The organism is Fumia xinanensis (assembly GCF_014384905.1).
GTDB lineage: Bacteria > Bacillota > Clostridia > Oscillospirales > Ruminococcaceae > Fumia > Fumia xinanensis.
Genome location: NZ_JACRSV010000003.1, coordinates 57672 through 115342, shown reverse-complemented (window position 1 = coordinate 115342; position 57671 = coordinate 57672). Strand labels below are relative to the sequence as shown.

The 57671-nt window shown below is 47.7% G+C and carries 57 protein-coding genes, 1 tRNA gene and 1 other annotated feature (2 of these 59 cut by a window edge); of the genes, 25 read left to right on the top strand and 33 right to left on the bottom strand.

Going from position 1 to position 57671, the window contains the following annotated elements:
• Positions 1–353, bottom strand: the 5' end (the start) of a protein-coding gene (locus tag H8710_RS10200) for a transglycosylase domain-containing protein (RefSeq protein ID WP_249295416.1). 1900 nt of this gene lie to the left of the window's left edge; the window shows 353 of its 2253 coding nt (coding positions 1–353); the start codon lies at positions 351–353; its stop codon lies off the left edge, out of view.
• Between the two features lie 710 nt (positions 354–1063).
• On the opposite strand from H8710_RS10200, the gene H8710_RS10195 reads away from it, so the two are divergent.
• A complete protein-coding gene (locus tag H8710_RS10195) occupies positions 1064–1381 on the top strand; it encodes a hypothetical protein (protein ID WP_249295415.1) in 318 nt (105 codons plus the stop codon).
• Here the strand turns inward: H8710_RS10195 and H8710_RS10190 are convergent.
• From H8710_RS10190 to H8710_RS10180, 3 genes are all read right to left on the bottom strand, one after another.
• The gene (locus H8710_RS10190; RefSeq protein WP_249295414.1) at positions 1378–1932 is read right to left on the bottom strand and encodes an ATP-binding cassette domain-containing protein; all 555 of its coding nucleotides are present in this window, start codon (positions 1930–1932) and stop codon (positions 1378–1380) included. The genes H8710_RS10195 and H8710_RS10190 overlap by 4 nt on opposite strands.
• 18 nt (positions 1933–1950) lie before the next feature.
• Positions 1951–2658 carry an ABC transporter permease gene (locus tag H8710_RS10185; RefSeq protein ID WP_249295413.1) on the bottom strand — a complete coding sequence of 236 codons (708 nt, stop codon included), beginning with the start codon at positions 2656–2658 and terminating at the stop codon, positions 1951–1953.
• Positions 2659–2755: 97 nt separating this feature from the next.
• Positions 2756–3817, bottom strand: coding sequence for an ABC transporter substrate-binding protein (locus H8710_RS10180; protein ID WP_249295412.1), 1062 nt, complete (start codon positions 3815–3817; stop codon positions 2756–2758).
• A 234-nt stretch (positions 3818–4051) separates the two neighbouring features.
• Positions 4052–4249, top strand: a binding site (T-box leader).
• Positions 4250–4372: 123 nt separating this feature from the next.
• Between H8710_RS10180 and alaS the strand changes: the two genes are divergently transcribed.
• From alaS to H8710_RS10165, 3 genes are all read left to right on the top strand, one after another.
• Positions 4373–7009 carry an alanine--tRNA ligase gene (alaS, locus tag H8710_RS10175; RefSeq protein WP_249295411.1) on the top strand — a complete coding sequence of 879 codons (2637 nt, stop codon included), beginning with the start codon at positions 4373–4375 and terminating at the stop codon, positions 7007–7009.
• Between the two features lie 69 nt (positions 7010–7078).
• On the top strand, positions 7079–7417 hold the full coding sequence (locus H8710_RS10170) for a histidine triad nucleotide-binding protein (RefSeq protein ID WP_249295410.1): 339 nt from the start codon (positions 7079–7081) through the stop codon (positions 7415–7417).
• A 42-nt stretch (positions 7418–7459) separates the two neighbouring features.
• Positions 7460–7999: a phosphoribosyltransferase family protein gene (locus tag H8710_RS10165; protein ID WP_249295409.1), complete on the top strand. Its 540-nt coding sequence runs from the start codon at positions 7460–7462 to the stop codon at positions 7997–7999.
• A gap of 55 nt (positions 8000–8054) precedes the next feature.
• Here the strand turns inward: H8710_RS10165 and H8710_RS10160 are convergent, their stop codons facing one another.
• From H8710_RS10160 to H8710_RS10110, 12 genes are all read right to left on the bottom strand, one after another.
• Positions 8055–8357, bottom strand: a complete 303-nt coding sequence (locus tag H8710_RS10160; protein WP_249295408.1) for a hypothetical protein — start codon at positions 8355–8357, stop codon at positions 8055–8057.
• A gap of 45 nt (positions 8358–8402) precedes the next feature.
• Positions 8403–9116: a 16S rRNA (uracil(1498)-N(3))-methyltransferase gene (locus H8710_RS10155; RefSeq protein WP_249295407.1), complete on the bottom strand. Its 714-nt coding sequence runs from the start codon at positions 9114–9116 to the stop codon at positions 8403–8405.
• Positions 9117–9232: 116 nt separating this feature from the next.
• Positions 9233–10639: an MATE family efflux transporter gene (locus H8710_RS10150; protein WP_249295406.1), complete on the bottom strand. Its 1407-nt coding sequence runs from the start codon at positions 10637–10639 to the stop codon at positions 9233–9235.
• A 112-nt stretch (positions 10640–10751) separates the two neighbouring features.
• Positions 10752–10886, bottom strand: coding sequence for an OadG-related small transporter subunit (locus H8710_RS13400; protein ID WP_283242859.1), 135 nt, complete (start codon positions 10884–10886; stop codon positions 10752–10754).
• 13 nt (positions 10887–10899) lie between these two features.
• Positions 10900–12003, bottom strand: a complete 1104-nt coding sequence (locus tag H8710_RS10145; RefSeq protein WP_249295711.1) for a sodium ion-translocating decarboxylase subunit beta — start codon at positions 12001–12003, stop codon at positions 10900–10902.
• A gap of 378 nt (positions 12004–12381) precedes the next feature.
• Positions 12382–12771: a hypothetical protein gene (locus H8710_RS10140; RefSeq protein WP_249295405.1), complete on the bottom strand. Its 390-nt coding sequence runs from the start codon at positions 12769–12771 to the stop codon at positions 12382–12384.
• 162 nt (positions 12772–12933) lie between these two features.
• Complete coding sequence (locus H8710_RS10135) at positions 12934–13245, bottom strand: YbjQ family protein (protein ID WP_249295404.1); 312 nt, start codon at positions 13243–13245, stop codon at positions 12934–12936.
• Positions 13226–13447, bottom strand: coding sequence for a hypothetical protein (locus tag H8710_RS10130; protein ID WP_249295403.1), 222 nt, complete (start codon positions 13445–13447; stop codon positions 13226–13228). The genes H8710_RS10135 and H8710_RS10130 overlap by 20 nt, the downstream gene beginning before the upstream one ends.
• A 63-nt stretch (positions 13448–13510) precedes the next feature.
• On the bottom strand, positions 13511–13759 hold the full coding sequence (locus H8710_RS10125; RefSeq protein WP_249295402.1) for a hypothetical protein: 249 nt from the start codon (positions 13757–13759) through the stop codon (positions 13511–13513).
• 11 nt (positions 13760–13770) lie between these two features.
• Positions 13771–14265, bottom strand: a complete 495-nt coding sequence (locus H8710_RS10120) for a helix-turn-helix domain-containing protein (RefSeq protein ID WP_249295401.1) — start codon at positions 14263–14265, stop codon at positions 13771–13773.
• Positions 14266–14588: 323 nt separating this feature from the next.
• Positions 14589–18971, bottom strand: a complete 4383-nt coding sequence (locus tag H8710_RS10115; RefSeq protein ID WP_249295400.1) for an immunoglobulin domain-containing protein — start codon at positions 18969–18971, stop codon at positions 14589–14591.
• A 351-nt stretch (positions 18972–19322) separates the two neighbouring features.
• A tRNA-Leu gene (locus tag H8710_RS10110) sits at positions 19323–19409 on the bottom strand.
• 159 nt (positions 19410–19568) lie between these two features.
• On the opposite strand from H8710_RS10110, the gene H8710_RS10105 reads away from it, so the two are divergent.
• Together H8710_RS10105 and rsmI are read left to right on the top strand one after the other, a co-directional pair.
• A complete protein-coding gene (locus tag H8710_RS10105) occupies positions 19569–20300 on the top strand; it encodes a tRNA1(Val) (adenine(37)-N6)-methyltransferase (protein ID WP_249295399.1) in 732 nt (243 codons plus the stop codon).
• A 61-nt stretch (positions 20301–20361) separates the two neighbouring features.
• On the top strand, positions 20362–21183 hold the full coding sequence (rsmI, locus tag H8710_RS10100) for a 16S rRNA (cytidine(1402)-2'-O)-methyltransferase (protein ID WP_249295398.1): 822 nt from the start codon (positions 20362–20364) through the stop codon (positions 21181–21183).
• Positions 21184–21273: 90 nt separating this feature from the next.
• Here rsmI and mfd read toward each other — a convergent pair whose 3' ends face one another.
• From mfd to H8710_RS10080, 4 genes are all read right to left on the bottom strand, one after another.
• Positions 21274–24759: a transcription-repair coupling factor gene (gene mfd, locus H8710_RS10095; protein WP_249295397.1), complete on the bottom strand. Its 3486-nt coding sequence runs from the start codon at positions 24757–24759 to the stop codon at positions 21274–21276.
• A 67-nt stretch (positions 24760–24826) separates the two neighbouring features.
• A complete protein-coding gene (gene pth / locus H8710_RS10090) occupies positions 24827–25393 on the bottom strand; it encodes an aminoacyl-tRNA hydrolase (protein ID WP_346727108.1) in 567 nt (188 codons plus the stop codon).
• Positions 25394–25591: 198 nt separating this feature from the next.
• Positions 25592–27214: a peptidoglycan D,D-transpeptidase FtsI family protein gene (locus tag H8710_RS10085; protein ID WP_249295395.1), complete on the bottom strand. Its 1623-nt coding sequence runs from the start codon at positions 27212–27214 to the stop codon at positions 25592–25594.
• Between the two features lies 1 nt (position 27215).
• Complete coding sequence (locus tag H8710_RS10080; RefSeq protein ID WP_249295394.1) at positions 27216–28493, bottom strand: Ig-like domain-containing protein; 1278 nt, start codon at positions 28491–28493, stop codon at positions 27216–27218.
• A gap of 485 nt (positions 28494–28978) precedes the next feature.
• On the opposite strand from H8710_RS10080, the gene guaA reads away from it, so the two are divergent.
• Positions 28979–30286 carry a glutamine-hydrolyzing GMP synthase gene (gene guaA / locus H8710_RS10075; RefSeq protein WP_249295393.1) on the top strand — a complete coding sequence of 436 codons (1308 nt, stop codon included), beginning with the start codon at positions 28979–28981 and terminating at the stop codon, positions 30284–30286.
• A gap of 223 nt (positions 30287–30509) precedes the next feature.
• Here guaA and H8710_RS10070 read toward each other — a convergent pair whose 3' ends face one another.
• Positions 30510–31043: a helix-turn-helix domain-containing protein gene (locus H8710_RS10070; RefSeq protein WP_249295392.1), complete on the bottom strand. Its 534-nt coding sequence runs from the start codon at positions 31041–31043 to the stop codon at positions 30510–30512.
• A gap of 379 nt (positions 31044–31422) precedes the next feature.
• Between H8710_RS10070 and H8710_RS10065 the strand changes: the two genes are divergently transcribed.
• The 10 genes from H8710_RS10065 to H8710_RS10020 all read left to right on the top strand — a co-directional run bounded on the left by H8710_RS10065 (position 31423) and on the right by H8710_RS10020 (position 38105).
• Positions 31423–31611, top strand: a complete 189-nt coding sequence (locus H8710_RS10065) for a transcriptional regulator (RefSeq protein WP_003532935.1) — start codon at positions 31423–31425, stop codon at positions 31609–31611.
• Positions 31611–32702 (top strand): site-specific integrase, encoded by a 1092-nt coding sequence (locus H8710_RS10060; protein ID WP_249295391.1) that lies wholly within the window; start codon positions 31611–31613, stop codon positions 32700–32702. The genes H8710_RS10065 and H8710_RS10060 overlap by 1 nt, the downstream gene beginning before the upstream one ends.
• On the top strand, positions 32692–33027 hold the full coding sequence (locus H8710_RS10055) for a plasmid mobilization protein (RefSeq protein ID WP_249295390.1): 336 nt from the start codon (positions 32692–32694) through the stop codon (positions 33025–33027). The genes H8710_RS10060 and H8710_RS10055 overlap by 11 nt, the downstream gene beginning before the upstream one ends.
• Positions 33017–34159 carry an AAA family ATPase gene (locus H8710_RS10050; RefSeq protein WP_122011787.1) on the top strand — a complete coding sequence of 381 codons (1143 nt, stop codon included), beginning with the start codon at positions 33017–33019 and terminating at the stop codon, positions 34157–34159. The genes H8710_RS10055 and H8710_RS10050 overlap by 11 nt, the downstream gene beginning before the upstream one ends.
• Positions 34160–34426: 267 nt before the next feature.
• Positions 34427–35596, top strand: coding sequence for a plasmid recombination protein (locus tag H8710_RS10045; RefSeq protein WP_249295389.1), 1170 nt, complete (start codon positions 34427–34429; stop codon positions 35594–35596).
• A gap of 9 nt (positions 35597–35605) precedes the next feature.
• Positions 35606–35983, top strand: coding sequence for a TnpV protein (locus tag H8710_RS10040; RefSeq protein ID WP_006861261.1), 378 nt, complete (start codon positions 35606–35608; stop codon positions 35981–35983).
• A gap of 133 nt (positions 35984–36116) precedes the next feature.
• The gene (locus H8710_RS10035; protein WP_006861260.1) at positions 36117–36425 is read left to right on the top strand and encodes an ArsR/SmtB family transcription factor; all 309 of its coding nucleotides are present in this window, start codon (positions 36117–36119) and stop codon (positions 36423–36425) included.
• A gap of 88 nt (positions 36426–36513) precedes the next feature.
• Positions 36514–37527 (top strand): permease, encoded by a 1014-nt coding sequence (locus H8710_RS10030; protein ID WP_006861259.1) that lies wholly within the window; start codon positions 36514–36516, stop codon positions 37525–37527.
• 18 nt (positions 37528–37545) lie between these two features.
• Positions 37546–37923 (top strand): thioredoxin family protein, encoded by a 378-nt coding sequence (locus tag H8710_RS10025; protein ID WP_006861258.1) that lies wholly within the window; start codon positions 37546–37548, stop codon positions 37921–37923.
• 2 nt (positions 37924–37925) lie between these two features.
• The gene (locus tag H8710_RS10020; RefSeq protein WP_006861257.1) at positions 37926–38105 is read left to right on the top strand and encodes a cysteine-rich KTR domain-containing protein; all 180 of its coding nucleotides are present in this window, start codon (positions 37926–37928) and stop codon (positions 38103–38105) included.
• A gap of 116 nt (positions 38106–38221) precedes the next feature.
• Here the strand turns inward: H8710_RS10020 and H8710_RS10015 are convergent, their stop codons facing one another.
• Positions 38222–38530 carry a hypothetical protein gene (locus tag H8710_RS10015; protein ID WP_249295388.1) on the bottom strand — a complete coding sequence of 103 codons (309 nt, stop codon included), beginning with the start codon at positions 38528–38530 and terminating at the stop codon, positions 38222–38224.
• A complete protein-coding gene (locus H8710_RS10010) occupies positions 38505–39062 on the bottom strand; it encodes a helix-turn-helix domain-containing protein (RefSeq protein WP_118756056.1) in 558 nt (185 codons plus the stop codon). The genes H8710_RS10015 and H8710_RS10010 overlap by 26 nt, the downstream gene beginning before the upstream one ends.
• Positions 39063–39227: 165 nt before the next feature.
• Between H8710_RS10010 and H8710_RS10005 the strand changes: the two genes are divergently transcribed.
• The 8 genes from H8710_RS10005 to H8710_RS09970 all read left to right on the top strand — a co-directional run bounded on the left by H8710_RS10005 (position 39228) and on the right by H8710_RS09970 (position 45679).
• The gene (locus H8710_RS10005; protein ID WP_023345703.1) at positions 39228–39416 is read left to right on the top strand and encodes a hypothetical protein; all 189 of its coding nucleotides are present in this window, start codon (positions 39228–39230) and stop codon (positions 39414–39416) included.
• A 12-nt stretch (positions 39417–39428) separates the two neighbouring features.
• Positions 39429–40505 carry a site-specific integrase gene (locus H8710_RS10000; RefSeq protein WP_118756055.1) on the top strand — a complete coding sequence of 359 codons (1077 nt, stop codon included), beginning with the start codon at positions 39429–39431 and terminating at the stop codon, positions 40503–40505.
• Positions 40506–40508: 3 nt separating this feature from the next.
• Positions 40509–40829 (top strand): plasmid mobilization protein, encoded by a 321-nt coding sequence (locus H8710_RS09995; RefSeq protein WP_118756054.1) that lies wholly within the window; start codon positions 40509–40511, stop codon positions 40827–40829.
• Positions 40830–40836: 7 nt separating this feature from the next.
• Positions 40837–41994, top strand: coding sequence for a helicase RepA family protein (locus H8710_RS09990; protein ID WP_118756053.1), 1158 nt, complete (start codon positions 40837–40839; stop codon positions 41992–41994).
• 198 nt (positions 41995–42192) lie between these two features.
• A complete protein-coding gene (locus H8710_RS09985; RefSeq protein ID WP_118756052.1) occupies positions 42193–42432 on the top strand; it encodes a hypothetical protein in 240 nt (79 codons plus the stop codon).
• Positions 42429–43613 carry a plasmid recombination protein gene (locus H8710_RS09980; RefSeq protein WP_330582152.1) on the top strand — a complete coding sequence of 395 codons (1185 nt, stop codon included), beginning with the start codon at positions 42429–42431 and terminating at the stop codon, positions 43611–43613. Before H8710_RS09985 ends, H8710_RS09980 begins: the two co-directional genes overlap by 4 nt.
• A 112-nt stretch (positions 43614–43725) precedes the next feature.
• On the top strand, positions 43726–44676 hold the full coding sequence (locus tag H8710_RS09975) for a DUF3658 domain-containing protein (RefSeq protein ID WP_023345698.1): 951 nt from the start codon (positions 43726–43728) through the stop codon (positions 44674–44676).
• 316 nt (positions 44677–44992) lie between these two features.
• Positions 44993–45679: a phosphoribosylaminoimidazolesuccinocarboxamide synthase gene (locus tag H8710_RS09970; protein WP_249295387.1), complete on the top strand. Its 687-nt coding sequence runs from the start codon at positions 44993–44995 to the stop codon at positions 45677–45679.
• 314 nt (positions 45680–45993) lie between these two features.
• On the opposite strand, the gene guaB is transcribed toward H8710_RS09970, so the two are convergent.
• From guaB to jag, 10 genes are all read right to left on the bottom strand, one after another.
• The gene (gene guaB, locus H8710_RS09965; RefSeq protein WP_249295386.1) at positions 45994–47466 is read right to left on the bottom strand and encodes an IMP dehydrogenase; all 1473 of its coding nucleotides are present in this window, start codon (positions 47464–47466) and stop codon (positions 45994–45996) included.
• Between the two features lie 443 nt (positions 47467–47909).
• Complete coding sequence (locus H8710_RS09960) at positions 47910–48629, bottom strand: acyl-ACP thioesterase domain-containing protein (RefSeq protein ID WP_249295385.1); 720 nt, start codon at positions 48627–48629, stop codon at positions 47910–47912.
• On the bottom strand, positions 48629–49906 hold the full coding sequence (gene serS, locus H8710_RS09955) for a serine--tRNA ligase (protein ID WP_249295384.1): 1278 nt from the start codon (positions 49904–49906) through the stop codon (positions 48629–48631). Before serS ends, H8710_RS09960 begins: the two co-directional genes overlap by 1 nt.
• 25 nt (positions 49907–49931) lie before the next feature.
• A complete protein-coding gene (locus H8710_RS09950) occupies positions 49932–50795 on the bottom strand; it encodes a ParB/RepB/Spo0J family partition protein (RefSeq protein WP_249295383.1) in 864 nt (287 codons plus the stop codon).
• A gap of 17 nt (positions 50796–50812) precedes the next feature.
• Positions 50813–51595, bottom strand: a complete 783-nt coding sequence (locus H8710_RS09945) for a ParA family protein (protein WP_249295382.1) — start codon at positions 51593–51595, stop codon at positions 50813–50815.
• Between the two features lie 181 nt (positions 51596–51776).
• Positions 51777–52589 (bottom strand): ParB/RepB/Spo0J family partition protein, encoded by an 813-nt coding sequence (locus H8710_RS09940; protein ID WP_249295381.1) that lies wholly within the window; start codon positions 52587–52589, stop codon positions 51777–51779.
• Between the two features lie 100 nt (positions 52590–52689).
• The gene (gene rsmG, locus H8710_RS09935) at positions 52690–53412 is read right to left on the bottom strand and encodes a 16S rRNA (guanine(527)-N(7))-methyltransferase RsmG (RefSeq protein WP_249295380.1); all 723 of its coding nucleotides are present in this window, start codon (positions 53410–53412) and stop codon (positions 52690–52692) included.
• Between the two features lies 1 nt (position 53413).
• Complete coding sequence (mnmG, locus tag H8710_RS09930; protein WP_249295379.1) at positions 53414–55288, bottom strand: tRNA uridine-5-carboxymethylaminomethyl(34) synthesis enzyme MnmG; 1875 nt, start codon at positions 55286–55288, stop codon at positions 53414–53416.
• 16 nt (positions 55289–55304) lie between these two features.
• Entirely contained in the window at positions 55305–56669 is a 1365-nt protein-coding gene (gene mnmE / locus H8710_RS09925; protein ID WP_249295378.1) for a tRNA uridine-5-carboxymethylaminomethyl(34) synthesis GTPase MnmE, read from the bottom strand.
• Positions 56670–56841: 172 nt separating this feature from the next.
• On the bottom strand, positions 56842–57671 hold the 3' portion of the coding sequence (gene jag, locus H8710_RS09920; RefSeq protein WP_249295377.1) for an RNA-binding cell elongation regulator Jag/EloR. 151 nt of this gene lie beyond the right edge of the window; the window shows 830 of its 981 coding nt (coding positions 152–981); its start codon lies off the right edge, out of view; it ends in the stop codon at positions 56842–56844.

The window sequence follows — 57671 nt, the reverse complement described above, 5'->3', positions numbered from 1 at the left end:
CGTTTGTCCTCGGTGGCAATAAAGGCATCCTGCACATACTGGGGAATATCCGATAAATCCACCTCGATCCTACGCTTTTCGCCGGACATCCGGTAAATCTCCACCAGGCCCTCGTCCGGATCTTCCGCATAAAGCATTGTGGTCATACTCTGATTGATATTGTCCAAGTTGACGCCATTGTCCACTTCCATAAAGTTCATCACATAAATAACCATGGCCGTGACAACAATACATCCGGTAATGACACAAACAAGCATCATTGTTACCAAAATCCGCATGATATGGCTGACAATGTGCTTTACCGTTTTGGATGTCCTGGAAGCCGGCTGTTTCTTTTTCTTCGCGGTACTCAAAAATTAGCCCCCTTTGAAAAACCTTTTTGTCTCAATAATCATAAGATAAAGAAAAATGTCTAGTCTGTGGCCCCAAAATCCGCAAGAACCGCCTATTTCAAGGAGGCGGGAGCCAAATGTAAAACTAAAAATGCTTGCATGCCAGCCAATATCATTGGGTATGATATATCCGGCTGAATGGATCCATCTTTGTGATTAGTTGCCATATTTGCAAGCCAACATGGACCTGCAGGCCGTTTTGTGTATGGTAAAATGATTCCCAAAAATATTGGAAAAAATTTCTTGCGCCGACTACACACGGCACACTAAGTGAATTGTTTGTGGATATTATACCATATCCGCAAATTCCGTAGGAATTTGTAGGCGGGTTTACCCGCCGCAGTTCTGCTTTGGCAGAACCGGAAAATGATAAAATAAACCCAATGTCAAAACACTTTGTTTTGGCAAGCCGCATTTATGCGGCCGAAGGTTTTGTGTGAAACCTTCGTTGATTGTGTTTATTATACCACAAGCACATTTAAATGTTAAGTCCCCAAAACTCAGTCTGTATATTTTTGCCATTTTTGGTACAAAATACTCCTGTCCACTTTTTATTATAAAAAGACCATTTGCAAAGCCCATGGGCTTTTTCTAATAATACGATTCAACAAGCGGCAAAGATTCACAAAAGGGTTGTTCCGCATATTATTTACAGAAAGGACATTGGTTTTATGAAAAAGAGAACCGTCACCTGCATCGTCGTATCGGCGTCTGTTTTGGTGGTTGCCCTATTTTTTGTCTTTCTTAGTTTTCTAAAAAATCTCACAAATCCTGTGGATTACAACTATGGTGCTCAGACTTATCCATACCTAGTCCAGGAGTACAATGGAAAAATCGGAGTCTTTCGGAACAACGAAAAAACGCCCTTTCAGGTGGTTGACCTTTCTCCAGCATTGTTGCCTCCTTACGATCAGGCTGCATTAGAGGAGGGCATTCCTATTCGCAATGAGAGCGAACTGCAACGAATCCTCGAGGACTATGCCTCCTAGAATCGCAGAATGTGAGCCGCTAAGTATTCAGCCTCTCTATGATCGTGGGTAACCAAAACAATGGCTTTCCGTGTTTTAAGCTCTGCAAAGATGTCCATAACATCCATTTTTGTGGAATCATCCAGTCCCTGAAAGGGCTCGTCCAACAAGAAAACGTCACCGTCAAAGCAAAGCGCTCGCCCTATGGAAACCCTACGTTTCATACCACCACTCAGCTCATCTGGGTACTGTGCCGCTGCTTTCATAAGACCCAGCCGATAAAGCCACTGTTCTGCGCCAGAACCCACGGCCTGCAGGTTTTCCAGCACCGTCAGTTGGGGAAACAGCCGGTCTTCCTGAAATACTACTGACAGCTTTTTTCTGCTGAGACCGGAGATGTGCCCGCTGTCCGCCTTTTCAAGGCCGGCCAGCAGGCGGAGAAATGTGGTTTTCCCCACTCCGGATGGCCCCATAATAGCTGTGACCCCGATTTCCGGTATTGTTGCGGTACAATGGTCTATAACCAGTTTCCCATCATAACTTTTGGTGAGATTGTTACATTCTATGGGCATAGGAGCTCCTTTCACACTTCATATGCTGCGGACGAGTTTTTTGACAACCCCTTCAATCATCAAGCTCAAGCCGATAATTACCAGCGTCCAGCAAAAAACGTCAAGTGTTTCCAGAAAGATTTTAGCGTTGTAAAGCATGGTGCCAATCGCCAGCTTGGGCAGGGCAAATATTTCGCCGGTAATACCCGCTTTCCATGCAAAACCAACAGCAGTAGATAGGGAAGACCTCAAAAAAGGCCGAAGAGCAGGGACATAAACAAGCTTTACCGTCTTACGGGTGGAAAAGCCATAAACCTTGGCCACTTCCAGAAGCGCCGGATCCGCCGACCGAATCCCCTCCACTGTACTGGAGTAAACCATGGGGAATACCATCAGAAAGGCGATAAAAGCAGACAGTTCATATGATTTGATCCATACCAGCGCCAATATGATAAACGAGGTTACCGGGGCAGATTTAATGACTGCCATAAGGGGAGAAAGCAGCAGATGGACGGGGAAAAATTTTGTTCCCAGTACTCCAAACAGCACCCCTGCTGCTGCGCCGATGGCATATCCCTCCAAAATCCTTCCTAGGGAAACGGCGATAGACACCCAAAACTGCATTGTTCCAGCCAGTTGGATAATCCGCTTTAAAACCGCCAACGGGGACGCGACGAGCAGGGAATTATCCAAAAAAGCGGAAAGCACCTGCCATACTGCGATCCAAAACAGTATGGCAAGTGTCATTAGAAGGCCTTTTTTTATTGAGCAACGACGGGGTTTCAGGACGGTATCCGTCCGGTATCGGTCCTCAATCTCTGATTGTTTTTGGCGGGTCAGTTTCTTATTTTTGATAGTAAAAATTTTCATCGGGTACCGTTCCCCCTATAGACTTCGGTTCAAAGTCATATAGCACCTGCAGAAACGCATTAATATCGGTTTGCATTTCTTCTCCATCAATGTAGACGATGTTACATTGGGGAATTGCCTTTTCCGCAACTGCTGACGGCATTAAATCATAGGTCTCAGAAAGGTCGGCGGTCTGGCCGGGGTTAGTGTTTGCATACTCGGTCGAAACCTGATATTCGCTCAAAAAGTCATCAACCAGATTTTTGTGCAACTCCAAAAATTCGGAACGGGCCACAATAGCGCCCATGGCCAGCTGATTATCGGAAACCTTCTCCCATTCTTCGGTCAGGTCCAAGGCAATGGAAACATTGCTGTCTTTCATAAGCGCCGATGTGACAAAAGGTTGGGGAAGTACCGCAACCGCTTGATCTGCCGCTGCCAGAGTGGCTGCTGCTTCACTGTGCTCGGATTTATATACCACAGTCACATCACGGTCGGGATCAATGCCGTTTTTCTCCAATATATATTCCAACACATACTGCGCTGTCGTCCCTTTACCGCTGGCAACAATCGTTTTTCCCTTTAAATCTTGGACAGAAACGATGGGTTCGCCTTTCTGGACAACATATAAAACGCCCAAAGTATTAACCGCAAGTATTTTTATTTGTCCATTCGTCTTGTTATATAGAGATGCCGCCAGATTAGTAGGCACCGCGGCAATATCCAATTCCTTAGTGGCTAATTTACTGACGATTTCATCCGGTTGCCCTACTAGTTGAAAGCGGTACTTCTGTTGATAAGATGATGTTCCCCCCGAAGTTTGGGATGCATCGCTGTTCGCCATCAGCTTCAGCATACCGAGACCTGTTGGGCCTTTCAACGAAGCCACCCGCACAATGGTATCGTCCACTACCATTGGCATAGGTGACACATCACTGCTGGAAGGGTCACTGGACGGCTCCGGTTGTTCTTGTTGTTGTCCGCAACCTGCAAACATCAACACAAACAGCGCCCCTGCCGCAACCATAGACAAAAGCTTTTTCCAATTTTTCCTCATAATCTCCTAAATCCCCTTTAAAATAAGCGAAACCACCTGTGGGAAAACTACTACGGTTCCCCAAAATCTGCTATTTTAATGTGTCATTATTATATCCTTGTCCCCTCTATGTGTCAATGACAATATTTTTACAAAAGTGGCTTAATTTCCGGGTGTCAAATTTATCCCTGCCTTTTCTGAAATTGCCCGGTGCCACTATTGACAGCGCCCAAGCTTTTTGTTATACTGAAGAAGAATAAAGCGATGAAGAGAAGAAGCGGAATATTGTTTTTCCAAGAGAGGAAACAGTTTTGGTGAAATGTTTCTGTTAAACATTGCCGCAGGCCATCTCGGAGCTCCGTTTAATAGGCGGCGTATCCTGCGTTAAGGGATTCAAGCGGCAGAATTTTCTGCAATTTGGGTGGTACCGCGGAGCAGTGCTTCGCCCCAACGGATGGGGCGGGGCTTTTTATTTTGCCCAAAACATGCGCTCTGCTATTTCCGCTAGACTCTAAGGTTATCCGCTGGAAACAGTTTATATCACACCAAAATCAAAAATCGAAAGGAAGTATTCCAATGAAATGGACCGGCTTAAACGATCTCCGGGAGATGTTTTTGTCCTTCTTTGAAAGCAAAGGCCACACACGCCTTCCCAGCTTTCCACTGATTCCCCAAGGGGACAAAAGCCTTTTGCTAATTAACTCCGGCATGGCACCCCTGAAAAAATATTTTCTCGGACAGGCCACTCCTCCCAACACGAGGGTAACCACCTGCCAGAAATGTATCCGCACCCCCGACATTGAACGTGTAGGCAAGACCGCCCGCCACGGCACCTATTTTGAAATGCTCGGCAATTTCTCCTTTGGGGATTACTTTAAAGACGAGGCAACTGCGTGGGCCTGGGAGTTCATCACCAAAGTGCTGGAGCTCCCCGAGGATAAACTGTGGATTTCGATATATGAGGAAGACGACGAGACTTTTGACGTCTGGACGAAAAAAATTGGGATTTCACCTGAGCGCATCGTTCGCCTGGGTAAAGAGGATAACTTCTGGGAACACGGCAGCGGTCCCTGCGGTCCCTGCTCCGAAATCTACTTTGACCGCGGTCCGGAACACGGCTGCGGTTCTCCTGACTGCAAGGTGGGCTGTGAATGCGACCGGTTCGTCGAATTCTGGAACTTGGTTTTCAGCCAGTTCGACCACGATGGAAACGGACATTATGAGAGGATGGAAAAGCCCAATATCGATACCGGAATGGGGCTGGAACGATTGGCCTGCATTATGCAGGGGGTTGACAACTTATTTGAGGTAGATACTGTTCAGAACATCATGAAGCGTATTTCGGAAATCGCCCATGTCACCTATGGTGATAACGAAAAAACTGACGTTTCTCTCCGTGTCATTACCGACCATATCCGTAGTACCACCTTTATGATTGCAGACGGCGTTTCCCCCTCCAACGAGGGCAGGGGCTATGTTTTGCGCCGCCTGCTTCGTCGGGCTGCCCGCCATGGAAGGCTCTTAAATGTTCATGAGCCTTTCCTTTATAAGGTAGTGGATACCGTAGTCGAGGAAAATAAAGCCGCCTATCCTGAGCTGGTGGAAAAGGCGGACTATATCAAAAAAGTCGTCAAAAACGAGGAGGAAGCTTTCAATAATACCATCGGCAAAGGGATGGATATACTGATGCAGCTCATCGACAAGGCTTCCACCGACGAAATCCGTACCCTTTCCGGCGCCGAGGCATTTAAACTCTACGACACCTACGGATTTCCCATCGACCTGACCCAGGAAATCGTGGCGGAAAAGGGCATTACCGTCGACGTGGAAGAATTTGAGGAATACATGCGGGAGCAGCGGGAACGGGCACGGGAAAGCCATCGGGCAAAAGCTGGTTCCTCCTGGGCATCGGAAATGCTGGAGCTTCCCGATATGGGCACTAAATTTACCGGCTATGAAACCCTTGTCAGCGACGGGAAAATCCAGGCGCTGCTCGTGGACGGCAAACCTGCCGATATGGCCACCGCCGATCAGGACATCATTGTTTTACTGGACGAAACCCCCTTCTATACCGAAAGCGGCGGACAGGTGTCCGATAAAGGTATTTTGCAAGGGCCTCACGGCGTCATGCGGGTCAAAGAAATGAAAAAGGTGCCCTCCGGTCAGATCATTCACATCGGTTATGTTAAGGAAGGCACAATTTCAAACGGAGAGAAGATCACTGCCAAGGTCGACGTAAACCGCCGCAAATCCATTATGCGCAACCACACGGCAGCGCACCTGCTCCAAGCGGCTCTCCGTAATATTTTGGGTGACCACGTGCACCAAGCGGGCCAATTGGTTAACAAAATGGCTGTCCGATTTGACTTCACCCACTTTGAGCCGGTATCTCCTGTCCAGCTCAGAGAAATCGAAAAGCAGATCAACGAAAAGATTATGGACTGCCTGCCGGTCCTCAATTATGAGACCGACATCGATTCTGCCAGGAAAAAAGGCGCAATGGCTCTGTTCAGTGAAAAATATGGTGACAGAGTCCGTGTTGTGGAAATCGGCGACTACTCCATCGAACTCTGTGGCGGTACCCATGTGAAGAATACCGGCGAGCTGGGGCTTTTCAAGATTGTATCAGAAAGCTCGGTAGCGGCCGGCGTCAGAAGAATTGAGGCCGTTACCGGCTTGGGATTCCTATACGCTGTCGACAAGGCCCAAAACGATTTAATGGAAGCGTCTGTGGTTCTCAAGACCACTCCCGCAGAGCTGTCCCACCGCTGTGAAGCTTTGCTGGCGGAGCTGAAGGACAAGGACCGGGAAATTGCCATTCTGAATAGCAAGCTGGCCAGCGGACAGCTGGAAAAACTTTTTGAAAATATCAAGCGGGTAGACGGCGTGGCCATCATTACGGCCAATATTGGTGGCGCGGGCATTGACGCCCTCCGTCTCATGGGAGACAAGATCAAGGATCATGATCCTATGGCCTGTGCTCTTCTCTGCGGCGGTGACGGCGAAAAGCAGAATTTTCTATGCGTCGTCGGACCAGAAGCAGTGAAAAAAGGTGTACACGCTGGAAAAATCGTCAAAGAGGCCGCTGCGAAGACCGGCGGTAAAGGCGGCGGGCGTCCTGATTCTGCAATGGCAGGAGTCGGCGATCCCTTCCTGGTGGACGAAGCCATGGCCTTAGTGGAAGAACTGGTCAAAGTACAAATCGAGAAGTAATTTTAGACGCCATATAATACATGGTCCTCCAAAAATTACGTTTTGGAAGACTTATAAAAGGAGACTGCTATGGACTGCCTATTTTGTAAAATTATTGCAGGGGAAATTCCCAGCAAAAAGGTATATGAGGACCAACAGGTCTACGCTTTTTACGACATTGCCCCCCAGTCGCCAGTTCATTTTCTCGTAGTGCCCAAAGAGCACATTTCAGGCCCTTCTGCAATAAACAGCCAAAATGAAGCCGTGGTTGGCCACATTTATTCAGTAATTGCCATGTTGTCAAAAGAACTGGGGTATGAAAACGGCTACCGGGTCATTGCAAACTGCGGAGAAGACGGCGGACAGACAGTAAAGCACCTTCATTTCCATGTGCTAGCCGGAAAAAAATTGGGAGAAAATATTATCTGACCGTCTGAACATGTGTATATCAGATAAAGGAGTACGATTTTTATGCAGCAATATTATACCCTTCACGTAGCGGGACTCACAAGGGAATTGCCTATTTGTTCGGTCAGCGACACGCTGGACATCGCCGCGTTTATTATGTTTTCTGATGTGGAGCTAACGGTCGCGTCAGCCAAGGAGATCATTAAAAAGGCCCCTCCCTGCGATGTTTTGATTACAGCGGAGTCCAAGGGTATCCCACTGGCCTATGAGATGGCCCGTCAAATGGGCATCCGCTATGTAGTGGCGCGGAAAAGCGTCAAAGTCTACACCATCGACCCCATTGAGGTCGAGGTTCAGTCCATCACGACAAAAGGCTCCCAGAAGCTGTATCTGGGTCGGGACGAAGTTGAACTTTTAAACGGCAAGCGAGTCCTGATTGTCGATGATGTTATTAGCACAGGGGAATCGCTGAAGGCTCTGGAAACCCTGGTGGAAAAAGCAGGGGGCAAAATCGTCGGCCAGGCCGCTGTATTGGCAGAAGGGGACGCCGCCGACCGCAAAGATATTTTTTATTTGGAAAAGCTACCGCTATTTTTTAAATAATATTTTATTAAAAAAGGACTTCCGGAAGATTTCCGGAAGTCCTTTTTTATTGCCATCAATAAGCCTGATCGTCATCGGAAACAGCTTCATCCTGTCCGACCGCTTCCTGCTCATCAGGGAAGGGGGGAATCGTCTCTTCCTCGGGTTCTTCTGCCTCTTCAAGGTCAGAGCCTTCCACAGGGTCGCCCTCGTAGAGGGAATCATCGTCGTCATCTGTCTCGAAATAGGCATCTGGATCGTAATCCAGATGGTCAGCAAGCGCCTCACTCTTCCGTTTGATAAACGCCGTTACTGCAACTGCAGCTGCGGCAACGGCCGCGGCCGCCGCAAAAATGGATACCCATACACCTTTTTTCATCTCTTAGCCTTCCTTTCTCTCTATACAGTATTATCCTATTCCATTTTAAATATCGCCCGTTAAACTAAAAATTACCGACAATCCGCAGATAGGTGCCGTTTCACAGCGAAGAATCCGCTCGCCCAGCGTCGCCGGTAACACTTGATAACGCCTTAAAAGCTCGATTTCTTCCATGGAAAAACCGCCTTCGCTTCCCACAAAAGCGCCTAGGTCAAGGGTTTGCTCTCCAACCAACTCTCTTAAGCGTTGGCCGCCGTTTTCATAAAAAACGATACTTTGTTTCGGTAGCCGCTTTACCGCCTGCTCCAATGTTAGAAGTTCTGTAACCTTAGGGATAATCCCTCTTCCGCTTTGCTTGGCCGCTTCCAGGGCAATTTTATTGTACCGCTCGATCTTTTTTTTCATGGATTTTGGGTCAGGGCGGGAAATACACCGGCTCGTCAGAATGGGAACGATCTCGTTGACACCCAGCTCTACGCTTTTCTGAATAATGAGCTCCATCTTATCACCCTTGGGCAGGGCCTGAAACAGGGTTACCTTTGCACGGGGCTCGGATTTGGTTTCCTCTTTGGAGGCAATCCGGATGGTCACCTCATCATCCATTGTTTCTATTGTGCCCTGATAATCCCAACCTTTTCCGTCGCAGAGGACAATTTCATCACCGACCGAAAGCCGCAGGGATTTCGCTATATGTCTTGCGTCCTCACCGGAAATCTGCACCTTATCGGACCCAATTTCCGGCACAAAAAAACGGGGCATTGCAATCACCACATTTCTAATGGGGTATAGACTTTTGCCTATTGTATTATCATATCCTTATTTTGCCATAGATATAAGCGCAGAATATAGCAAATATATGAAATTTTATTTAAAATTTACGCCTCTGGTTTTTCCTCTGTGCGCAGAAGTTTTTTGCTGTAAATCAAGAAAAGAATGCCTGTCGTCACCGATGCCAAAATGTCAGCAATGGGTTCGGCGTAAAAAAGGCCGTCGGTTCCGGTTAATCCAAACATGCCGGTAGAAATAAAGAGGGGAGGGAGCACCAGTGCAATGGGTATTAGCAGGATAATTTTGCGAAGCAACGCCAGAAACATCGAAATCTTGGCCTGCCCCAAAGCCACGAAGGTGCTTTGACAGGAGTGCTGCACAAACATGATAATAAGTCCGAACATAAAGATGCGGATGCCATAAACACCGATGTCCAACAGCGCCGGATCGTCGTTAAAGAGGTAGATAAGCGCCTGGGGCCAAACCATTATGAAGGCCCAGACTACCCAGGAAATCACCGCAGCGGATAAAAGCATCATCTTAAAACACTTTTTCACCCGGGTATAATTTTTGGCGCCGTAATTGTAGCTGATAATAGGCTGTGCCCCTTGGGTAAGGCCCATAATCGGCATCAGCACCACCTGCATACAGCTGATGATAATGGCGATAGCGCCCACATAATCGTCACCGCCGTACTTTTGCATACCGGCGGTAAAGGTGAGCTGAATGAGGCTCTCAGTGGCCTGCATAATAAACGGAGATAGACCCAGGCCCAATACTGGGAGCATAATGGAGCGGTCAAGCCTCAGGTTTTTTAGGTGAATTTTCAAAATGGTCTTTTTCCCAAATAAAAACCACAGTACCCAAACCGCCGAAACAAACTGGGCGATAATCGTGGCCAGCGCGGCCCCGCGGACTCCCATGTTGAGGCCGTATATAAAAATAGGGTCCAATATGATGTTGATAACAGCGCCGATCAGCACCGTCTTCATGGCCGTAGAGGCGAACCCCTGGGTCGTGATGAACTGGTTGAGGCCCAGCGACAACTGAACAAACAGGGTGCCAATGAGGTAAATGGACAGGTATTGGTTGGCATAAACAAAGGTGTTATCCGATGCGCCGAACCAGTAAAGCAGCGTGTCCTTTGTTAAAAAGAAAAACGTGGTCAGCACCACGGAAAGTCCGATCAGGGCGGTAAAACAATTTCCCAGAATTTTTTCCGCGTGTCGGGGGTTTTCCTCCCCCATTTTGATAGCCGCCAAAGGTGCTCCGCCCATGCCGATGAGGGCGGCAAAGGCCGAAATAATCATAATAATGGGAAAAGCAATCCCCAGGCCGGCCAAAGCCAGTTTTCCCTCTCCGGGGAGACGGCCGATATAAATCCGGTCGACAATGTTGTAAAGTGCATTAATAAGCTGCGCTGTAATAGAGGGCACGGCGAGCCGGAATAGTAGTTTTCCAATGGGGGCTGTGCCCAAATCGCTGTTCTTGGTTTCTTTTGCAAGTTCTGACATGTCTATCCCTTTCCATTGTAAAATTGTTACTATCAGTATACCATATTTACATGGCAAAAGGGGGAAAATCTGTAAAAAAGAAGACGGCATTTATCAAATGCCGTCCCAATTTTTATTTCTTTTCTTGGAAGATTTTTGTGAGCAATACCATGACGCCGATAAGAATTAAGGTGACGGCCAAAATGCCGCCCATGCCCATGCCCATCATAGGGAGGGTCTGCAAAAAGTTATCAAAATTCAAAGACATTTTCACCGCTCCTTTAATGTAAAATCATATTGAGTACCAAGCCGCCTGCGATAACCGAAGCCACCTGGCCGGAAACGTTGGCGCCCACTGCGTGCATCAGCAGGAAGTTTTCGGGATCCTCCTTAAGGCCCATCTTATGGACGACACGGGCGGACATGGGAAATGCTGAGATACCCGCCGCGCCGATCATGGGGTTTACCTTGTGCTTGCTGAATAGGTTAAGCACCTTGGCAAACAGCACGCCGCCAACAGTGTCAAAGACAAAGGCAACGAGTCCCAGGGCCATAATCAGCAGGGTGTAGGGGTTGAGGAAGGATTCCGCCTGCATCTTGAAGGCGATGGTCAAACCAAGCAGCAGAGTGATGAGGTTTGCAAGTTCCTTCTGAGCGGTCTGAGACAGGGCGTTCAAAACACCGCATTCGCGGACAAGGTTTCCGAACATTAAAAAACCGACCAGTGCAACCGATTTTGGGGAAACAAGTCCTACTACCAAGGTGACGATCACAGGGAACAGAATTTTGGCCGTTTTGGACACAGGGCGGGCGTGGTAATCCATTCGGATGCACCGCTCTTTTTTGGTGGTAATCAGCCGGATGACCGGCGGCTGTATAATAGGAACCAGTGCCATATAGGAGTAGGCCGCCACCATGATTGCACCTGTATATTCTGATTTCAGCACATTCGCGACGAATATGGAAGTGGGACCATCCGCCGCACCAATAATGGAGATAGATGCCGCATCCCGCAAGTCAAAAAACAGGGAGGCAAGGCTCAGCGTAAAGAAAATGCCAAACTGGGCCGCTGCACCAAAGAGCATCATCTTTGGGTTTGATAACAGCGGTGTAAAGTCGATCATTGCCCCGATGCCGATGAACAGAAGTAACGGAAAGAGCTCGTTGGCAATTCCGGCGTTAAAAAGCGTTTCGATTACGCCGGGTTCAGTAATTCCCTCGGTAGTTGTCTCCAGCGCACCGGAAAAGGGCAGGTTCACCAAAATAGCGCCAAAGCCCATAGGAAGAAGCAGCGCCGGCTCCATGTCCTTTTTGATGGCCAAGTAGATAAGCAGGCCGCCAATCACCCACATTATAATCTGCTTCGGAAACAAATTCCAGTCCATACTGGAGGAAAAAAGCGGTATCAATTCCTCGAGCAAAAGAAAAACCTCCTTAGTTATTCGGATATACCATCCCTTATTTGGAAAGCAATCGCTTCCCATACAAAAAAGCAAGACTTCCATCACGGCAGGCGAGGCCACAATAAAAGTCTTGCTATAAAAACACAGTGTGCTTTATAAGCCCGCGCGGATTTTTCAATCGTCCTGACGCGCAAGGCTACGGCAAAATGCCGCCAGCTACTCCCTCATATTGAGAAAATCTTATACTTTTTAGTTTGTTAACAGTATAATTCATTTGCTAAGATTTGTCAATAATAAGAAGCGGTATTTAGAAAGCCTCTCATCCAGATACCTTCATCTTTCCCCAAAATCCCCATTTCATCAGGACTTTTTGATAAAGACATGAAGACATTTGGGACAGGTAATTTCAATTTTTCCCACGCCCTTCGGCACCCGCACCTGTTGTTTGCATTTGGGACACTTGTAATAAGAATGGGTTGTATCTTGAGCACGCTGCTGACGATCCCGTATTTTTTTCTGGACAGGGCCCCAAGCCTTCATGAAAAAAGCATACTCTTTTTTCCGAGCATCAATGTTTTTTGAAAACATGCGGAAAAAGCAGTACAGATAGATGACACAGGCGATGAGATACAGCGGAAGAAGATTAAAAATCGAGCCAATAAAAGTAAGAACAGCGCCAATGATGATTAATGCAAAGGATAAAGGGTCGACGCCGTAGCGCCCTCTCATAAAGTTTGCTAACCAGTTCAAAAAAATTCCCTCCGACGCAATAATGGGACGGAAAACCGCCGCTTTGATATTTATCATAGTTCGCACAGAGCTGAATGTCAACCGAATTGTCCAGCAGTTTACAAATTGTTTCCTTTCACGTCAAAAACCTGCCGCCCATATGGGCAGCAGGTTTCGGGTTACTTAAATAAATTTGACTGCGGTACCATAGGCGATGACTTCTGCCGCCCCCTGCATGATCGCAGACGATGCGTACCGGATATTTACGACCGCGTCGGCCCCCAATTGCTCTGCTTCCTCTACCATGCGTTTGGTTGCCAGTGCCCGAGCTTCGTTCATCATTTCGTTGTAAGCCTTCAGTTCACCGCCCACAATGGTTTTAAAACTCTGGGTAATGTCCCGGCCGATATTTTTTGACTGGATGGTGCTTCCCTTGACGAGCCCCAGCATCTCGAAATTTTTCCCTGTGATATAATCAGTATTGACTAAGATCATCTTCTTCACCGCTCCTTACTTCTTTGATTCGTTCCACTAAAACAAAGACGGAAACTCCAATGAGCGCTAATGGGATCAGGCCGCCCAGGAGTTTTGCCCACAATGGGACGCTGAACAGGAAGGCCAAAACCACAAAAGCAATCAAGTAGAGTACGAGCAGAGTTGTGATGACGATAGGGGCTATTAGTTTTTTTGCTTTCATGGTGGACTCCTCCTCCGCTTTTCTTCATTATAGACACAGATCAAAAAAATTGCAAGGTTTTTTCTATAGGGAAACAAAAATTTCTTCACCGCCAGCAGTATAGACTTCCACCAGGGAAAACTTCCCCCATTCTCGGCGGACCTCTCTGAGCGCCACCCAAAACCTGTCAAACTGCCTTGGTGTAATCTGAACGGACGACACGCTTTTTTGCAATGCTTTAGAAGCAATCAGAGACACCGCGTGGTTAAAAGCTAGGGCGTTCGGCACCGGGATCGTCAGTTTGATATCTTTGGTGTGGACACGGACACGCATGCTGATTCCTCCTAATCAATAGAGATTTCGACATTGTCGCCGTTTGCGCTTTCCACTTCCACCAGTTTTCCGATGACCCCGCTTTCCGCCATGCGGAGCACCGCCTCCAGGTCAATGTCTTTGAGGGCCGAAACATTAGATACCTCCGGTAACTGCATGCCGATTTCAAGCCCCACCTTGACAAGAGATAAAGGAAGATTCACCTTGACGATATCTCCCTGGGCAGTATTGACACGTACGCGAAGAAGCATCTTGTTAAGGTCTTTGCGCTCCCCCTCCGGCAAAACCTGAACAATTTTTTGGGATTCTCCCCGCAAAAGCTCGTCGATACTAATTCCGAAAAGGTCAGATAGGGAGGGGAGAAGACTGATATCGGGACAGGAGAGGTCATTTTCCCACTTGCTCACCGCTTGGGAGGAAACCCCCATTTGTTCGGCGAGCTGGTCCTGGGTAAGATTCATTTTTCTTCTTTGTTCTGCGATTCTGGTTCCTAATGTTGCCGCCATAATAACGCCGCCTTTCTATAAAAACGAATAGGATTGAGTGTTTTCGAAAAGAAGCTTCTTTCTGCTTTCATTGTACCCTGAGAAAGAAGAAAAACAAACCCCTTATTCGTTGATTCTAGCAAACCATCCGTTGTTTTTCTATCTACCTATAGTTGTATTCATCTAATTGCACGGATACAAATTTGGGGCAGCAGCAGGAGGTACCATCATTAAAAATTCAATCCTTCACGGGATTTCTATTGCTTTCTAGCGATGTTTCCTATCAGCAAAGGCGGCAAGTTTCAACTTGCCGCCTTTGCAATCGTTAAAATATCCAGATACCCTTACTGGATCCACTGACCGCTGACATCCACCTTGTACCCGCCAACGGTAGTATCTGTGGCCATAGAGCCGGAAGAATAGAAGTAATAGTACTTTCCATCAATGAGCAACCACCGGTCATGCGCCATGGCACCGTCCGCATTTAAGTAATACCAGTTGGCACCTTGTTGGAGCCAGCCAGTCAGCATAGCGCCATTGCCCCTAAAGTAATACCATCTGGAGATATAAACACCATTTTCATTGGTATTAACATTTACCCAGCTTGTGTTGGCCATTCCACCCCAGTCGTAGAGATAGTACCATACGCTGTTGTCAAAGAGCCAACCGGTTCTCATAACACCGTTTGCACCCAGGTAGTACCAGGTGTTCTGGAGTTTCAGCCAACCAGTAACCATGGCACCGCTGGATTTCAAGTAGTACCATTTGTTGCCGTCCTGGAACCAACCGGTTCTCATAGCGCCGTTTGCACCTAGATAGTACCAGGCGCCGTCCACTTTCTGCCAGCCGGTCAGGTAGTCGCCGTCGATGCCTTTGAGCTTCCAGACACCGTCAATCTCTTCCCAGGTAGGAGAAGTGGGTTTGGGTTCTTCTGGGGTGGAAGGCTTGGAGGGCCTCGAAGAACCGCCGCCAATCCAGCCTCCAGAAGAACCACCGCCGGAAGGAACATCCTTCTCAGCCACTGTCAAAGTGCAAGAATTGGAGAGCGTATGGGTGTTGTTGCTCTTATCGGTTACTTCTACGTAATAAATGCCGCCGTCAGAGACAGAGGCCGAAGCGATGGTGTAGGAATCACTGGTTGCTCCTGCAATCATATTTCCGTTTTTATACCACTGATAGGAGAGCGTTCCACTATTGTTGGAAACCGCCTTGACTGTAAGGTTTACCGAATCACCGGTTTGTGCGGTTTTAACGCTGCTCAAGTTGGTAGTAATGGTGGGCGCCTTGGGTTCGTCAGGGACTTGTAGTGTAACGGCGCAGACATTGGAAGTCGCAGTAGCCGTCGCATCATTTTTAGTGTTCGTCACCACCACTTTGTAGCTTCCTTCATCAGATTTCTTAGCAGAAGCGATGGTATAGGAGGCCTGTGTCGCACCGGAAATCGCCTGATTATCCTTGTACCACTGGTAGGTGAGGGTTCCGCCGTCGGTAACCGTCGCCGCAACCGACAAGCTGAGGGTTCCGCCGTCCTTTACAGTCTGGGCTGTCCCTAGGTTAGTGGTAAACACCGGCGTGGCCGGAGGTGTAACTACGATAGATTCTACTGACACTGCGCAAGCGTTGGAAGTCGCTGTAGCCGTCGCACCATTTTTAGTGTTCGTCACCACCACTTTGTAGCTTCCTTCATCGGATTTCTTAGCAGAATCGATGGTATAGGAGGCCTTTGTGGCACCGGAAATCGCCTGATTATCCTTGTACCACTGGTAGGTGAGGGTTCCGCCGTCGGTAACCGTCGCCGCAACCGACAAGCTGAGGGTTCCGCCGTCCTTTACAGTCTGGGCTGTCCCTAGGTTAGTGGTAAACACCGGCGTGGCCGGAGGTGTAACTACGATAGATTCTACTGTAACTGCGCAGACATTGGAAGTTGCTGTAGCCGTCACATCGTTTTTAGTGTTCGTCACCACCACTTTGTAGCTTCCTTCATCAGATTTCTTAGCAGAATCGATGGTATAGGAAGCCTTTGTGGCACCAGAAATCGCCTGATTGTCCTTGTACCACTGGTAGGTGAGGGTCCCGCCGTCGGTAACCGTCGCTGTCACCGACAGGCTGAGGGATTCGCCGTCCTTTACAGTCTGGGCTGTCCCTAGGTTAGTGGTAAACACCGGCGTGGCCGGAGGTGTAACTACGATAGATTCTACTGTAACTGCGCAGACATTGGAAGTTGCTGTAGCCGTCACATCGTTTTTAGTGTTCGTCACCACCACTTTGTAGCTTCCTTCATCAGATTTCTTAGCAGAATCGATGGTATAGGAAGCCTTTGTGGCACCAGAAATCGCCTGATTATCCTTGTACCACTGGTAGGTGAGGGTTCCGCCGTCGTTAACCGTCGCAGTCACCGACAGGCTGAGGGATTCGCCATCTTTTACCGACTGCGCCGTTTCCAGATTTGTAGTGAACGCAGGAGTCTGGATGGTAGAAATCGGTACGGTCAAGGTGCTGTCGGGAGTCGAGCCGTCGCCGTCCCGGAGGACTTCAATTTCGTCCAGGAACAACCATGAAGAACCCAGTGCTAAGGTGAAGCGGATGTCAGTTGCCGAGATGTTCTTGCCATCTTCTGTAGCGAAGATAAAGCGTTTATCTTTGCCAAGGGAGCCCGCTGTTGGAGCATCACAAATGACATGCCACTCGTCTCCGGCTCCGTTTTTAATTTCAATCTTCGTGTTAGACTGTATCGTAATACCGTTAGCATTGGGAGAAAAGGCTCCAATATTGATTTGCTGGAAAGTCTGGGGCTTATCACCCAGGTGGAAAGTCAGATCCACAGGCAGTCCTGTGCGCTTATGGTAACCGACACTATTGGAATCGCTCCAGCTGGCAGCATAGTAACCGTCAGTCAGTTTCACTCTTTCTACATCCGGATGGTCGTCATGAAAATCGCCGAGTCCAGCGTTGGCTCCACCGTCTTTGAGCGAAGTGGTATATTTTAAGCCCTTTACAATATTATTGCCGTCGCTTACTTCCACTGTGCAAACCGTGCTGAACGCAGTAGTCGAAGTCTCTCCTATTGTATTAGTAACTACGACCTTGTAGTTTCCCGCATCGGATTCTGTAACAGAATCTACAGTATAGGAAGACCCAGTAGCGCCTTCGATGGCGACATTATCCTTGTACCACTGATAGCTGAGGGTTCCGCCGCCAATAGGTTCTGCCTCAATAGAAAAGGTGAGAGAAGCTCCAATGAGGCCAATAGCGGTAGAGGGCAGGTCTGTAATGATGATTCTGCCAATCTCCTCCTGTAGGGCCATAATCGCTTTGGTATAGTCTCCGGGCATGGAAGTAGCAGAATTATAAATGCTTTCGCCGTAAGCAGCTAAAGACGAAAGGCCGGAGGATTCGGCCATAGAAATTAACGATTGAAGTTTTTCCCGCTTTTGAGCCACGAGGTTGTGAGAAGTCTCGGGACGCTTCACCACCAGCAAACTGTTTGCCACACTCCTGGCACTTGAAAGAACTTCTTCCAGCTTACCGGAGGTGTTTTCAATGGTCATCTGAGTGGAGCCGCCGCCGTCCAGATTGATTCCAGTGACACAGCCTTGGGAAATAAGTAGGTCGGCAAGCTCATAAAGCGTCATGCCGGGGTAAGTGGAGGTACGGCCGTCAGACACAAGGATAAGAAGTGTACCATCTTCTTTAACGCCTATAACCGTCCTCTGTGCTCGCGCTTTGCTAAAAGAATCGCCCAGAGGGAAGGAGGAAGTCACGTTTCTGCCGTCTTCGACTAGGTGATAACCGTAGGTGACGAGAGCACCGTTGCAGTTTTCCATGGCCTCTTTAGCCGCGGCTATGGTTTCCGTGCAAGTAATATGCGCTTTGTCACCGATCTTGAGCCCACGGAGTTCAGAAGCCCATTGACTCTTATCTGATGCGTAAAGCACAAACTGGTCGTATCCAACGTCGTTTCCGGAAGATACGTTGGCTCGAATTTCGCACACCTCGCCCACAAGGGTGCCGCCTACCACTAGCTCGGTGTCGTCCACTTTATTAAATACGATCTCCACACCGGGGTCCTTGGTATCGGTAGCGGTGCCGCAGCTGGTATCCCAATAGTAGATTCCTGTGGTGGTCTTACCCGATACAGGATTAATATTAATATTCTCCAAGGCGCCGCGTTTAACTTCTCCGTTGAGCTTCAGCTCATATGCGACACGGGAATATACCAAATCACTCTTACCGTCGCTGTCAAAGGTAAGCATCCAGGTGGGGCCGTAATTATTGCAGCCCTGAAACACTTTTCCATCGGAAATGTTTACGCCGCCGTAGGTACTGCCACTGATATCCCCGCCGGACAGGACAAAAAATGATGCATTCACACCCGCTTTAACATCGTAACCGTGTTTGCTTTCGGCATTTTCGGCTGCCCGGATGGTTCTGCTGCCGTAACCGCTGTACTGTGAATACACCATAGGCATATAATCGCTGGTTGTGGGATTAAAGGTTATAGTCTTTACCCCGTGGTTATTGCCGTCAGTCCCGGTAATAACCGATGTCGAATACTCAAGACCACTGCCTTCACCATCAATTGCCTCATTCTGAGAACTTGTCACCGTGCCGATGCCTGCTGACTGTCCGTTTTCAAAAGCAGAGACCGGCAGCGCACTTGAGCTCGCAGCAAATAAAATAGTCATTGCTGTCGCCACAGACAAAATTTTCATTTTTCGATTTATCATTTTTTGAAAGCCCCCTCGCTTTATTTAATATATCCTTTTTCATTTTACACAAAAATTCTACTTTTGCCAACAGTTTATTTAAACATTTTGCAAAAATAGTTTGTTACACAAAAATCTACCATGTGTTTCGTATAATAACACTAATAAAGGTGATAAACAAAAAACACCGACTGTTTATCGACGGTTTCCTCATGTATGTAGGATAAAAAGCAGCTTTTCTGCGCAGCAATTGTAAAGTAAGGTTCTGAATCCAAATAGTTTGCTTCTTGTTATTTTCCTATGTACATCAAATTAGGGCTTATACATAAAAAGAAGTCGATTGTTATAAAACAATCGACTTCTTTTTGTAAATGGTGCCGGTGGTGGGACTTGAACCCACACGCCATTGCTAGCAACGGATTTTGAGTCCGTCTCGTCTGCCAGTTCCAACACACCGGCGCATAAGTGGTCTCATGGAGACTTTGATATTATACCGCATCTGTTAAAAAAAATCAACCCCTTTTTTGAATTTTTACAGATGTGCAGGAAGAGTTATTGAAAGAAGACCAACTTTATGTTAAAATAAAGGCTGTCAACTCTACTATTAAAGGAGTAGCTATGGATTTTCCCTACACTATGGAAAAATTAAGTGATACCCTGTCTATCTGCGTAACGCCCGATCATAAATTTGGGACTGACGCTTTTTTGTTAGCTGATTTTTCAGGCGCACGCCACCGGGATAAAGTCGTGGATTTGGGGACAGGCTGTGGTATCATTCCATTAATTATATACAAAAAGTTTTTTCCCAATATTATATACGGTTTAGATATTCAGGTCAAAGCCATTCAGCAATTTAAACATACCGTTTCATTCTGCCAGCTGGAAAATAAGATCATTCCGCTGGAAGGGGATTTGAAGGATGTCAAAGGAATGCTTCCTTTTGATGCTTTTGACATCGTCACCTGCAATCCGCCCTATAAAATCGCCAATACCGGCATTTTGAGCGAACGGGATTCCCGCCAAATTGCCCGGCACGAAATTCTCTGTACCATTTTTGACGTTTGCCGGACAGCGTCGAAACTTTTGAAAACCGGCGGAAAACTTTGCCTCTGCCAGCGACCGGAGCGGTTGGCAGACGTTATCACCGCCATGCGGGAGAATCACATCGAGCCAAAGCGGCTTCGGATGGTGGCAAAAGACGAAAAAACAGCTCCTTGGCTATTTCTCATTGAAGGCAAAAAGGGGAGTAAGCCCTACATGGACATTGAACCCACACTCACAGTCATGGACGGGGAGGATTTCACCAAAGAAATGCTCCAGATTTACGGAAATTTACCACCGGAGGAGTAGAAGCTCCATCTCAAATTCGAAAGAAAGGCAGCTCCCGGAGGGCGGGGGCGCGGTATTTGTTATGAGCGGAACCCTTTATGTGACCGGCACCCCCATCGGGAACCTGTCGGATTTTTCTCCCCGGGCAGTAGAAACACTAAAAGCAGTTGACTTTATTGCTGCGGAGGATACCCGTGTCACTGTCAAATTATTAAACCACTTTGACATCAAAAGGCCCATGGTCAGTTACCACGAACACAATTTACGTGAACGGGGTGAAGCAATTATTGAGCGCATTTTAAATGGGGAAAATTGCGCTGTCGTTTCCGATGCCGGAATGCCCTGCGTATCGGATCCCGGTGAGGATCTGGTCCGACTGGCGGCGGAAAAGGGAGTGCCTACTGTGGTCATCCCGGGGCCAAGCGCCGCTGTCTCCGCTTTATGCATCAGCGGCCTGAGTACCTCCCGGTTTTCCTTTGAGGGATTTCTCTCAACCAACAAACGGAATCGGCAACTCCATCTGGAGAGTCTTAAAAACGACACCCATACCTTGATTTTTTACGAGGCGCCTCACAAGCTGCTGACTACCCTCAGGGATATGGAACGGGTGCTGGGCGACCGGCGGATTTCCATCGGCCGGGAGCTCACAAAAATCCACGAGGAAGTCATCCGCACCACCCTTCGGGAGGCAATCGCTTTCTACGAAGAAAAAACGCCCAAAGGGGAATTTGTGCTGGTATTGGAGGGAGCGACTCCTGAAACAGAGCCGCAGATTTCCCTGGAAGGGGCCATTGAGGAAGCCAAGCAACTGGTGGCGGAAGGGGAGCGTCTCACCGAAGCGGCCAAGAAAATTTCAGCTCAATACGGGTATAAAAAAAGTGAAATATACAATGGGTTAATCTAAGAACACAATTTTTGTATTTTTAAATCTACTAATACAAATGGTAAAACCGCGATGAAATTTCATCGCGGTTTTTGGTTGTAATTATCAAGTCTAAAAAACCTGGTCCAGTGGATTGTTGGCGCGAATGTCCTGGAGAATTTCCATCACTTCCCGCAGGGTGGAAATGGAATCCCGCCCTTTCATCTTGACTGCGATATAGGGAGTGTTTCCGGCGTTAATAGAACCTCGGCCCTTCAATCTAGAATTGAGCAGCGCCGCCAAATTCATATCCAGTTTCTCGGGAATGAACTGAAGGGATTCTCCCTTTTGATTGATTTCCTTGAATCCAAACTGGGCAGCGGTATTCCGAAGTAGCGCCACGTCGATAAGGCCCTTCACCGAAGCGGGTGGCTCCCCAAACCGGTCGATGAGTTCATCCACTACATCCATACTGTCTTCCTCGGTTTTGATGGAGGCGATTTTTCGATACACGTCGATGCGCTGAGACAGACTGTCGATGTAGTCCTCAGGAATGTGGGCCTCCAGTTGGAGGTCCACAAGGCACTCGGCCGAAGCCTGCAATGCGGGCTTTTCGCCCCGCTTTTCGGCAACGGCTTCAGACAGCAGCCGCAGGTACATATCATAACCCACCGCCTCCATGTGGCCGTGTTGGCGGGTGCCGAGAATATTTCCAGCGCCGCGGATTTCCAAGTCCCGCAGGGCGATGCGGAAACCGGAGCCGAATTTTGTAAACTCCCGGATGGCATTTAGCCGCTTGGTGGCAATCTCGGTCAGTACCTTGCCCCGCTGGAAGGTAAAGTAAGCAAAGGCCCGGCGGCTGGACCGGCCGACCCGGCCCCGAAGCTGATACAGCTGGGATAATCCCATCCGGTCGGCGTTTTCGATGACTAACGTATTACAATTCGCGACGTCAACACCCGTTTCGATGATAGTGGTGCACACCAGAATATCCACTTCCTGTTCCATCATCTGTTTCCAGACATGGGAGAGTTCGTCCTCGCTCATTTTGCCGTGGGCCACGGCAATGCGGGCCTCGGGAACCCGCTCGTGGATGCGGGCGGCACAGCTGTGGATGGATTCGATGTTGTTGTGGATATAATAGCACTGCCCGCCCCGCCTCAGCTCACGTTTGAGGGCCTCGGCGATGACGCCGGCATCGTGTTCCAGCACATAGGTCTGAATGGGGTGGCGGTTTTGAGGCGCTTCCTCGATAACTGACATATCCCGGATGCCGGACATGGCCATGTTGAGAGTGCGGGGGATGGGAGTTGCCGAGAGGGTGAGCATATCGACGCCGGCGAACATCTCTTTAAACCGCTCTTTGTGAGCGACGCCAAAGCGCTGTTCCTCGTCGATGATGGCAAGCCCCAGGTCTTTAAAGTGGATGTCTTTGGACACCAGCCGGTGGGTGCCCACCACAATGTCCACAAGGCCTTTTTCCAGACGGCTGATAATTTCCTTCTGCTGCTTCGGAGTGCGAAAACGGGAGAGAAGCTCTACCTCCACGGGGAAGTTAGATAGCCTCGCCATAAAGGTTTGGTAGTGCTGCCAGGAGAGAATGGTGGTGGGGCAGAGAACGGCGCATTGTTTTCCGTCCATGACGCATTTAAACGCGGCCCGAAGGGCTACTTCCGTCTTTCCAAAGCCCACGTCGCCGCACAAAAGCCGTTCCATAGGGGTTTCCTTCTCCATATCGGCCTTGATTTCCTCGATGCAGCGGAGCTGGTCGTCGGTTTCCTGATATTCAAAATGAGCTTCAAAATCCTTTTGATACTCGGTGTCGGGGGAAAACGCGTATCCTTTTACCTTCATTCGCTGGGCATAGAGGGCAATGAGCTCGTCGGCCATCTCGTCCACCGCTTTGCGGACCCGCTGACGGGTTTTCTGCCACTCTCCGCTGTGGAGACGGTTAAGCTTAATTCGGGAATCCTCCCGGGGGCCGATGTACTTGGATACCAAATCCAACTGGGTGACAGGAACGTAAAGGGTGTCCGCCCCGGCGTACTTGATTTTGATGTAGTCTTTGACGATGCCGTGAAGATCCAGCTTGTGGATTCCGTCAAAAATGCCGATACCGTGAGCCACGTGGACGACATAATCGCCCACCGTCAGGTCGGAAAGAGACTTGATTTCCTCTCCTTTGCGCTTTTTCGTCTTACGAGTGGAAGTGGTGACCGCCTTGCCGGTTGTGGTGAGACTAAATTTGATCTGTGGGTACTCAAATCCAGTGGAAAGGGTTCCCTCCAACACAAAAACGCTCCGATAACGGATGTTTTTCAGGTCTTTTACATATTGGGCGTCGATGCCCATTTTAGTCAGGTCAGCAGCTAGATTGCTGGCTGATTTGGCAGTGCCCGCCAAGATACAGCAGCAATAGCCCTGCTCCAACAGGGGATAAAGGTCTGATTTTAACAGCTTTAAATCCCCGTTCCAGCCGGAGGACTGCAAGGGGGAAATGGTGACGATTTCTTTGAGTCCCTGTAACCCTGTCCGGGCAAAGGTGTCGAAATAGACGAGGCGATGGTTCAGCAGACGGGCTTCCGCCTGCTCAGGACTCAGCATATAGCTGTCCAAACCCTTGCAGAGCTGTCCGTCGTCAAAAAGGAGCTTCAAATCCTCGCTGTACTGCCAAAAAGTGGAACGGGCGGCTTCCTTGGCTTCGACAAATTCGCTTACAAACACAGGGGCGTTGTCAAAGTAGTCGGCGACAGTGGCAAACTCGTCATAGGCCAGGGGAAAAAATTTGTCGAGGGAATTGAGTTCCATACCGCTTTTAAGCGTATCCAAATCCTGTAAAAGCGTTTTTTTTGCCTCTGATGCTGCTTTACGGCTGCCGAGTTTTCCACAAAAATCGGTGAGCTTTGTGAATAACTCTCCCTCTCCAAAAGTCACTTCTCTGGCGGGAGAAATCTCGATTTTAGAGGCGCTTTCGGTTCGGCGCTGGCTATCCAGCTCGAAATAAGACATAGTGTCGATCTCGTCGCCCCAATACTCCACTCGTATGGGATTTGCCTCGTTGGGCGGGAGGATGTCCACAATGCCGCCCCTTACCGAAAACTGGCAGAAGCCGTCCACTTGGGGGCGGCGCACATAACCGGAGTGGACGAGCCGGGACACTAGCTCATCAAGGGGCATACCGGTTTCTGGTGTGACGGTAAAGGTGTTGTCGATGAGTACCTGTTTGGGAATGGTACGAGTCATCACCGCCTGGATAGAAGCGACGACCACTTTTGCCTCCCCTTGAACGAGACGGGACAAAACGCCAAGCCGCGCCTGTTCGTATTCGCCGGAAACACCCTCCATCTGGCGATAGGTAAAATCCCGTGACGGGAACAGGATACTCCGCTCCTCCCGGGCCATGGCGTTTATGTCGAAACTGAGCCGAGCCGCCGCCGCTTCATCCTGGGTGACGACGAGGATGGGTTCTTCCAGTTCTTCCGACGCGGCATAAATAAAATGAGCTTTATGAATAGCCGAAAGCCCGACACACAGCATGGGTGTGCGGGCCGCGGTTACATTCTCGATAATTTTTTGATATTGCTCCAAATTCTGGGCAACCATGGAAAACAGTTTCAAAGGGATACCAGCCTTTCTCCAAAACCCCGGGGGCCCTACCGTCCTCGTTTCATATATATGGGGGAGGTCAGGAATTATACTTGCTCATTGCCTGTTCAATGTTGCCCTCAATGATGAGTTTTACAATATCGAGACAGTGGCTTGAAACTTCTTTGATGCCTTTGAGTTCATCTTCCTTAAAGGTAGAGAGCACCCAGTCTGCCAAATCATAGTTGGGGTTGGGACGTTCGCCAATGCCCGCCTTGATGCGCGGAAAGTTGTCCGATTGCAGATAGTCGATGATGCTGCGGATGCCGTTGTGCCCGCCATGGGTGCCTTTGCGGCGGATACGCAGCTTACCAACCGGCAGGGAAATATCGTCGAAGATCACAATGACGTTTTCCGGCGGAATTTTGTAAAAGCTAGCAGCCTTTTCCACCGCTACACCGGATAGATTCATATAGGTCTGGGGCTTCATCAAAAGAACCTTTTCCCCGGCAATAATTGCCTCCGCTGTCAGGGAATCAAACTTTTTTTTGCTGATTTCCGCCCCCAGTTCCTTTGCCATGTAGTCCACGGCGATAAAACCGGTGTTGTGGCGGGTGTTTCGGTATTTTTTATCGGGATTTCCAAGCCCGACAACCAGGTATTTCACCCCGCCCGATGATCTTCTAAAAAACATAGACATTACAAATGTTTTTCCAAACGGCTTGCCCGCTCAGAAATCCTCCTCGTTTCTATTTTGCTGTATTACAAATTTTAACACAAAAAACAGATGTATTCAAGGTGAAAAAAGGGAATTCATGGTTTGCATCACCAGTATAAAACAGCAAAAAGGGCGGAACCCGCCCTTTTACTCCTTAACTTTTTCTGCCAGCGCGTCGGCGATTTTGCTGAACACCGGAGCGGCAGTCGTATTGCCGTAACCGGTCTCCTCGGAAAGCACCACCACCACATACCGAGGATTGGAAGCGGGGAAAAATCCCGCAAACCACCCTTGTTCCAGTTCCTTTTCCTCATCGTTGAACCGGCCTGTCTGGGCGGTCCCTGTTTTTCCGCCCGCCGTGGTTTTCTCAGGGAGGGCATTCTGACCATCTGCCACCATGACACAATGAACGAGAAAGCTTTGTATTTGAGAGGCGATTTCTCCACTAATGATCTGCTTTGGCGCGATGTCTGCCGTCCGCTCGACAGTTTGTCCATCCAGTGTTTGACCTACAACAAGCTTTGGAGCCACCAGATATCCGCCGTTTGCCACAACCGAAATCATCTGGGCCACCTGTACAGGTGTTGCCGTGAGCTTTCCCTGACCAAAACTCAGGTTTGCCACCTCGGCAGGATTGAGCATATCCTGTTTTGAAGGGAGCGTCCCGTCAGCAGTATAAATGTTGGGGGCAAGCTGATACCCTTGACCAAATCCAAACCGCTCAGCCATAGACAGTAGAGAACCACCGCCCACCTTAAGCCCCAGATGGATAAAGTAAGGGTTGCAGGATTCCTTCATGGCGTCCAGCATGTCCAGCGTCCCGTGTCCATCCCGCTTGTGGCAACGAATGATTTGCCCGCTCACGTCAACGCTTCCGGTACATTCCGCCGTCTCGCTCAAAGGGATTCCCGCTTCCAAAGCGGCAGCGGCTGTGACAATTTTAAAGGTTGAGCCTACGTTATACGGAAGAAATGCTCGGTTAATCATGGGAGAGTTTTCGGTGTCCCGAACGCTTTTGGATAAATCGGTGGGCGTAAACAGGGGAAAACTGGCAGCCCCTTTGATTTCGCCATTATAGGGGTCCATGACGACAATTGCCCCTTTTTTGAGTCCTCGGCCTCCCTCATTTTGTATTACTGTTTGTATATCTTTGTCGATTGATAACACTATTCCTGCCGGATCGCTGCCGGTTTCCCGAATTTCCGGCTCTACGCCGGGCATACCGTGCCCCAGTCCATCCATTGTATATACCACCTGCGTCTTGGAGGTGTGCTGGGCAAGAAAATCATTATACCCCTTTTCAATGCCTGTAACACCGTTTTTTTCACTGTCCAGATAACCGATGATATGCGGCGCGAGCTGGTAACGCTCATACCGCTGGCTTTGATAAAAAGGTGTCACATTGTCCGCTTGAATTTCCTTGTCGCTTTGAAGAAGAAACGGCTTTGCTGCTTGCAAAAGATCCGACACCACGTCGCGGCTTTCCCTGGAGACAGCATCTAATACCGGTTTCATGTTGGAAGAAGTGGGAAGAACCGCGTAAAGGGACTTGCCGGTCCGATTGACCATGGGAAGCAGGTTGCAGTCGTATATCTGTCCCCGCCGCTGCTCAATGGTCAGGGTGTATTTAGACTGGTTTTTCGCCGTCTCCGTCAGACCGGGGGAGGTGGATAAATACCCCAGACGAACATATAAAAGGGAAAACAGCAAAACAAATCCAGCGAAAAAAATAATTGTTCGCTTTTCGATTCCCTTGGTAAACGGCTGCATATTATTTCCCTTTCGTATTAAATTTTTTTATATTACTTTTTGTAATCATTTTTCTGCATTGCCACAGTAAATCTGCCGTGTTTTCCCGAGTAAGTGCGTCATTTGGGCGGGCGTAATTATCCGGGAAGGATAGTAAACCATAGGCAGACAGATTCATATAGCTTTGCAAGGACCACTGGGGGATCTCGCTTAAGTCTGCCCAAGAAAGATTGGCCCTCTCTACTTTAGAGAGGCGACAGGCTCGGTCAGCCATTACAACTGCTTCCGCTCTAGTGGGAATCTCATTTGGGGCAAAGGTTTCCTCAAGAATGACATGCTTTTCAATACCTAACGAGATGTATGGTTTCATATAGGAGGGGATTTGGCTGTCGTTTGCAAGGCCGGTGTTGGGAGAGGCAATGGGCAGCTCGTTTTCCCATCCACAGGCGGAAATGAGGAGCATGAGAAAATCCCCTCGAGTGACCGCCTGCTGAGGCCTGAAGTACCGGCGGGAGCCGATGGTTTCTCCAGTAAAAATGTCATTTTGAAGGAGCTTGATTGCACTATAATAAGCGGAAGAACCGTTTAAGTCCCAGTAATCATACTGGTTGTCCTTCGGTTCAATCGAAATGGTCTGCACTGCTTCTGTGGAACGGTTACCGACCTCATCGGCCAATGCAACCGTAAAACGATCGGTGCCTTCGCTCCCGGGAAAAGGTTCATAGCAAAAGGACTGTCCGTCAAAAGAGACGGTGCCTTTTTCCGGTCTTTGGACCAGAATGGTCCGCAGAAAATCTCCATTGGGGTTATATGCTGAAAGATACCCATATAAAGGTACTTCTGATAGGGTTTCATACTCTCCAGAGGCAGCCTCAATCGGCAGGGAAACGGCAGCTTGGACGCGGAGGGATACCACAGTTTGGACGGAATCCTTTACTTTTGGAAGTATAGAAATAGAGACGGCTGAAACCGCCTTTTCAGGAACAAAGGTCAACCTTTCAAGGGCCTCCCGGCTGATTTCTTCGTAAAGTCCGATGGGTTCCCCGTTTAACCGGAGGCTTCCTTCGGAAGCTCCTGGAAGACGGGTAATAGTAATGCCCTTAAGGCTGCCCACAGGGACATTCAGTCTCCGCTCCAACTCCTCAGCCGAAAAGGAGTAGGATGATGCTGACACGTTTAAAGAGATTTCTGATACATTGGCAGGACAGAGATTAGGCCAGTCGAAAATTCCCGCCGATACCGTCAATACCGGACAACAAATTAGTAGGAGAAGAAGGATAGTTGCTATTTTTTGCTTCAAAGTTATTCACCACTTTCTGTGGACACTGTGAAAAAACAGATTCTTTATTCAGTATGCCCATAGGCTCCCTCTTTTTTGCATAGTAACCAGATGAAATTCCTCAGGAGATTCCGGTATTCTGACGGTATTCGCCTCTATTTGCCGTTTTCCCTTGAAATTTTTTCTATTTCATGGCAAAATAAAAGTAGTGTCAACAAAAATCACAATTTTTTAAATTTGCTTTTTTTGCGGTAAAGGCCATCGGAAACAGTCTCAAAGGGCATACGCCTTTTAAAAAAGCAAACTGTTAAAAAGAGCTGTACTGCGTATTGCGGACATGAAATGCCCTGTAATTTTATTTTCCCCCATTACAAGGGGTTAAGCCGAAATTCTGCACCTTAATTGTAACAAATTTATCAAGTTAGGTAGCATTTCGTATCCAAGCAGAGTAGCTATTTTTTATCTTTTGGTGGTTGCGTTGCCGGAAAAATTATTGGAGGGACTTTATGAAACAGGACATGATTGTAATTTTGGATCTTGGTTCCAGAGAAAACACCCGCATCGCAAGGCTCGTCCGCGATTTGGGTGTTTACAGTGAAATTTATCCCCACGACATTACGAAGGAGGAACTTGAGGCTCTTCCCAACGTGAAGGGAATTATTGTCAATGGCGGCCCCAACAACGTAGTAGACGGCGCAAAGATCGACGTAGGCAACCATGTCTATGAAATGAGTATTCCGGTACTGGCGGCGGCTCATCCGGCTCCCAAAGCAACGATTTCCTTGGACACCTTTGGGACAAATGACGAAGAGGTCACCTCGGTGCTCAGAAACTTTGTGTTCAATAGCTGCAAAGCAGAAGCTAACTGGAACATGAAAAACTTCATCGCCGACCAGATTGAACTGGTGAAAAAACAGGTAGGGAACAAAAAAGTTTTGCTCGCACTCTCCGGCGGGGTAGACAGCTCCGTTGTCGCCGCACTGCTCTTAAAGGCTATTGGAGACCAGCTTTACTGCGTTCACGTAAATCACGGCCTTCTGCGGAAAGGGGAGCCGGAGCAGGTCATTGAGGTATTTGAAAAACAGATGAAGGCAAATCTCATCTATGTAGACGCCACTGAACGCTTTTTAGGCAAGCTCGAAAATGTGGCTGATCCGGAGCAAAAGCGGAAAATCATCGGAGCAGAGTTTATCCGCGTGTTTGAGGAAGAAGCCCGGAAATTAGAGGGGATCGACTTCCTCGGCCAGGGTACCATCTATCCTGATATTGTAGAAAGCGGCACCAAAACCGCTAAAATGGTCAAATCTCACCACAATGTGGGCGGTCTGCCGGAAGACCTGCAATTCACTCTGGTAGAACCCCTCCGCCAACTCTTTAAAGATGAAGTTCGTGCCTGTGGTGTAGAACTGGGCCTACCGGAGTCCATGGTCTATCGTCAGCCGTTCCCGGGCCCTGGATTGGGTGTCCGTTGCCTCGGCGCCATCACCAGAGACCGCTTAGAAGCTGTGCGGGAATCTGACGCTATTCTGCGGGAAGAGTTCCACAACGCAGGTCTTGAGGGCAAGGTTTGGCAGTACTTTACTCTGGTTCCCGATTTTAAATCCGTCGGTGTCAAGGACGATGCCAGATGCTTTGAGTATCCGGTTATCATCCGGGCAGTCAACACTATCGACGCTATGACGGCCACTATAGAGCAACTGGAATGGCCGCTGCTTTTGAAAATTACCGACCGTATCCTAAAGGAAGTAAAGGGCGTCAATCGTGTGTGCTATGACTTGTCGCCGAAGCCTACGGCCACTATTGAGTGGGAATAAATTGAGATGTCGAAGAAATCCAGTGTTTATGCGGGTTTGTGGACTTTCAAGAGGTCTTTTGATAACAATTTGATAACAGTTGTGTAAGAGCCGTTATTCTTGTAATCCAGTGGTTTTAGGGTTACAGAATGATTGACAGGCGGCTGTACAACAAAAAATCCATATTATAAACAAAGCCCTTAGCTGTGGGTAGTAACTCATAGCTAAGGGCTTTTTGTCGTTCTTATTCATCTTTTTTGAGCTTGTCCTGAAATGCCTCCACCAGCGTATTGCTTAACTCCTGTGAAGGCACTTTCGCCCAGAGCTGCGTGGTGTCGTATTTCGGATAGTAGTAACGCCAGCGGTCGTAATCGTCCTTGCTGATTTCACCGGCAGAGAGCTTGTCCGCCTGCTCTTTCCAAGCATGGAGCATTTGCAGCAGCTCGTAAGCCTCTTTGCCCTTGTCTTTGTTGACTTTCAGACAAACTTCTCCGTCTGCTTCGCTGACGGTCAGCCCATACACATCTTCAAGGGTAAATAAGGTGTGCATAAGACCGATCTGACTGTCAATGTCAGGAACATCAAGAGCCTGCGGGGAAACATCAAGCACCTGCGCCAGTGCAGCCGTTAAATCCGCTTTTGGTTTGCGGGAGCCGGTTTCATATTGCGCCAAGCGTACATCGGCGCTCCTTTCGGGGAAGCCGACAGCCGTACCAAGATACTTTTGCGTCATACCACGCAGAAGCCTGAAAAAATGGATTCTCTCGCCAATCGCCATAGTGTTTACACTCCTTGCTTATGTATCTGCAATCAGTATAAGAACCTGTCAAGCGCCGGGTAGTATTTTCTGCGAAAATCTCCACCCTCTCCTGCTTGACAGAACCTTGAACTGGTCGTCAATTCATTCTACGACTAGTATAGCAGATATGTTTAGCGAAAGTCAAGAGAAAACGAAACAAAAAAGTTTAATATTTTCTCGTAAACCGCTTGACAAAAGCAAATATGCTTAGTATAATGAAATAGCATTAAGCAAATAAGTTTAATGTCCGTCGTGCGCCACGGTAATGGCGTGCCCGCCCGGGCAAATCGGAAGGCGGCAAGAAAGTATTCCGACACGAAATAAATGAATTTGGAAAACAGAAGGGAAGGTGATGTATATGGAAAACAGGTTTATCCGTGCCGACGATGTGGCGCAGGAACTCAATGTATCCAAGCCCTATGCCTATAAGCTCATCAGGAAGCTGAACGAGGAGCTGAAAGCAAAGGGATTTATTACGATTGCGGGGCGTGTTAATCGCCAGTATTTTTATGAAAGGCTCTATGGAGCTGGAAAGGAGAAGGAATAATGCCGGTATTCAAAAATGAGGACAACGGTACTTGGTATGTGATGGCAAGGTATGTGAACTGGAAAGGCGAGCGCAAACAGAAATGCAAGCGTGGCTTTACCACAAAGAAAGAAGCGCAGGAGTGGGAGCGAATGTTCCAGCTACAGAATTCCTCCGACCTTGATATGAGCTTTGAGGCTTTTACGGAGCTGTATATCCGAGATGTGAAAAATCGTCTGAAGGAAAACACTTGGCTGACGAAGGAGCATATTATCCGCACGAAAATACTGCCCTTTTTCGGTAAACTGAAAATCAGCGAGATTTCTACAAAGGAGATCATCACTTGGCAGAATGAAATGCTTGCCTATCGTGATGAGAAGAAAAAGCCCTATTCGCAGACCTATCTGAAGACGCTGCACAATCAGCTTTCCGCTATCTTTAACCACGCTGTACGCTACTACGAGCTGCGCTCCAATCCAGCCGCAAAGGTGGGAAATATGGGCAGCGAGGAACACAGAGAAATGCTGTTCTGGACAAAAGAGGAATACAAGAAATTTGCCTTTGAGATGATGGACAAGCCTGTTTCCTTTTACGCCTTTGAAATGCTCTACTGGTGCGGTATCCGTGAGGGCGAGCTGCTGGCGCTGACATCTGCGGATTTCGATTTTGACAAGGAAACGGTCACAATCAACAAGTCCTATCAGCGTCTGCACGGGAAAGATGTGATTACCACGCCGAAAACAAAGAAAAGCAACCGCACCATTAAAATGCCGCATTTTCTCTGTGAGGAAATGCAGGAATATCTCGGTATGCTCTACGGACTCAAAAAGAAAGACCGTATCTTTACGGTAACGAAAAGCTATCTTCATCACGAGATGGACAGAGGGGCGAAAGCCGCAGGCGTGAAGCGTATCCGCATTCATGACTTACGGCACAGCCACATCAGTTTGCTGATTGATATGGGATTTTCAGCGGTGGCGATTGCCGACCGTGTAGGACACGAAAGTATTGAAATCACTTATCAGTACGCCCACCTGTTCCCATCCAAACAGACGGAAATGGCAGATAGATTAGATGATTTGGGGAAAGGAGATTTTGAAAATGTCGGCTAAAAACAGAGATAACAAAAACCGTTGGAGGAATATCACGGTAGGGTTTCGGGTATCGCCCGAAGAAAACGTACTCATTAACAAGGCGGTTGCCTTATCGGGCTTGCCGAAACGGGAATACTGTTACCGCCGCTGTCTGAATCAGGATGTGGTGGTGCAGGGCAATCCGAGAGTATTTAAGGCACTTCACAAGGAACTTGCCGCCGTTCTTACAGAATTGCAAAGGATTGAAGCGGGCGAAAAAATCAATGACGAGCTGTTGAATGTGATTGAACTGATAACAGTTATCCTCGGCGGTCTGAAAGGAGAAGATGGGAATGGAGAATAAAAAAGAAATGACTACTCCAAATGTATCTGCGGCAACAGATACGGAGCAGCCGTTTCCTAAATGTACTGACCATAGTATAGCCGACTGCGATGAAAATATCAAGAGTTTTGAAGAAATGCAGAGGGAAATGCTGCGGCAGTTATCTCCCTCGTATCTCAAAACGGTATCAATGGCGGCTTTGTATGATACCGTATTTGATATACAGACGCCGCTGATTGACGGTCTGCTCCAAAGGGGAACTTACCTTTTTGTAGGCTCCCCTAAGGTAGGGAAAAGTTTTATGATGGCGCAGCTTGCTTACCATATCAGCACAGGAACGCCGCTGTGGGATTATAAGGTGCGAAAAGCAACGGTGCTTTACTTTGCTCTTGAAGATGATTACCCACGCTTGCAGAAACGATTGTTTCAGATGTTCGGTGCAGAAGAAACAGGCAATCTATATTTTGCAACGGAGTGTAAAACGGTTAATGGTGGTTTGGAAGAACAAATCAGAGGATTTATGCAGGAACACTCCGACACGGGTTTAATAATCATAGACACCTTAAAGCGTGTCCGTGAAGCTGGCGGGGCAGATTACAGCTACGCAAGCGACTATGACATTGTGGCAAGGCTCAAAGCGTTGGCAGACAGTTATAAAGTTACAATGCTCATCGTTCATCACACCCGAAAGCAGAAAGCGGAAGATATTTTTGATATGATTTCGGGAACAAACGGATTGATGGGTGCGGCAGATGGAGCATTTGTTCTCAGCAAGGAAAAGAGAACTTCTAATAATGCCACGCTTGATGTGGCAGGCAGGGATCAGCAGGATATGAAAATTCATCTTGTGAGAGATAGCAAGCGTTTGGTGTGGAACTTTGAAAAATCGGAAACGGAGCTGTGGAAAGAGCCGCCTGAGCCTTTGCTTGAAAAAATTGCAGCTATTCTTTTTTCGGAAAGTAACAGATGGGAGGGAACAGCTTCAGAACTTTGCGAAAGGCTCGGCGTGGATATAAAACCGAATGTGCTTTCACTTAGGCTTAGTATCAACGCAAGCAGGCTGTTTCGTGATTATGGTATTCGCTATCAGAACAGCCGCACGCACGATGGCAGAAAGGTTTCACTTTGGAAAGAAACCGATGGGGTGGCGTGACAAACGGTGTCAAAGGTGACAATGTTTTGAGAGTGGTACTGGTATCTCAAACATTGTCACCATCGTCACACATTGACACCGATTAAAGTTTGGCGGAGAGTGCAGAGAGCGCCTTTTCAAAGGCGGCTCTTTGCCCCTCGGAGAGCGCAAAACCTGCTTGCAGGTTGCATTTTTGTTGGCGGAGCTGACAAAAGTGCTTTTGCGTTACTTTCGCAGAAAGTAACAAAGGCTTGCGCCTAACGGCGCAGAAAGGAGAGGAAACGATTTATGCAAAGAACGATAAGCGCAATGGTCGGGAAAGGCTCGGTCAATCACAACAGCCGTAAATTCAAAGCGGAGAATGTTGACGCTGACCGTTCCCACCTCAACATAGATTACTGTAATGAGAGTATTAAAAAAGTCTATCACGAATTGTTCGATGAAGCACTCGAAAGATACAACGCTAAACAGACAAGAACAGACCGAAAGATAGCAAACTATTATGAAAAAATCCGCAGTTCCAAGCAGGAAAAACCATTCCACGAATTGATTTTGCAGATTGGCGATAAGGAAAATATGAGTGCAGAAAGTGAGAACGGACAGCTTGCAAGGCAGGTCTTAGATGAGTATTATCGTGGTTTTCAAGAGAGAAATCCGCAGCTTAGAGTATTCTCGGCTCATCTGCATTTAGACGAAGCAACGCCCCACCTCCACATTGATTTTGTGCCGTTTACAACATGCAGCAAGCGTGGACTTGATACGAGAGTATCACTCAAACAAGCGTTAGCCGCACAGGGATTTAAGGGCGGCTCTCGTGGCGATACGGAATGGTCGCAATGGGTACTTTCCGAAAAAGAACGGCTTGCCGCCGTTATGGAACGGTACGGAATTGAGTGGGAGCAGAAAGGCACACACGAAAAACATCTCTCTGTTTTGGACTATAAAAAGCAGGAGCGGGCAGAAGAAATTGAACAACTGGAAAGCAAAATCATAGACAAGCAGACAGAGTTTGAAACGCTTTCAAAGCGTATTCAAAATTTTGATAAGGGTACGGATTCACTTTCGCAAATGCAGAGCGCACTGGAGAATGCTCCCGAATATCAGTTACCCGAACCACAAGGTTTTATGACTGCCAAAAGTTATAAGAGCAAAGTGGTCGAGCCGCTAATTAAGCGGCTGAAATCTCTTATTAAAACGCTTATGGTGCGGTGCTTTCAAGCGATTGATGATTACCAAAGGCTCAATCAGACAAACGCCAGTCTGTACCGTAGCAATGAAAAACTTAAAAATCACAATAAACAGTTGACCTCCGATAATAACCGATTGAGGGAAGAAATTAAGGACTATACGTTGCTGCGAAAGGTGTTCGGTAGTAAGCAGATTGACAGCCTGTTAGAACAGGCAAGGCAGTCTAAACAGCGTGGCACACGCTTTAGAAATAATCAATACGAAAGGTAGGAACAGACAATGGCAAAGACAATTTTTGAAGAAATGGGCGGCACTTATGTACGGCAAGGGGATTATTTTATCCCTTGCCTTAGTCTACCAGCCGATAAAGAAAATCATCCAATCGGCGTATGGGGACAGCGGCACAAACGCTACTTGCAAGAGCATAAAAAAGCAACCTATACTACTCTGCTCACAAGCGGCAAGTTGAACAGCTATCTTGCCGATATTGACGAACAAGCAGAAGAATGGTTTTCTCGGATGGTAAGACAGATGGCAGAGCATGAGGATGTGACCGAGACGCTCAAGGCTGAAAATCAAATGCTGTGGGTACAAAAAATAAATAATATTCGTAATAGAGCAATGGAAATTGTTTATACAAATTTAATCTATGCTTAACTGGCAAAGCGGCAGGGAGTGAAATCTCTGCCGCCGCTTTTTTCAAAAAAATTTCAAAATACATATTGACAATTTTCTATGTGACGCATATAATTACACATAGACAATTATCTATGGGAGGTGATTTTGAGAGATGGACGAAAGAAGAACTGCGGCAATCTTCAAAGCATTTTGTGATGAAAACCGTATTAGAATTATAAAGCTACTGCGTTCGGGCGAAAAATGTGCCTGTAAGCTGTTGGAAGAAATCAATGTGACACAGCCCACGCTTTCTCATCATATGAAAATACTTTGTGACGCTGAAATTGTCGTTGGTCGCAAAGAGGGAAAATGGACGCACTATTCCATTTCAGAAAAAGGTGTGAAGCAGGCAAAGGTATGTTTGGAGCAGTTGACAACTCTTGATGTTGAATACAAAAACAAGTCGTGCTGTGAAAAGTGAGTAAGTTTATAGATTACTTTTCCGCACGGCTTATAAAATCGCCAATATATAGACGCATTTCAATATAACTATATGAAAGGAGCTTTTTATGGGAGCATTAAAAATTGGTTGGGACTTTTTTCAAAATGAAGTCCTCGGTATGGGTTGGCTGAGTAGGCTCATATCAACTATATTGAATGCCTGCGGTTTAGATACTACAAGCAGAGTAGGCGGCAGCATTCAGTTCTTTATTTACGATACTATAAAAATTATGGTACTACTCGGTGTGTTGATTTTGATTATTTCGTATATTCAAAGCTATTTTCCACCCGAAAGAACAAAAAAGATACTTGGCAGGTTTCACGGGATATGGGCAAATATCATTGCCGCATTACTCGGTACGGTAACGCCGTTTTGTTCGTGTTCCTCTATTCCGCTGTTTATCGGATTTACTAGTGCGGGTTTGCCGCTTGGCGTTACATTTTCCTTTTTGATTTCTTCGCCAATGGTTGACCTCGGTAGTCTTGTTTTACTGATGAGTATATTCGGTTGGAAAGTTGCCGTTTTGTATGTTGTTCTCGGTTTGGTAATTGCTGTTGTCGGCGGTACGTTGATTGAAAAACTGCACCTTGAAAATCAAGTGGAAGAATATATCCGAAACGGTCACGCTATTGATGTTCCGCAGGAAGAACTGCATTTCAAAGACCGTATGAAATATGCTTGGGAACAGGTCGTTTCAACAGCTAAAAAGGTTGCACCTTATGTGTTAATCGGTGTCGGTATCGGCGCAATTATTCACAACTGGATACCCGAAGATCTCATTGTCAAGGTACTTGGGGATAACAACCCGTTTGGCGTTGTGCTTGCTACTATCGCAGGCGTTCCAATGTATGCGGATATTTTCGGCACAATCCCGATTGCAGAAGCCTTACTTGCAAAGGGCGCTTTGCTCGGTGTTGTCCTTTCCTTTATGATGGGCGTAACTACCCTTTCTCTTCCATCAATGATTATGCTTCGCAAAGCGGTTAAGCCAAAGCTGCTCGGCATTTTCATTGCAATATGCACAGTCGGTATTATCGTTGTAGGTTATTTCTTCAACGCAATACAATATTTAATTGTTTAATTTTAGGAGGTTATCACTATGGCATTGTTTAATTTCGGAAAGAAAAAAGAAGAAGAAAAGAAAGCACCTGCTTGTGCTTGTGGTTGTGGTTGCCCGACAAGTGAGGCAGAAGAAATCACAAAGGACTGTTGTTCTGAAGCAAAGGACGGAATTTGCTGTATTAAGGTATTGGGTGCAGGCTGTAAATCCTGCCACGAACAGTATGAAAACGCTAAACAGGCAATAAAGGATATGGGGCTTTCCGTAGAGGTGGAATACATTACAGATATGCAAAAGGTAATGGAATACGGCGTAATGAGTATGCCCGCCATTGTAGTCAATGAAAAGGTTGTTGCTATGGGCAAAGTGCTAAAAGCAAATGAAGTCGTGGCTTTATTGCGAAAGTTAGGGTTTTAAAAGTGGAAAAGGAAAAAACAGAATGGGTAAAATGCCCCGTTTGCGGCAATAAAACTCGTGATAAAATTAGAAAAGATACGGTCATTAAAAATTTTCCGCTCTATTGTCCTAAGTGTAAGCACGAAACTTTAATCAATGTGAGGGATATGACCGTATCCGTATGCAAAAAAGTGGATGGATAATTGTTCAGACATCTTGATTTTCTAAGCAAAATCGCTTATAATTTGAGTCGGAACATATTGCTATTATCCGCAGTTGCAGAGCGAGTGTTATCAATGCCGATAACAAAATGATAACATTAGCTCATATAGGCAGGATAATATGGATACATCAAATAATCAAAAGAACTACGAACACGGCAGAGAATAATCATTAAACAAAATTGATTAGTATTTGTCGAGTTCGAATGACCGTTAAAACGGCGCAAACCCGCATGAATACAGGGTTTTTGACCTGTCACTTTGCCTTGTGATACTGGTTTGATACTATTCATTTCAACCCGGTCACACAAGAGAATGATTGCAAAGGGCAAGCGAACCGCCCTGCTGAACGACAAATTCAGCAGGGCGGTTTTGCTTGCCCTATTTTTCTTTTCTCCAGGGTACATAGTATTTCGATTCTTTCCCGTCATCGCAGGTACTCGGCCAGTTGATTTTCCATTCAAAGTATTCTTCCCTGGTAATCTCCCCGGCGTGTAGCTCCTGCTGGCGCAAAAGCCATTCCCGCATGAAATCATCAACGAGGCCATAGTTGAAGTAGATACCCACGGGAGGTTGAGCGGGCCAATCGTCCGTGTCGTTGTAGCGGACGGCGGTATCATCGGAGGCCCCTATCTTGCCGGGGTTGCGGACAAGCTGAAACAGGCGGATGGAGCCGGGGCTGTCCTCGTCCAGCCAGAAAAACGTCCGCATGAAGTCCTCGGCACAGCCAGGTTGAACCGTATAGAAGTTCTGACGGTCTACCCGCAGGGCCTGGGCAATCTTGTCCAGCAGTTCCCTCTTGGGCACACGGTAGTTCGTTTCGTACTGGGCAATACGGTTGTCCGCTCCCTTTTCCTCAAAGCCGATAGCCAGCCCCAATTCCTTTTGCGTCATACCCCGAAATGTGCGGATTTTCTTGATTTTTTCTCCTACTGTCATATGTTCCACCGCCTTTGAAAATAGTATAGCGCAAATAAGCGAAATATGCAAGAAGAAAATTAACAAAATTGCGAAATAAACTCTTGACATTAACAACCATGCGAATGTATAATAAGGATGTCAGCATTAACAATTTTGCGAACAACGAATAAGGAGGTGTTGCACTTGAGCAAAGAGCTGTTTGTACGGGCCGAGGAAGTGGCCGGGGCGCTGGGTATCTCCAAGCCCTACGCCTACAAGCTGGTGCGGGAGATGAACGAGGAGCTGAAGCAGAAGGGTTTCCTCACCATCCCCGGACGGGTGAGCAGACGCTACTTCGAGGAAAAGTTCTATGGACTGCGGGAAAATCAGTAAGGAGGGAAGAAAATGCCAGCGTATAAAGACAAGGCCAAGGGAACATGGTATGCGTCCTTTTACTTTGAGAACTGGACAGGGAAAAAGGAAAAGAAGATGAAGCGGGGCTTCAAGACCAAGCGGGAGGCGCTGGAGTGGGAACGGACGTTCCTGCAACAGCAGACCGCCGACCTGGATATGACCTTTGAGAGCTTCGTGGCGCTCTACGCTGCGGACATGAAAGGCCGTATCAAGGAAAACACCTGGGGGACGAAAGAGCATATCCTCTACAAAAAGCTGGTGCCCTACTTTGGAAAGCGGAAAATGAGCGAAATCCATTCCAAGGAGGTCATGGCGTGGCAGAGCGAAATGCTGAACTACCGGGACAAGAATGGCAAGCCCTATTCCCCCGTGTACCTGAAAACGCTCCACAATCAGTTGAGCGCCGTTTTCAATCATGCGGTGAAGCACTACAATCTGAAAGCCAACCCCGCCGCCCAGGTGGGCAACATGGGCAAGGCCAAGGGCCGGGAAATGCTGTTCTGGACGAAAGCGGAGTATCTGAAATTCGCTGACGCTATGATGGACAAGCCTCTTTCCTACTACGCCTTTGAAATGCTCTACTGGTGCGGTATTCGGGAGGGGGAGCTGCTGGCCCTCACCCCGGCGGACTTCGACTTTGAGAAGCAGACGGTTTCTATCTCGAAATCCTACCAGCGTATCAAAGGGCAGGACGTTATCACCGACCCCAAGACGGCCAAGAGCAACAGGGTCATTCAAATGCCAGCTTTCCTCTGTGAAGAAATGGAGGACTACATCAAGAGCCTGTACGCCGTGGAGCCGACAGACCGCATTTTCACGGTGACGAAATCCTATCTTCACCGGGAGATGGACAGGGGAGCGAAAGAGGCCGGGGTCAAGCGGATCAGGATTCACGACTTGAGACACAGCCACATTTCCCTGCTGATTGACATGGGCTTTACCGCCCTGGCAATCGCTGACCGGGTGGGGCATGAGAGTATCGACATCACCTACCGCTACGCTCACCTGTTCCCCACCCGGCAGGCGGAGATGGCGGACAAGCTGAACATGGAGCGAAAGGGGGCTTAAATCATGTCTGCGAAAAATCTCGACAACTACAACCGTTGGAGAAATCGTCAGGTGGCGTTCAGGCTGTCGCCGGAGGAGGCCGATTTATTGGACACCTATGTGCGCCTGTCCGGGCTGACCAAGCAGGACTACATCACCCGGCGGCTGCTGAACCGGGACATTGTGGTGCAGGGCAATCCCAGGGTCTACAAAGCCCTGCGCGACCAGCTCGCCGCCGTCCTGGGGGAGCTGCGGCGCATGGAGGCCGGGGATGGGGTGGATGATGAACTTCTTGCCACCATCCGCCTTATCACCGTGACGCTGGACGGCATGAAGGAGGATTGATAGATTGATGGATTCCAGAGAAACGAAAAGGACTGTCCCGGTTCCGTCTGTTGGCGCAGACGGGGAACAGCCCAATTCAAAAATATGTACCACGGCCAGTATATCAGAAGCGGCTACCGAAAACAACCCCCAGGATGAAAGTATGGAGGATATTCTTCGGGAGCTTCAACGGACAAGCGACCCGGCCTACCTCCACACGGTTTCCATGAACGAGCTTTACCAGAATGTCTACCAGAGCAGACCGCCAATCATTGACGGTCTGCTCTATCCTGGGACGTACCTCTTTGCGGGAGCGCCCAAGGTGGGCAAGTCATTCCTGATGGCCCAGCTTGCCTACCATGTGAGCATGGGCCTCCCCCTGTGGGGCTACCCCGTCCACAAGGGCACCGTCCTCTATCTGGCGTTGGAGGACGACCACCGCCGCTTGCAGGGGCGGCTGTATCGGATGTTCGGCATGGACGGCACCAACGACCTGCTCTTTGCGATCTACGCCAAACAGCTCGGCCTGGGCCTGGAGGAACAGCTAAAGAAATTCGTCCGTCAGCACCCCGACACTAAACTGATTATCATTGACACCCTCCAGAAAGTCCGGGAGGTCGGCGGGGACAAGTACAGCTATGCCAACGACTACGAGGTGGTGGGCAAGCTGAAACGCCTTGCTGACGATTGCGGTATATGCCTCCTGCTGGTACACCACACCCGAAAGCAACAGGCAGACGATAAGTTTGATATGATTTCCGGCACCAACGGCCTGTTGGGAGCTGCGGACGGGGCCTTTCTTCTTCAAAAGGAGAAGCGGACGGACGGCAGCGCCATTCTGGACGTGGCCGGGCGTGACCAGCAAGACCAGCGGATGTATCTCACCAAGGACAAGGAGCGCCTTGTGTGGGAGCTGGAGCGGCTGGAAACGGAGCCGTGGGTGGAACCGCCTGACCCGGTATTGGAGGCCGTTGCCGCCCTTGTGACAGCAGACAGGCCCGCCTGGGGCGGCACCGCCACGGAGCTGGCGGCGGCTATCCAGACCGACATGAAGCCCAACGCCCTGGCTATGCGGCTGAATATCCGGGCCGGGAGGCTGGCGGCGGAGTACCATATCCGCTATGAGAACAGCAGAAGCCACGCCGGGAGAAGTATCACCCTCACCCTGGAACCGCCCCAGGCGTGACGACCGTGACGGCTGTGACGGCTTTTTTGAGAGCGGGGGCGGTGTGTAAAACATCGTCACGGTCGTCACGGCCGTCACGGGGAGCGGGGCCAAAAGTCAAGGGGCCATACCTGGGGGTGGAGATTGCCGCAAGGCAATACAACCCGAACCCCTTGACTTTTGGCCCACGGAGAACACTGGCCGGGAGGGGGAAAGGCTGTGCCTTTCCCCCTGCCCAACGGCGAGTGTCAAAGTTTAGGCGGGGTGCAGGGTGCCCTTTTCAAAGGGCGGCCCTGCTGGGGGAGCCGTCCGCAGACGGCGGGGGCAACGCCCCCACTCCACCCCGTAGGGCGCAAATGCGCTTTTGATGGCCGCAAGGCCGTCAAAAGTGCTTTTGCGTTACTTTCGCAGAAAGTAACAAAGGCCGCCGCTGGCGCGGCGAAAGGAGTGTTGATTTGAAAAGGACGATTAGTGCGATGATGGGGCAAGGTTCGGTGAACCACAACAGCAGGGCGTTCAACGCCAAGAACACCGACCCGGAACGCTCCCACTTGAATATAACCTACTGCCACGAAAATATCAAGGCAGTTTTCCATGAGCTGTTTGACGAGGCCCTCAAGCGGTACAACGACAAGCAGACCAGGGCAGACCGCAAGATTGAGGACTACTATGAGAAGATACGTTCCAGCAAGCAGGAAAAGCCGTTCCATGAAATCATCCTGCAAGTGGGGAACAAGGACGACATGAGTGCCGAGGGCGAGGACGGCCAGCTTGCGGCGGCGGTGCTGGACGAGTACATGAGAGGGTTCCAGGAGCGCAACCCCCAGCTCCGGGTGTTCTCCGCCCACCTCCACATGGACGAGGCCACGCCCCATCTGCACATCGACTTCGTACCGTTCACCACGGGGAGCAAGCGGGGCCTGGACACAAGGGTATCTCTCAAACAGGCGTTAGCGGCCCAGGGCTTTAAGGGCGGCACCAGGGGCGACACGGAGTGGAGCCAGTGGGTACGCTCCGAAAAGGAACAGCTTGCCGCTGTGATGGAGCGCCATGGTATTGAGTGGGAGGACAAGGGCACCCATGACAAGCACCTGCCTGTACTGGACTTCAAAAAGGAGCAGAGGGCGAAAGAGATTGCCGAGCTGGAGGCGGTCAAGGCCAAGAAGCAGGGACAGGTGGAACAGCAGGAGCAGCGTCTAAAGGAGCTGGCCCCGGCTGTGAGGAACATGGAGCAGTTGGCGGCGCAGTTCTCCGACGACCCGGAGCGGATATTGCCGGAGCCTGGGCCGCTGGAGAGTGCCAAGTCCTACCGGGAGAAGAAAGCCAAGCCCCTGTTGGCGCAGATCGTCAAGGTGCTGCGTTCCCTGTACCGGGCCTATGTCGAGTTGAAGAGGAAGTATGAGCGGTTGCAGGGGGACTATGGACGGGCCAGGGAAGGAAACGAGCGGTTGTCCGACCGCTTGCAGGAAACGAAGTTGGAGAACAAGGCCCTGCGGGGGACAGTTGCCGACTTTGAGCGGGTCAAGAGGGCTTTCGGCCCAGAAGAAGTGGAACGGGCTGTAGAGGACGCAAAGCGCAGGGAAGCGCAAGAGCGGGAGCAGAGGAAAGCAAAGCGGAAATTCAGCCGGGGGGCGAGGTAACGAACAGTGGGAGGGCGCTCCAATGAGTGCCCTCCCGTTTTGTACTTGTCAGCGGGTGATTTTACTGCTATAATAAGGGCGATAAAAAGGAATTGGAAACGGAGTTTTTACCATGCTACAAATAGTTTTTTCCGACAGTGAATGTGGGACATTGAAGATGGCCACGCATTGGGGGTCGTCCAGTTGGGATGTTGGGGTGATTGGAGTTATTTTCGGCGAGGGAGAGAAGGAACCCACGCAGGAAGAAAAAAACCAAGCTATAGCCCAATTCAAGGCCCAGAGGGAGAAAGAGAACCGCCGGGCACGACCTGTGGGCGGCAATCCTGGAGATGTGCTATGCCCGTCTGTTGGGCTGGACATCGGCCCCATAAGCGGCCCTGATGTGGAGAAGGCCCGGTTTGATTTGCTTACCGCTTGGCTAGGGGGCGATTTCCCACTCCCAGATTGCGACCCAGACGATTATGCCCAGCGGGATATGCTTTGGGAACAACGCCAGCGGGACAGAGAGCGGCTTTTGGAGGGCGGAAAACATGGCGAGGCTGTGCGCATTTGGTACAGCAATGCGCCTTACTCCCTGTGCGGATTTTATGATGTGCTTTGGCAACTGCGGGACTGCGATTGTCCCGTGACCGCTTTAGAGATGCCCCGGTGGATGCCGCTGGAAGATAATACGGTGCAGTCCTGTTTGAACTGGGGGGAACTATCTCCGGGGGACTGGGCGGCGTATCTGCCGCTGGAGCGGGAAATCCCTAAAAATGTCCGCAGAGCTATCGCTATGGAGTGGTCACAGCTTCGAGAGGAAAATTCACCCTTGCGTGCTGTTGTCAATGGCCGTTTGCGCAGTGTAGGGGAGGATTTCTACGATCCATTCATTCGTGCCCAAATCCCTGATGGAATTTTCCGGGTGGCACATCTCATCGGTGATGTATTGGGGCGGTATCAATTGGGTATCGGCGACTGGTGGATTGCCAAGCGTATTCAAGCTATGGAAACCCAAGGGGAACTGATTACAGTGTCCAAGGGTGACGGCTTCTACCGGAACGAAATGCGTCGAGCGCAATAAAAGAGAACTTCCGATATATCAGGGTGTTTTCTATTGCTGAATAGCCTGGGAAACGGTGTAAAAGGTAGTTGTATTCTCCTGCTTTTTGTGATACTATTTTGATACTAAGAAAATTAGCGGCCAAAAATAACAGGTAAAATATTAACAAATTTGCGAATGTTATGCCTGTTAAAGTATAGGAAATACAGCCCCATATAATAGGATTTGTCGAGTGGGAGTAGGATTTATAAAGAGGGAAAATGGTTTATATCTCTAGTAGGTTTTACAAAATCAGTGAAATCTTTGACTTTAAAACAACTTTAAGGAGATGCTTAAAATGAAAACCTTGTATGAAGGCAAAACCAAAAACGTCTTGACCGATGAGGCAACTGGCGCGGTCTACTTATTGTTCAAAGACAGTGCTACGGGTGAAAATGGTGTGTTTGATCCCGGTGCCAATACGGTCGGCGGAAGTGTTGAGGGAAAAGGAAAAATTGGATTGAAAATAACCAAATACTTTTTTGAACTGATGGAGAAAAACGGCATTCCTACCCATTACAAGGGCGCGGATATCGACAAAGGATTGATGGAGGTGCGCAAGGTTACCGTGCCGCCGCTGGAGTTCGTTTTGCGTTATTTCACCGCCGGAAGCATGTGCAGACGGTTTACGCTTGAGGAGGGAATTCCTTTCGATCCGCCATATCTTGAAGTTACCTTGAAAGATGATATTCAAGGAGATCCGTTAATCAGTGAGCGCCTATGCTTGATGAAAGGCTTGCTCGCTCCCGGACAATATGAAGAGGCGCTGGGTGTGTTAACAAAGGTCGGGGAAGTATTGCGGCGGGAGCTTGCGGGCATGGGCTATACTCTTATCGACTTCAAAATCGAGATGGGCTATGATGAAACTGGAAAAGTATTCGTAGCAGATGAAATTACCCCTGACATCTGGCGTATCAAGGATGAAAACGGCAACATTCCAAATCAAATTGATTGTGCCAAGATGCTTTTAGAAAAAATAGACTAAGGTTTCAGAAACAATGTAACGCATTTTCAAACCACAAATTTTTAACCTCTATGCTGCTTGGGGGCACAAACCGGAAGATGTACCTGCTTGTGGGCCCTTTTCCCTGATTTTCGGGAATGAGGCCAGCGGCTTTGCGCAAAGTTATGGATTCTTTTAACCTATCGGCAGCGGCAAGGAATAGGAGCTTGCATATTTGCAGGAAAAAACGGAATGGCAGGATAATTTTCCAAAATTGTGCAAATTTATTTGTTGGAATATCACTTGAAATGAATCGGGGTCCCCGGCAATGCCGGGAACCCCGTTTTTCTCTTTCTTTATATCTCCGCGCTGTAGTTGGGAGCTTCTTTCGTAATGTAAATATCGTGAGGATGGCTTTCCTTAAGGCCCGCGCCGGTAATTTTCACAAACTGGGCCTTTTCGTGCATTTCCGCAATAGTTTCGCATCCCACATAGCCCATGCCAGCCCGTAGGCCTCCCATCATCTGGTAAATGGTGTCGGCAACCATTCCTTTGTAAGGAACACGGCCCTCAACGCCTTCGGGAACCAGCTTTTTGTTGTTTTGCTGGAAGTAACGGTCTTTGCTGCCCTTTGCCATGGCGCCCAGGCTACCCATGCCCCGATAAACCTTAAACTGACGGCCCTGGTAAATCTCGTTCTCGCTGGGCGACTCTTCGCAGCCCGCCAACAAACTACCCAGCATGACAGTGCTTGCGCCCGCCGCCAGTGCTTTGACGATGTCACCGGAATACTTGATGCCGCCGTCGGCGATAACGGGGATATTGTGTTTCGCCGCTGCGCAAGCCACGTCGTAGATGGCGGAAATCTGTGGAACTCCGATACCGGCCACCACACGGGTGGTGCAGATTGAACCAGGGCCGATGCCTACCTTGACGCAATCGGCACCCGCTTCGATCAACTCTTCAGCGGCAGCAGCAGTGGCAATGTTACCGGCGATCAAAGCAATTTCTGGAAAAGCTGCCTTGACCTTTTTCACACATTCGATAATACCGCGGCTGTGGCCGTGAGCAGAATCCAGCACCAGCACATCTACCTGTGCCTCTACGAGGGAGGAGGCTCTTTCCAGCACATCATCTGTCACACCAATTGCGGCGCCACAGAGAAGCCTGCCGCGGCTGTCACGAGCAGAATTAGGATACTGGACTGCCTTTTCAATATCCTTGATGGTAATAAGCCCTTTAAGCATACCGTTTTGGTCCACCAGAGGCAGTTTTTCGATTTTGTGACGGCTGAGAATTTTCTGAGCATCGTCCAAGGTAGTTCCAACCGGAGCGGTAATCAGGTTCTCTTTCGTCATTACTTCGCTGATTTTTACATTGTAGTCGCTTAAAAACCGCAGGTCACGGTTGGTGATAATACCGACCAATTTTCCTTTTTCCACGATGGGCACACCACTGATTTTATATTTTGCCATCAATTCGTTTGCATCGTAGACATAGTGCTCCGGCCCCAGAAAAAATGGGTTGACGATGACGCCGTTTTCCGAACGCTTTACCTTGTCCACTTCCTCGGTCTGCGCTTCAATGGACATATTCTTGTGAATGATACCGATACCGCCTTCCCGGGCGATGGCAATGGCCATTCTTGACTCGGTCACGGTATCCATAGCGGCGGTCAACACGGGAGTATTGAGGTAAATCTCCCGGGCGAGGCGGGTTCTCAATGATACGTCGCTTGGAAGAACATCGGATTTTGCAGGAATCAGCAAAACATCGTCAAAGGTCAGGCCTTCTTTTACGAATTTGCTTTCTGGGTTTACATTCAGCATGGGGCACATCCTTTCTAATTGAAAAAAGGCTTTCTTGAAAACCGTGGAGATCTTCAACAAAACCTTTTTTGGTTTCGGATAATTGCAGTATTTTGCAAAAAGGAAAACATTTCCCATTTACCTTGTTGTTTTCCATTATACACCGTGGCCGGCTTGCTTTCAAGGAACGCGGATTGAGAGATTCGAAAGGTCGAATTTTGGTTTTTTGTGCAGAAGTAACGGAGAACAGAAAAGGTGTGCTTTGTGGAAGCACACCTTTTCGTCTATTGTGGAATAATTTTTATCAATTTAAACCAAAATCATAAAAGATAAATCTTATCTATCCCCTAGGGACTGTTCTTATGAATTGCTTTCTTTTTACCGCATTTTATGCGGTAAATTCCATAGAAAATGATCTCATCAGGCATTCTGTGGATAAAAAATGTCCCTCACTACATTATTGTTTATATATAAGAAAGTTTACAGATAAAACTGTCTTTTTCTGCAATACATCCCTTAATTGTCGCTGTATTTCCGTCCACAGCGGTATATAGAGAGAGTGTATCCCCCATTTTCGCCTCATGAATGAAATTAATCTGGTAGGTTTGCAGTCGTTTTTCTCGCAGGGAAGGCGGGAGTATGTCCACTGAAATGTCGGCATAAACCGCATTATAAACGTGTCCGTTGCCGTCCAAGTCAGAGTAACGGACTTGACGTTCACCGGAAAAACTACCTTCTGTAAGTTTTAACCGCTTACAGTCCGGTGCATCTGCCTGCCTTTCCGGCAAAGTGGCGCGGATACCTTCAAAAGAGGAGGGACGGATGATCTGCCGGCTTTCGGGATTCACTAAAATCCATTCAGTACGGGCGTCAATTAACTTTTTGTCCGACCCATCAAAAATTTCAAAATCCCGCAGAAAAGATGCCCCTTTGTTTCCTCGTTCCCATGTGGAAACAGTGATAGTCTCATCAGCAACCGGCATCCGGTCAAAGTGAATGCTCACTTTGGAGAGTAAAAAGACATATCCGTGATCCCAAAGCCACTGATGAGTCATGCCCGCTGCAGCATAGCCAATGCCGGCGATATCTGCAATCAGCTTGTTAATGGTGGAAACCTTGGCGCGTTTTTGGCTGTCGCAGTCGTAAAAGCGGATTTCCACTGTTTTGTTAAAGACGCAATCCACTATTTGATGACCTCTTGTCCGCCCATGTAGGGTCCGAGTGCTTCGGGAATGTTGACGCTTCCATCGACGTTCAGGTTGTTTTCCAGGAATGCAATCAGCATACGGGGAGGCGCTACTACCGTGTTGTTAAGGGTATGGGCAAAATATTTGCCGTCTTGGCTGCTTACACGGATTTTGAGCCGTCTTGCCTGCGCATCGCCCAGATTGGAACAGCTTCCCACCTCAAAATATTTTTGCTGACGCGGAGACCAAGCCTCCACGTCAATAGATTTTACCTTCAAATCAGCTAAATCGCCGGAACAGCACTCGATAGTGCGGACAGGAATATCCAGGCTTCGGAACAGGTCGACGGTGTTTTTCCAAAGCTTTTCAAACCACTGAGGGCTTTCCTCTGGTTTGCAGACCACAATCATCTCCTGTTTCTCGAACTGGTGAATGCGGTAAACACCACGTTCTTCCAAGCCATGGGCGCCTTTTTCCTTACGGAAGCAGGGGGAGTAGCTGGTTAAAGTCTGGGGAAGACTCTTTTCGTCCAGAATGGTGTCGATAAACTTACCAATCATCGAGTGTTCGCTGGTGCCAATGAGGTACAGATCCTCACCCTCAATTTTGTACATCATGGCATCCATCTCGGCAAAACTCATGACGCCGGTGACAACGTTGCTGCGGATCATATAAGGGGGGATGCAGTAGGTAAAGCCTCGGTTGATCATGAAATCACGAGCGTAGGAGAGTACGGCGGAATGAAGACGGGCAATATCACCCATCAAGTAGTAGAAACCGTTTCCTGCAACCTTCCGGGCGCTGTCCAAATCAATACCGTTCAATTTTTCCATAATTTCTGTGTGGTAGGGAACTTCAAAATCCGGAATCACCGGTTCGCCAAAGCGCTCAAGCTCCACATTTTCACTGTCGTCTTTTCCAATGGGGACGCTTGGGTCGATGATATTGGGGATAGTGAGCATAATGGTACGTATTTTTTCCTGTAATTCTTTTTCCTGCTCTTCCAGCTGGGCCAGGCGGTCCGCCTGCTCGGAAACCTTGCGTTTCATCTCCTCAGCTTCGTCTTTTTTACCCTGGGCCATTAATCCGCCAATCATTTTGGAGATTTTATTCCGCTCAGCTCGGAGATCAGAAGCTTCCTGCTGGGTCGCACGACTTTTGGCGTCTAATTCGATGACTTCGTCTACCAAAGAGAGCTTATTGTCCTGAAATTTCTTTTTGATATTTTCCTTTACTGCATCTGGGTTTGCCCTTAAAAATTTGATGTCCAACATGTTTTCATACCCCTTGTATTTTTAATTATTTTGTAAGCTTTTCGGCAAGCGACGCCAAATCTTCCTTGTTGTAAAAGGCAATTTTCAACATTCCGCCGTCCCCATCGGGGATAATTTCCACCTTGCGGCCTAATTCCTCATTCATGGCAATTTCCATTTCATCTAGATAATGGTCCTTTTTCCGCCGCTCTTTCCGAACGGACTGTGTTTCTAAAGACTCTGCGCTTTTTCTAGATGCAAGTTTTTCCACTTCCCGCACTGATAAGCCCTTCTCAACTACCTCTTTTGCAGCAGAAACGATGGCTAACTCGTTATTCAGGCTTAAAAGTGCTTTAGCATGACCCATCGAGAGCTGCCCATTCATCAGATAGGGCCGAACCTGATCAGGTAAATTTAGCAATCGCAAGGAATTAGCAATTGCAGAACGGGATTTTCCAACCCGTTTTGATACTTGATCCTGTGTAAGGCCATAAGTAGCCATTAGCTCCTTATAGCCTGCCGCTTCTTCAAGAGGGTTCAGATCCTCCCTTTGTAAGTTTTCGATAAGGCCCAATTCCATTACTTCGGTATCGGAAAGGTCTTTGACCACCACCGGAACTTCGTCCAGCCCAATCATCCGAGAAGCCCGCCAGCGCCGCTCACCGGCAACCAGCTGGAATCCTCCGCTGTCTAACTTGCGAACCAATAGCGGCTGAATAATTCCGTGTTCCCTAATGGAATCTGCCAACTCAGCCAGTGCGTTTTCATCAAACGTCTTTCTGGGCTGTGCCTTATTGGGTTCTATTTCGCTGAGGCGCACCATCATGGCACCGCCATCCTGTTTTCCCTCACTGTCATTGTCAAAAAACAGGGCATCCAGACCTTTTCCTAGTCCTGATTTCTTCGCCATTCCTTCACCCTCTTCCCTTATCCTTCTCTATTCCACTTCTTGTTAGCTTTTAAAAATTCCTTTGCCACTTCCATATAGGCCTTGGAGCCTTTGGAGGACTTATCGTAATAAATTACCGGCTGCCCATAGCTGGGAGCTTCAGAAAGACGAACATTTCGAGGAATCGTTGTCTTATACACCTTATCGGGAAAATACTTCTTTACTTCCGCTACCACCTGTGTCGTTAGATTGAGCCGCCCGTCATACATGGTGAGCAAAACTCCTTCTATCTGGATATCTGAATTATAGGTTCGTTTGACCTGTCGCACGGTCGCCATCAGTTGGGACAGACCCTCCAATGCAAAGTATTCACACTGAATCGGGATAAATACGCTATCTACCGCAGCAAGGGCATTGAGGGTAATCAGTCCCAGAGAGGGGGGACAGTCAATTATAATATAGTCGTACTGATCCCGGAGTGGTGCAAGGCCCTGTTTCAGTCTAAAAATACGCTCCTCAAGCTCAATGAGCTCCACTTCTGCTCCAGCCAATTCAATGCTGGATGAAATCATATCGACGCCTTGAAAGACTGTTTTAACTCTCACTTCTTCAGCAGAGGCCTGTCCAATCAGCAAATCATATGATGTCTGCGCCGTTTGTTTTTTATTAACGCCAAAACCACTGGTGGCATTTCCCTGCGGGTCCATATCCACCAGAAGAATTTTTTTCTTTTTCGCTCCCAGACATGCTGCTAAATTGACGGCTGTAGTGGTCTTTCCGACACCGCCCTTCTGATTTGCAACTGCTACTATCTTTCCCATGTTGCTCCTTTTTCTTATTTGTTTTGCATATAACTCGTTACTATTTAGGTGATATAATCACCTAAACTTTCTATTCTCTTATGCTTTGTTTTTATTATAGCACAACCATATCGGTTTTAAAAGTCCTTTTTTGTTCCACGTGAAACAAAAAAGGTCCGCATTGATGCGAACCTTTTTAATATTAACCAACTTTTTTCGGAGCCATCGGTATCCGAACGACATATTCGATAAACTGACTGCTTTCCCGCTTGACAGCCTGTGCGTCTATTCCAGCATTTTTCATCGTATCAATGGCCCGATTAATGGTATTTATGAATACACGGACATCTTTTACAATAAAAAGTCGTTTTCCTGGAGTAGGGTGAAGCTGCATTTTCTTTTCTATGTATTGTTCAGCCTGACTGACATTTAGGCCATTTTCAGCAATATATTTCAAAATTGTCAATCGTTCATTTTCATCCTTTACCTTTAAAAGCGCACGTGCATGCCGTTCCGTCAACTGGTATTTAGTGATTATATCCTGTTCAATATTGCTAAGAGATAAAAGCCTCAGCTTATTTGCAATAGTGGACTGAGCTTTACCTAACTTGTCGGCTGCTTCTTCTTGTGTGACACCCCATTCATTGATAAGGCACCGCAAAGCCAAAGCCTCTTCAAAAAGAGAAAGATCCTTTCGTTGAATATTCTCTAAAATGGCGTAAATTGCAGATTGGCGAGCAGTGGTATCCATAATTACGGCAGGAATTTCCGTAAGGCCGGCTACTTTTGCAGCCCGAAGCCGTCTTTCACCTGAAATTAATTCATAGACTTTTTCCTGGTTTTTTCGAACCGTAATAGGTTGCAATACTCCATTTTCACGAATACTAACTGCCAATCCCTCCAAGTCCTGTTGATCAAATTCCTGACGTGGCTGGGCTGGATTTGGTATGATTTCGTCAATTGGAAGTGAAAACACTTTGTTAAGCACTTTATCCTTTTGAAAAATTCCTGTCATTTCTTTTACCTCCCTTATTGCTTGTCCGCAGGTAAAAGTATAGCATGGAAGGGAAATAATTTCCAGAACTTTTCATCGCAATTATACGGCCTTTTCGACCTTATTTTTTATAAATTAAAGGGGATTTCTTGATTTTCGCTGTAATTCTGGGATATTTTGCAGGGGTGTGTCGAAATTTTCTTATTACTACAATTGATCTTTTGTTATTTCCGGGAAGCTCAAACTTCTCAATCGCTTCAACTTTGCCCCCCATTTGGGAAATGGCATATTTTGCTTCCTCTAATTCTTCCTCTACCTCATAGCCTTTTAATGCGGCAAATATCCCGCCTTCCTTTACAAATGGAAGGCAATATTCCGCGAGTTCTCTTAAATGTGCGACGGCGCGCGCCGTTGCAACGTCATATTTTTCTCGATAATCTGCTTTTTGTCCCGCCTCTTCTGCTCTTGCGTGAACAAACTGTGCATCAACCTTAATATTACTACATAATTCTTCTAAAAAAATCAGTCGCTTGTTCAAACTGTCTAACAGAGTTGGGTGCAAATCGTGACGAAGGATACAAACCGGTAGAGAGGGGAAGCCAGCTCCGGTGCCAACATCAATCAGGGTGGACTCTTTTGGTAAATTTGTTGCCTTAAGCAAAAGCAAACTGTCTAAAAAATGCTTAATAACAATTTCATTTGGTTCTGTAATGGCTGTCAGGTTTATTTTCTGATTCCAGTCCACTAGTAATTGGGCATAATTATCAAATCGTTCGCCAATTTCTTCAGTGTAATCCCAACCAAAGGAATCGAAATTTTGTCTCAGGATTTCCTGTGCAATCAAATCATTTCCCTCCATGTTGTTCCAGCCATATTAGCAACGTCGATACATCAGCGGGATTTACGCCTGATATCCGAGATGCCTGTCCAATATCTCGAGGCTGAACCCGCTGCAATTTTTCCCTTGCCTCTAACCGCAGTCCGTTTATTTGGCCATAGTCCAAATCTTCCGGCAGTTTTTTCTGCTCAAGCCGTTTAATTTCTTCAACTTCCATAAGTTGCTTTTTAATATAGCCTGCATATTTTATTTGAATTTCCACCTGTTCTATGACATCGTCGGGTAATCCTGGGCGATTCTCATCAAAAGGAGCCAAATCCAGATAGTTTAGCTGTGGCCGCCGAATTAAATCAGCCAATTTAGTTCCTGTGACCATGGGCGCTGTTCCACGTGAAACAAGCAGTTCATTCAAAGGTACAGAAGGGGCAATATTTACTTTCTGAACACGTTCTTTTTCCTTTTTTATCTGCTCTATCTTTTCCATAAACTGTTGATAACGCTCTTCATCAATTAAGCCTATATTATATCCAATTGGCGTCAACCGCTCATCAGCGTTATCCTGCCGCAAAAGCAAGCGAAATTCACTTCTTGATGTCATCATACGGTAAGGATCGGAGCAACCTTTTGTCACTAAATCGTCAATCAATGTCCCAATATAGGATGTAGAACGCGCTAAAGTCACTTCTGCTTGTCCTAATACCAGCCTTGCCGCATTAATCCCAGCAATCAGTCCCTGCGCTGCTGCCTCTTCATATCCAGAAGTGCCATTGAACTGTCCGGCTCCAAAAAGGCCCTTTATCGCCTTAAATTCCAATGTGGGCTTCAGATCCAAAGGGTTGCAGCAGTCATATTCGATAGCATATGCATTACGCATTACCTGAAGGTTTTCAAAGCCTTTAATAGAACGGAGAAATTTCATCTGCACATCTTCGGGGAGGGAGGATGAGATCCCTTGAAGATACATTTCCTCTGTATCCAACCCCATAGGCTCAACGAAAAGCTGATGTCTCGGCTTATCGGAAAAACGGACAATTTTATCTTCAATACTGGGACAATATCGAGGGCCAATTGCAGCTATTCTTCCGCTGTAAATAGGGGAGCGATCCAAATTATCCCGAATAATCTGGTGAGTATCCTCATTGGTGTAAGCAATATAACAATCCACTTTATTTTCTAATTTTTCATCCGTAGTAAAACTGAAGGGAATAATCTTTTCATCACCAGACTGCTTTTCCAAAGCATCAAAATTGATGCTGCGCCGATGGACTCTAGGTGGTGTCCCTGTCTTAAAACGGCGTAAAGTAATCCCGTTTTCCTCCAGACTTTTTGACAGCCCTATCGCAGGAACAATTCCATCTGGTCCACTTTCATAAGAAACCTCACCAACGTGAATAACCCCATTTAAATAGGTTCCGCTTGCAATAATACATGTCTTTACCGTGTATTCTGCTCCCAAACGGGTAATCACTTTAGTAATTTTCCCATTTTGTACTTTAATTTTGGTGACTTCTGCCTGCTTTAAATCTAAATTCTCCTGTGATTCCAACAGCTTCTTCATATAAGCATGATATTTCCGACGATCTGCCTGTACACGAAGGCTGTGAACCGCTGGTCCTTTGCCGCGGTTTAACATTCTGCTCTGCAAAAAAGTATGATCCGCAGCAATACCCATAACGCCCCCCAAAGCGTCTATTTCCCGGACCAAATGTCCTTTTGCAGTACCACCAATAGAGGGGTTACACGGTAAATTGGCAATGGCATCCAGGGACAAAGTAAAAAGTATAGTTTTTGTTCCCAACCGTGCCGCTGCCATCGCCGCTTCTATTCCAGCATGTCCTGCACCTATTACTGCTACATCGTATTCTCCAAGGAAATATCCCATAAAAGAAAACTCCTTTTTATTTACCTACACAAAACTGAGAAAAAACTTCATTGACAACAGCGTCAGTCACTTTTTCTCCAGTTAACTCAAGAAGAGCGGAAATCGCACTCTCAATGCTGATATCTACGGCATCTATAGTGAATCCCACTTGAATTGCTTCCAAGGCTCCCTGTAACAAACTATCTGCTCGTAGAACACAGTGGTATTGTCTCTCATTGGCCAGCATTGCGCCAGAGGTGCTAATATCATTCAACCTCAGTACCTCGTTAATTGCGAGATTTAAATCCTCAACACCTGTTTGAGTCGCCGCAGAAATTTCTACTATATGTTTAAAATTATTGTATATATCCTTTTTGTCTATATTAGCTATTAAATCTGATTTATTAATAATAGCTACTGTCGGCATTTCTTTGATTTTATCAATTAGAGTATAGTCCATATCAGAAAGGGGAGAGGAGGAATCAAACACAGCCAGCACCAAATCTGCTGACATCAAGCGGTCAAAAGTACGCTCCACACCCGCTTTCTCGATAATATCATCGGTCTCACGTATACCAGCAGTATCCGCCAGACGGAGAACAACATCGCCGATATTGACAGATTCCTCCACCACATCCCGGGTGGTGCCGGGAATATTGGTTACAATACTCTTTTGGTAACCGGACAACAAGTTCATCAAGGTAGATTTTCCTACATTTGGACGGCCAATAATGACCGTTTCTACACCTTCTCGAATGACTTTTCCTCGGTCAAATGTCTCAAGAAGTTTTCGAAGACTTTCGCTACATGACTCACAGACAATTTTTATTTTTTCCAGCTCCATATCGTCGATATCCTCGTCAGGATAATCGATATACGCCGCAATATGAGCTGTAACAGAGAGCAATTCATCCAAAACCGTGCTGATCTTTTGATAGAGTGCACCCTTTAAAGCGCATTGAGCCGCCTTTAACCCCTTTTCACTTTCAGCGTTTATGAGATCTGTCACTGCCTCCGCCTGCGTCAGGGTAAGTTTTCCATTTAAAAAAGCCCGTTTTGTAAATTCACCGGGTCCTGCGGGAAAAGCACCCTCTCTCAAAACAGCACGCAGTACTTTTTCCGTTACCAATATACCGCCATGGCAGGAAATCTCCACCACGTCCTCCCCAGTATAACTTTTCGGAGAACGAAAAACCAGTGCTACACCTTGGTCAATCTGATGCTCACCATCTCGAATATCGCCGAATGCGGCCGTGTAACCTGCCTGCTGAAACAGTTTTTTCCCAGAAACCGGAAAAAACACCTGATCGGCAATTGCAATGGCGTTATCCCCGGAAATGCGTATCACGCTGATTCCGCCAGCTGCACGGGGAGTGGAAATCGCGGCAATGGTTTTACTCATGTATATCAACAATCCTTTCCGGCTGTTTTGGACAATTATGCACACAAAAATTGCGACCGCCATTTTCTTGCTAAAAGCACAAGCCCCTATTGAACGTAAATTTTCAAATGGCTGCTCTCATATAGAAAAAACCTCCTACGCGAACGGAATCAGTTGTAGGAGGTTTCGGCCACTATAATTCAATTTTTGAATAAAGCTTTACGTTGTCATCCAACGTTTTTGATTCCACTGCTGTATTTTCTGAAGATTTTTCAGCTGGTACCTCGACTGTCTCTCTAGGGGCTGCAGGTTTTCTATAGTCATCGTGACCTCTACGATTTGGTCGGTTTCCGTCCTGTTTGCCTCGATTTGATTGTTTTCCAGAAGGCTTAATTACTACCTTACGATTTGGCTCTTCTCCTGTGGATTTGGAATAAACCCCTTCAATATCGGTAATGACGGCGTGAATGATTCTTCTTTCGTAGGGATTCATCGGCTCCAAAGCGGAAGGGCGTCCTGTCTTCAACACCTTTTTTGCCATTCTTTGAGCAAGATTTCGAAGGGTCTCTTCTCTTTTTTCCCTGTAATTACCCGCATTAATGGTGAAACGAACATATTCTCCATCAAGCCGATTAGCAACTAAACATACCAGATACTGAATTGCGTCCAAGGTCTCTCCACGCTTGCCAATGACTGTTCCAATCTCTGCGCCATCTAAGGCAATCTTTACAGTTCGATTTTCCTCCACGTCAAAAGAAACATTAATTTCTCCAACGCCCATATGATGAAAAATATCTGTCAAGTATTGACGGGCAACCTCTATTTTCGCATTCAACTCTTCTGTAACTTCTACAGTTTCTATTTTTTTCTCCGTCTGTGGGGCAGGAACAGGTTCTTTTTCTGCTACTGGCTGGGGATTTTGGGCAGCTTTCTTTTCCGTTTTTCTTTCAGGTGCCTTTTTCTCCGCCGCACCAAAAATTTCTTCCGTCAGATCATCGAGACTTTCTACTGTTACCTTTACCT

Coding starts and splice junctions, on each gene's coding strand:
- H8710_RS10195 (WP_249295415.1), top strand. CDS start 1,064: ATGAAAAAGAGAACCGTCACCTGCATCGTCGTATCGGCGTCTGTTTTG.
- H8710_RS10190 (WP_249295414.1), bottom strand. CDS start 1,932: ATGCCCATAGAATGTAACAATCTCACCAAAAGTTATGATGGGAAACTG.
- H8710_RS10185 (WP_249295413.1), bottom strand. CDS start 2,658: ATGACACTTGCCATACTGTTTTGGATCGCAGTATGGCAGGTGCTTTCC.
- H8710_RS10180 (WP_249295412.1), bottom strand. CDS start 3,817: ATGAGGAAAAATTGGAAAAAGCTTTTGTCTATGGTTGCGGCAGGGGCG.
- alaS (WP_249295411.1), top strand. CDS start 4,373: ATGAAATGGACCGGCTTAAACGATCTCCGGGAGATGTTTTTGTCCTTC.
- H8710_RS10170 (WP_249295410.1), top strand. CDS start 7,079: ATGGACTGCCTATTTTGTAAAATTATTGCAGGGGAAATTCCCAGCAAA.
- H8710_RS10165 (WP_249295409.1), top strand. CDS start 7,460: ATGCAGCAATATTATACCCTTCACGTAGCGGGACTCACAAGGGAATTG.
- H8710_RS10160 (WP_249295408.1), bottom strand. CDS start 8,357: ATGAAAAAAGGTGTATGGGTATCCATTTTTGCGGCGGCCGCGGCCGTT.
- H8710_RS10155 (WP_249295407.1), bottom strand. CDS start 9,116: ATGCCCCGTTTTTTTGTGCCGGAAATTGGGTCCGATAAGGTGCAGATT.
- H8710_RS10150 (WP_249295406.1), bottom strand. CDS start 10,639: ATGTCAGAACTTGCAAAAGAAACCAAGAACAGCGATTTGGGCACAGCC.
- H8710_RS13400 (WP_283242859.1), bottom strand. CDS start 10,886: ATGTCTTTGAATTTTGATAACTTTTTGCAGACCCTCCCTATGATGGGC.
- H8710_RS10145 (WP_249295711.1), bottom strand. CDS start 12,003: ATGGACTGGAATTTGTTTCCGAAGCAGATTATAATGTGGGTGATTGGC.
- H8710_RS10135 (WP_249295404.1), bottom strand. CDS start 13,245: ATGATCTTAGTCAATACTGATTATATCACAGGGAAAAATTTCGAGATG.
- H8710_RS10130 (WP_249295403.1), bottom strand. CDS start 13,447: ATGAAAGCAAAAAAACTAATAGCCCCTATCGTCATCACAACTCTGCTC.
- H8710_RS10125 (WP_249295402.1), bottom strand. CDS start 13,759: ATGCGTGTCCGTGTCCACACCAAAGATATCAAACTGACGATCCCGGTG.
- H8710_RS10120 (WP_249295401.1), bottom strand. CDS start 14,265: ATGGCGGCAACATTAGGAACCAGAATCGCAGAACAAAGAAGAAAAATG.
- H8710_RS10115 (WP_249295400.1), bottom strand. CDS start 18,971: ATGATAAATCGAAAAATGAAAATTTTGTCTGTGGCGACAGCAATGACT.
- H8710_RS10105 (WP_249295399.1), top strand. CDS start 19,569: ATGGATTTTCCCTACACTATGGAAAAATTAAGTGATACCCTGTCTATC.
- rsmI (WP_249295398.1), top strand. CDS start 20,362: ATGAGCGGAACCCTTTATGTGACCGGCACCCCCATCGGGAACCTGTCG.
- H8710_RS10085 (WP_249295395.1), bottom strand. CDS start 27,214: ATGCAGCCGTTTACCAAGGGAATCGAAAAGCGAACAATTATTTTTTTC.
- guaA (WP_249295393.1), top strand. CDS start 28,979: ATGAAACAGGACATGATTGTAATTTTGGATCTTGGTTCCAGAGAAAAC.
- H8710_RS10070 (WP_249295392.1), bottom strand. CDS start 31,043: ATGGCGATTGGCGAGAGAATCCATTTTTTCAGGCTTCTGCGTGGTATG.
- H8710_RS10065 (WP_003532935.1), top strand. CDS start 31,423: ATGGAAAACAGGTTTATCCGTGCCGACGATGTGGCGCAGGAACTCAAT.
- H8710_RS10060 (WP_249295391.1), top strand. CDS start 31,611: ATGCCGGTATTCAAAAATGAGGACAACGGTACTTGGTATGTGATGGCA.
- H8710_RS10055 (WP_249295390.1), top strand. CDS start 32,692: ATGTCGGCTAAAAACAGAGATAACAAAAACCGTTGGAGGAATATCACG.
- H8710_RS10050 (WP_122011787.1), top strand. CDS start 33,017: ATGGAGAATAAAAAAGAAATGACTACTCCAAATGTATCTGCGGCAACA.
- H8710_RS10045 (WP_249295389.1), top strand. CDS start 34,427: ATGCAAAGAACGATAAGCGCAATGGTCGGGAAAGGCTCGGTCAATCAC.
- H8710_RS10040 (WP_006861261.1), top strand. CDS start 35,606: ATGGCAAAGACAATTTTTGAAGAAATGGGCGGCACTTATGTACGGCAA.
- H8710_RS10035 (WP_006861260.1), top strand. CDS start 36,117: ATGGACGAAAGAAGAACTGCGGCAATCTTCAAAGCATTTTGTGATGAA.
- H8710_RS10030 (WP_006861259.1), top strand. CDS start 36,514: ATGGGAGCATTAAAAATTGGTTGGGACTTTTTTCAAAATGAAGTCCTC.
- H8710_RS10025 (WP_006861258.1), top strand. CDS start 37,546: ATGGCATTGTTTAATTTCGGAAAGAAAAAAGAAGAAGAAAAGAAAGCA.
- H8710_RS10015 (WP_249295388.1), bottom strand. CDS start 38,530: ATGTACCCTGGAGAAAAGAAAAATAGGGCAAGCAAAACCGCCCTGCTG.
- H8710_RS10010 (WP_118756056.1), bottom strand. CDS start 39,062: ATGACAGTAGGAGAAAAAATCAAGAAAATCCGCACATTTCGGGGTATG.
- H8710_RS10000 (WP_118756055.1), top strand. CDS start 39,429: ATGCCAGCGTATAAAGACAAGGCCAAGGGAACATGGTATGCGTCCTTT.
- H8710_RS09995 (WP_118756054.1), top strand. CDS start 40,509: ATGTCTGCGAAAAATCTCGACAACTACAACCGTTGGAGAAATCGTCAG.
- H8710_RS09990 (WP_118756053.1), top strand. CDS start 40,837: ATGGATTCCAGAGAAACGAAAAGGACTGTCCCGGTTCCGTCTGTTGGC.
- H8710_RS09975 (WP_023345698.1), top strand. CDS start 43,726: ATGCTACAAATAGTTTTTTCCGACAGTGAATGTGGGACATTGAAGATG.
- H8710_RS09970 (WP_249295387.1), top strand. CDS start 44,993: ATGAAAACCTTGTATGAAGGCAAAACCAAAAACGTCTTGACCGATGAG.
- guaB (WP_249295386.1), bottom strand. CDS start 47,466: ATGCTGAATGTAAACCCAGAAAGCAAATTCGTAAAAGAAGGCCTGACC.
- serS (WP_249295384.1), bottom strand. CDS start 49,906: ATGTTGGACATCAAATTTTTAAGGGCAAACCCAGATGCAGTAAAGGAA.
- H8710_RS09950 (WP_249295383.1), bottom strand. CDS start 50,795: ATGGCGAAGAAATCAGGACTAGGAAAAGGTCTGGATGCCCTGTTTTTT.
- H8710_RS09945 (WP_249295382.1), bottom strand. CDS start 51,595: ATGGGAAAGATAGTAGCAGTTGCAAATCAGAAGGGCGGTGTCGGAAAG.
- H8710_RS09940 (WP_249295381.1), bottom strand. CDS start 52,589: ATGACAGGAATTTTTCAAAAGGATAAAGTGCTTAACAAAGTGTTTTCA.
- mnmG (WP_249295379.1), bottom strand. CDS start 55,288: ATGGGATATTTCCTTGGAGAATACGATGTAGCAGTAATAGGTGCAGGA.
- mnmE (WP_249295378.1), bottom strand. CDS start 56,669: ATGAGTAAAACCATTGCCGCGATTTCCACTCCCCGTGCAGCTGGCGGA.